Annotated in this window: 52 protein-coding genes and 1 pseudogene (1 of these 53 running past the window's edge); 35 read left to right on the top strand and 18 right to left on the bottom strand. The window is 65.2% G+C overall.

Annotated elements, in window-relative coordinates:
• Both RSO01_RS19025 and RSO01_RS19020 read right to left on the bottom strand, forming a co-directional pair.
• Window positions 1-275 carry the 5' portion of a VOC family protein gene (locus RSO01_RS19025; RefSeq protein WP_147150784.1) on the bottom strand. Its footprint begins 265 nt before the window's first position, so 275 of the gene's 540 nt are visible here — the first part of the coding sequence; it begins with the start codon at window positions 273-275; its stop codon lies off the left edge, out of view.
• Between the two features lie 89 nt (window positions 276-364).
• Window positions 365-808 (bottom strand): Hsp20 family protein, encoded by a 444-nt coding sequence (locus RSO01_RS19020; RefSeq protein WP_147150782.1) that lies wholly within the window; start codon window positions 806-808, stop codon window positions 365-367.
• 336 nt (window positions 809-1,144) lie between these two features.
• Here RSO01_RS19020 and cysG point away from each other — a divergent pair, with 336 nt between their 5' ends.
• The 10 genes from cysG (at window position 1,145) to RSO01_RS18970 (ending at window position 13,820) form a co-directional block, all read left to right on the top strand.
• Entirely contained in the window at window positions 1,145-2,482 is a 1,338-nt protein-coding gene (cysG, locus tag RSO01_RS19015) for a siroheme synthase CysG (RefSeq protein ID WP_147150780.1), read from the top strand.
• Window positions 2,482-2,796 (top strand): DUF2849 domain-containing protein, encoded by a 315-nt coding sequence (locus tag RSO01_RS19010; protein ID WP_147150779.1) that lies wholly within the window; start codon window positions 2,482-2,484, stop codon window positions 2,794-2,796. Before cysG ends, RSO01_RS19010 begins: the two co-directional genes overlap by 1 nt.
• A complete protein-coding gene (locus tag RSO01_RS19005; RefSeq protein ID WP_147150777.1) occupies window positions 2,789-4,480 on the top strand; it encodes a nitrite/sulfite reductase in 1,692 nt (563 codons plus the stop codon). The genes RSO01_RS19010 and RSO01_RS19005 overlap by 8 nt, the downstream gene beginning before the upstream one ends.
• The gene (locus tag RSO01_RS19000; protein ID WP_147150775.1) at window positions 4,467-4,913 is read left to right on the top strand and encodes a DUF934 domain-containing protein; all 447 of its coding nucleotides are present in this window, start codon (window positions 4,467-4,469) and stop codon (window positions 4,911-4,913) included. The genes RSO01_RS19005 and RSO01_RS19000 overlap by 14 nt, the downstream gene beginning before the upstream one ends.
• A gap of 55 nt (window positions 4,914-4,968) precedes the next feature.
• Complete coding sequence (locus RSO01_RS18995; RefSeq protein ID WP_170303182.1) at window positions 4,969-5,940, top strand: ferritin-like domain-containing protein; 972 nt, start codon at window positions 4,969-4,971, stop codon at window positions 5,938-5,940.
• 105 nt (window positions 5,941-6,045) lie between these two features.
• Window positions 6,046-6,465, top strand: coding sequence for a hypothetical protein (locus tag RSO01_RS18990; protein WP_147150772.1), 420 nt, complete (start codon window positions 6,046-6,048; stop codon window positions 6,463-6,465).
• A 3-nt stretch (window positions 6,466-6,468) separates the two neighbouring features.
• Window positions 6,469-7,968, top strand: coding sequence for a GMC family oxidoreductase N-terminal domain-containing protein (locus tag RSO01_RS18985; protein ID WP_147150770.1), 1,500 nt, complete (start codon window positions 6,469-6,471; stop codon window positions 7,966-7,968).
• 125 nt (window positions 7,969-8,093) lie between these two features.
• Entirely contained in the window at window positions 8,094-10,733 is a 2,640-nt protein-coding gene (locus RSO01_RS18980) for a peroxidase family protein (RefSeq protein ID WP_218037384.1), read from the top strand.
• 4 nt (window positions 10,734-10,737) lie between these two features.
• Window positions 10,738-12,456, top strand: a complete 1,719-nt coding sequence (locus RSO01_RS18975) for a thiamine pyrophosphate-binding protein (protein WP_147150767.1) — start codon at window positions 10,738-10,740, stop codon at window positions 12,454-12,456.
• Window positions 12,453-13,820: a hypothetical protein gene (locus RSO01_RS18970; RefSeq protein WP_147150765.1), complete on the top strand. Its 1,368-nt coding sequence runs from the start codon at window positions 12,453-12,455 to the stop codon at window positions 13,818-13,820. The genes RSO01_RS18975 and RSO01_RS18970 overlap by 4 nt, the downstream gene beginning before the upstream one ends.
• 151 nt (window positions 13,821-13,971) lie before the next feature.
• Here RSO01_RS18970 and RSO01_RS18965 read toward each other — a convergent pair whose 3' ends face one another.
• A complete protein-coding gene (locus RSO01_RS18965) occupies window positions 13,972-14,355 on the bottom strand; it encodes a DUF4168 domain-containing protein (protein WP_147150763.1) in 384 nt (127 codons plus the stop codon).
• Between the two features lie 23 nt (window positions 14,356-14,378).
• Window positions 14,379-14,690 carry a hypothetical protein gene (locus RSO01_RS18960; protein ID WP_147150761.1) on the bottom strand — a complete coding sequence of 104 codons (312 nt, stop codon included), beginning with the start codon at window positions 14,688-14,690 and terminating at the stop codon, window positions 14,379-14,381.
• A 506-nt stretch (window positions 14,691-15,196) separates the two neighbouring features.
• Here RSO01_RS18960 and RSO01_RS18955 point away from each other — a divergent pair.
• Entirely contained in the window at window positions 15,197-15,643 is a 447-nt protein-coding gene (locus tag RSO01_RS18955) for a hypothetical protein (protein WP_147150760.1), read from the top strand.
• Window positions 15,644-15,863: 220 nt separating this feature from the next.
• On the opposite strand, the gene RSO01_RS18950 is transcribed toward RSO01_RS18955, so the two are convergent.
• The 4 genes from RSO01_RS18950 to RSO01_RS49755 form a co-directional block, all read right to left on the bottom strand.
• Window positions 15,864-16,805: an LLM class F420-dependent oxidoreductase gene (locus RSO01_RS18950; protein WP_147150758.1), complete on the bottom strand. Its 942-nt coding sequence runs from the start codon at window positions 16,803-16,805 to the stop codon at window positions 15,864-15,866.
• Between the two features lie 21 nt (window positions 16,806-16,826).
• Window positions 16,827-17,597 (bottom strand): bestrophin-like domain, encoded by a 771-nt coding sequence (locus tag RSO01_RS18945; protein ID WP_147150756.1) that lies wholly within the window; start codon window positions 17,595-17,597, stop codon window positions 16,827-16,829.
• Between the two features lie 110 nt (window positions 17,598-17,707).
• On the bottom strand, window positions 17,708-18,244 hold the full coding sequence (ogt, locus tag RSO01_RS18940) for a methylated-DNA--[protein]-cysteine S-methyltransferase (protein WP_147150754.1): 537 nt from the start codon (window positions 18,242-18,244) through the stop codon (window positions 17,708-17,710).
• On the bottom strand, window positions 18,237-19,286 hold the full coding sequence (locus RSO01_RS49755) for a bifunctional transcriptional activator/DNA repair enzyme AdaA (protein ID WP_147150752.1): 1,050 nt from the start codon (window positions 19,284-19,286) through the stop codon (window positions 18,237-18,239). Before RSO01_RS49755 ends, ogt begins: the two co-directional genes overlap by 8 nt.
• 152 nt (window positions 19,287-19,438) lie before the next feature.
• Here RSO01_RS49755 and RSO01_RS18930 point away from each other — a divergent pair, with 152 nt between their 5' ends.
• Window positions 19,439-20,833, top strand: a complete 1,395-nt coding sequence (locus RSO01_RS18930) for an MFS transporter (protein ID WP_170303181.1) — start codon at window positions 19,439-19,441, stop codon at window positions 20,831-20,833.
• On the opposite strand, the gene RSO01_RS18925 is transcribed toward RSO01_RS18930, so the two are convergent.
• Both RSO01_RS18925 and RSO01_RS18920 read right to left on the bottom strand, forming a co-directional pair.
• Window positions 20,830-21,597, bottom strand: coding sequence for a gamma-glutamyl-gamma-aminobutyrate hydrolase family protein (locus RSO01_RS18925; protein ID WP_147150748.1), 768 nt, complete (start codon window positions 21,595-21,597; stop codon window positions 20,830-20,832). The genes RSO01_RS18930 and RSO01_RS18925 overlap by 4 nt on opposite strands.
• Before the next feature lie 92 nt (window positions 21,598-21,689).
• Window positions 21,690-22,682 carry a nucleoside hydrolase gene (locus RSO01_RS18920; RefSeq protein ID WP_218037383.1) on the bottom strand — a complete coding sequence of 331 codons (993 nt, stop codon included), beginning with the start codon at window positions 22,680-22,682 and terminating at the stop codon, window positions 21,690-21,692.
• Window positions 22,683-22,720: 38 nt separating this feature from the next.
• Here RSO01_RS18920 and RSO01_RS18915 point away from each other — a divergent pair, with 38 nt between their 5' ends.
• From RSO01_RS18915 to RSO01_RS18905, 3 genes are all read left to right on the top strand, one after another.
• Window positions 22,721-23,125, top strand: a complete 405-nt coding sequence (locus tag RSO01_RS18915; RefSeq protein WP_147150746.1) for a nuclear transport factor 2 family protein — start codon at window positions 22,721-22,723, stop codon at window positions 23,123-23,125.
• A 116-nt stretch (window positions 23,126-23,241) separates the two neighbouring features.
• Entirely contained in the window at window positions 23,242-24,531 is a 1,290-nt protein-coding gene (locus RSO01_RS18910) for an alginate O-acetyltransferase AlgX-related protein (protein ID WP_147150744.1), read from the top strand.
• 87 nt (window positions 24,532-24,618) lie between these two features.
• Window positions 24,619-24,930 carry a putative quinol monooxygenase gene (locus RSO01_RS18905; RefSeq protein ID WP_246158560.1) on the top strand — a complete coding sequence of 104 codons (312 nt, stop codon included), beginning with the start codon at window positions 24,619-24,621 and terminating at the stop codon, window positions 24,928-24,930.
• Between the two features lie 220 nt (window positions 24,931-25,150).
• Here the strand turns inward: RSO01_RS18905 and RSO01_RS18900 are convergent, their stop codons facing one another.
• Together RSO01_RS18900 and rpmE are read right to left on the bottom strand one after the other, a co-directional pair.
• Window positions 25,151-27,184: a molybdopterin-containing oxidoreductase family protein gene (locus tag RSO01_RS18900; RefSeq protein ID WP_147150742.1), complete on the bottom strand. Its 2,034-nt coding sequence runs from the start codon at window positions 27,182-27,184 to the stop codon at window positions 25,151-25,153.
• A gap of 150 nt (window positions 27,185-27,334) precedes the next feature.
• Window positions 27,335-27,547: pseudogene (rpmE, locus tag RSO01_RS18895) on the bottom strand (50S ribosomal protein L31); the annotation flags it as partial.
• Between the two features lie 143 nt (window positions 27,548-27,690).
• Between rpmE and cyaY the strand changes: the two are divergent.
• From cyaY to RSO01_RS47365, 3 genes are all read left to right on the top strand, one after another.
• Window positions 27,691-27,996, top strand: a complete 306-nt coding sequence (gene cyaY / locus RSO01_RS18890) for an iron donor protein CyaY (RefSeq protein ID WP_147150738.1) — start codon at window positions 27,691-27,693, stop codon at window positions 27,994-27,996.
• Window positions 27,993-29,747 (top strand): ABC transporter transmembrane domain-containing protein, encoded by a 1,755-nt coding sequence (locus RSO01_RS18885; protein ID WP_246158559.1) that lies wholly within the window; start codon window positions 27,993-27,995, stop codon window positions 29,745-29,747. The genes cyaY and RSO01_RS18885 overlap by 4 nt, the downstream gene beginning before the upstream one ends.
• Before the next feature lie 169 nt (window positions 29,748-29,916).
• Complete coding sequence (locus RSO01_RS47365; protein WP_170303179.1) at window positions 29,917-30,063, top strand: hypothetical protein; 147 nt, start codon at window positions 29,917-29,919, stop codon at window positions 30,061-30,063.
• A gap of 3 nt (window positions 30,064-30,066) precedes the next feature.
• Here RSO01_RS47365 and RSO01_RS18880 read toward each other — a convergent pair whose 3' ends face one another.
• The 5 genes from RSO01_RS18880 to RSO01_RS18860 all read right to left on the bottom strand — a co-directional run bounded on the left by RSO01_RS18880 (window position 30,067) and on the right by RSO01_RS18860 (window position 37,590).
• Window positions 30,067-31,947, bottom strand: a complete 1,881-nt coding sequence (locus RSO01_RS18880) for a glycoside hydrolase family 15 protein (RefSeq protein ID WP_147150735.1) — start codon at window positions 31,945-31,947, stop codon at window positions 30,067-30,069.
• Between the two features lie 417 nt (window positions 31,948-32,364).
• Entirely contained in the window at window positions 32,365-33,075 is a 711-nt protein-coding gene (locus tag RSO01_RS18875) for an alpha/beta fold hydrolase (RefSeq protein ID WP_147150733.1), read from the bottom strand.
• The gene (locus RSO01_RS18870; RefSeq protein ID WP_246158557.1) at window positions 33,062-33,640 is read right to left on the bottom strand and encodes a DoxX family protein; all 579 of its coding nucleotides are present in this window, start codon (window positions 33,638-33,640) and stop codon (window positions 33,062-33,064) included. Before RSO01_RS18870 ends, RSO01_RS18875 begins: the two co-directional genes overlap by 14 nt.
• Entirely contained in the window at window positions 33,600-34,454 is an 855-nt protein-coding gene (locus RSO01_RS18865; protein ID WP_147150732.1) for an alpha/beta fold hydrolase, read from the bottom strand. Before RSO01_RS18865 ends, RSO01_RS18870 begins: the two co-directional genes overlap by 41 nt.
• Before the next feature lie 265 nt (window positions 34,455-34,719).
• A complete protein-coding gene (locus RSO01_RS18860; RefSeq protein WP_147150731.1) occupies window positions 34,720-37,590 on the bottom strand; it encodes an ATP-binding protein in 2,871 nt (956 codons plus the stop codon).
• 290 nt (window positions 37,591-37,880) lie between these two features.
• Between RSO01_RS18860 and RSO01_RS18855 the strand changes: the two genes are divergently transcribed.
• From RSO01_RS18855 to RSO01_RS18835, 5 genes are all read left to right on the top strand, one after another.
• Window positions 37,881-39,551 (top strand): ATP-binding protein, encoded by a 1,671-nt coding sequence (locus RSO01_RS18855; RefSeq protein ID WP_147150729.1) that lies wholly within the window; start codon window positions 37,881-37,883, stop codon window positions 39,549-39,551.
• Between the two features lie 2 nt (window positions 39,552-39,553).
• A complete protein-coding gene (locus RSO01_RS18850; RefSeq protein WP_147150727.1) occupies window positions 39,554-40,174 on the top strand; it encodes a response regulator transcription factor in 621 nt (206 codons plus the stop codon).
• A gap of 207 nt (window positions 40,175-40,381) precedes the next feature.
• Window positions 40,382-40,759, top strand: a complete 378-nt coding sequence (locus tag RSO01_RS18845) for a response regulator transcription factor (RefSeq protein WP_147150725.1) — start codon at window positions 40,382-40,384, stop codon at window positions 40,757-40,759.
• A 103-nt stretch (window positions 40,760-40,862) separates the two neighbouring features.
• On the top strand, window positions 40,863-41,399 hold the full coding sequence (locus tag RSO01_RS18840; protein ID WP_147150723.1) for a sigma factor: 537 nt from the start codon (window positions 40,863-40,865) through the stop codon (window positions 41,397-41,399).
• Window position 41,400: 1 nt separating this feature from the next.
• A complete protein-coding gene (locus RSO01_RS18835) occupies window positions 41,401-42,300 on the top strand; it encodes a LysR family transcriptional regulator (RefSeq protein ID WP_147150721.1) in 900 nt (299 codons plus the stop codon).
• On the opposite strand, the gene RSO01_RS18830 is transcribed toward RSO01_RS18835, so the two are convergent.
• Complete coding sequence (locus RSO01_RS18830) at window positions 42,290-42,691, bottom strand: hypothetical protein (protein ID WP_147150719.1); 402 nt, start codon at window positions 42,689-42,691, stop codon at window positions 42,290-42,292. The two genes, RSO01_RS18835 and RSO01_RS18830, sit on opposite strands and share 11 nt — an antisense overlap.
• 203 nt (window positions 42,692-42,894) lie before the next feature.
• On the opposite strand from RSO01_RS18830, the gene RSO01_RS18825 reads away from it, so the two are divergent.
• From RSO01_RS18825 to pgl, 12 genes are all read left to right on the top strand, one after another.
• Entirely contained in the window at window positions 42,895-43,479 is a 585-nt protein-coding gene (locus RSO01_RS18825) for a YkgB family protein (protein ID WP_147150718.1), read from the top strand.
• A 14-nt stretch (window positions 43,480-43,493) separates the two neighbouring features.
• Window positions 43,494-44,903 (top strand): FAD-dependent oxidoreductase, encoded by a 1,410-nt coding sequence (locus RSO01_RS18820; RefSeq protein ID WP_147150717.1) that lies wholly within the window; start codon window positions 43,494-43,496, stop codon window positions 44,901-44,903.
• Between the two features lie 79 nt (window positions 44,904-44,982).
• Entirely contained in the window at window positions 44,983-45,870 is an 888-nt protein-coding gene (locus RSO01_RS18815; RefSeq protein ID WP_147150715.1) for a haloalkane dehalogenase, read from the top strand.
• Between the two features lie 51 nt (window positions 45,871-45,921).
• Window positions 45,922-46,173 (top strand): DUF2798 domain-containing protein, encoded by a 252-nt coding sequence (locus RSO01_RS18810; RefSeq protein WP_147150713.1) that lies wholly within the window; start codon window positions 45,922-45,924, stop codon window positions 46,171-46,173.
• Window positions 46,174-46,700: 527 nt separating this feature from the next.
• Complete coding sequence (locus RSO01_RS18805; protein WP_147150712.1) at window positions 46,701-47,390, top strand: HAD family hydrolase; 690 nt, start codon at window positions 46,701-46,703, stop codon at window positions 47,388-47,390.
• A gap of 10 nt (window positions 47,391-47,400) precedes the next feature.
• Window positions 47,401-48,486, top strand: a complete 1,086-nt coding sequence (tal, locus tag RSO01_RS18800) for a transaldolase (RefSeq protein ID WP_147150710.1) — start codon at window positions 47,401-47,403, stop codon at window positions 48,484-48,486.
• A 10-nt stretch (window positions 48,487-48,496) separates the two neighbouring features.
• Window positions 48,497-50,134: a glucose-6-phosphate isomerase gene (gene pgi / locus RSO01_RS18795; protein ID WP_147150708.1), complete on the top strand. Its 1,638-nt coding sequence runs from the start codon at window positions 48,497-48,499 to the stop codon at window positions 50,132-50,134.
• Window positions 50,135-50,146: 12 nt separating this feature from the next.
• Window positions 50,147-51,166, top strand: a complete 1,020-nt coding sequence (gnd, locus tag RSO01_RS18790; protein ID WP_147150706.1) for a phosphogluconate dehydrogenase (NAD(+)-dependent, decarboxylating) — start codon at window positions 50,147-50,149, stop codon at window positions 51,164-51,166.
• Between the two features lie 13 nt (window positions 51,167-51,179).
• Window positions 51,180-53,237: a transketolase gene (gene tkt / locus RSO01_RS18785; protein ID WP_147150704.1), complete on the top strand. Its 2,058-nt coding sequence runs from the start codon at window positions 51,180-51,182 to the stop codon at window positions 53,235-53,237.
• A 25-nt stretch (window positions 53,238-53,262) separates the two neighbouring features.
• Complete coding sequence (gene zwf / locus RSO01_RS18780) at window positions 53,263-54,816, top strand: glucose-6-phosphate dehydrogenase (protein WP_147150702.1); 1,554 nt, start codon at window positions 53,263-53,265, stop codon at window positions 54,814-54,816.
• A gap of 21 nt (window positions 54,817-54,837) precedes the next feature.
• A complete protein-coding gene (locus RSO01_RS18775; RefSeq protein WP_147150700.1) occupies window positions 54,838-55,653 on the top strand; it encodes a Cof-type HAD-IIB family hydrolase in 816 nt (271 codons plus the stop codon).
• On the top strand, window positions 55,650-56,366 hold the full coding sequence (pgl, locus tag RSO01_RS18770) for a 6-phosphogluconolactonase (RefSeq protein ID WP_147150698.1): 717 nt from the start codon (window positions 55,650-55,652) through the stop codon (window positions 56,364-56,366). Before RSO01_RS18775 ends, pgl begins: the two co-directional genes overlap by 4 nt.
• Window positions 56,367-56,429 lie beyond the last annotated feature (63 nt).

Genomic DNA, 56,429 nt, shown 5'->3' with positions numbered 1-56,429 from the left:
AGCGCCCGGCGGTAATCCTTGAGCGTGTCGAGCGAATCGAGCCGGTAGGATATCTGGTTCACCGGATTGTAGGGCAGGTCGGTCGGCTTGCCGTCGAACAGCACGAACTGGTGATGGCATTCGGGGTTCTGGGTCATGAACACCACGCGCGCGCCCGAGCGGCCGACGCCCCGGTCGCTGATCACGAACCCCATGACGCGCGTGTAGAAGTCGACCATGCGGTCGAGATCCGTCGTGTGGATGCCGAAGTGGGTGAGCTGGGCGGATAGGGTCATGGCGGCATTGTCCGGCCCGCCCGGAACGGCCGCAACGAAAAAGGCGCTGCGGTTGCCCGCAGCGCCTTCTCCACACAGGAGCTTGACGGTTAGTGCGTCAGAGCCGGCTTGGCAGCCTCGACGGGGATCGCACGGGGCTTCTTCTCCTCCGGGATCTCGCGCTGCAGCTCGATCGTCAACAGGCCGTTGGCAAGCTTCGCACCCACGACCTTCACATGGTCGGCGAGCTGGAAGCGGCGCTCGAAGTTACGGCCGGCGATGCCGCGATAGAGATACTGCTTCTCGTCCTGGCCGTTCTGCGCGGTCTGGCCGGTGACCAGGAGCTCGTTCTCCTTCTGGGTCACGTTCAGCTCGGCCTCGGCGAAGCCCGCCACCGCCATCACGATCTTGTAGGCGTTGTCGCCCGACTTTTCGATGTTGTACGGCGGATAACCGTTGGAGCCGGACTGGCTGGCCACCGAATCGAGCAGGTCGAAGACCCGGTCGAAGCCGACGGTGGCGCGATAGAACGGGGAATAATCGAAGGTTCGCATGTTCATCATCCTCCAATGAGCGATGTGTTTGATGTCCCCGCCCCGGGATGGGCACGGGGAACGACGTTGATTTAGGGAGGGTCCGCGGACCGTCAAGGGGGAGGAAAAATTTCTTCCGTGGGCCACCCGGTGGCAAGAAATGCTCCGTCCCGCGGGACCTTCGGTAATTCAAGTCATGGCGAATATGCGAAGACACGCCAGATCGGAAGGATCAGCCGGAGTCCCGCGTATGTCCCAGTTTTTCGAGCGTTTTCCGGGAGCAAGACCCTGGGTGTTCGCCGCCAGCCAGGCGGCGGCCCTGCTGGGGTTCCACGTGCTGCTGCGGGTCGCCGTGTTGTGAAGCACCTGCCGTTGTTCTTCAATCTTTCAGGCCGCAAGGTCGTGGTGGTGGGCGAGGGGCCTGCCGCCGACCGTCGTGCGGCCCTGGCGCGCTCGGCCGGCGCCGCGGTGCGCCAGCTTGCCGACATCCGCGTTGATGATCTGCGTGGCGCGGCCGCCGTCTTCATTGCCACCGGCGATCTTGAGCACGACACGGTGGCCCAGCGCGTCGCCAAGTCGCTCGGCGTACCGGTGAACGTGGCCGACCGTCCGGCGCTCTGCGATTTCATCCTGCCGGCGATCGTCGATCGTGACGACGTCGTGGTGGCGATCTCGACCGGCGGGGCCTCGCCGACCTTGGCGGCGACGCTGCGCGGCCGCATCGAGGCGGTGCTGCCCGAGCGCATCGGCAGCCTCGCCAAGCTCGCGTCGACCTTCCGCGCCCAGGCGAACGCCCTGATCGTCGACCCCGCCCGCCGCCGCACCTTCTGGCGCCGGCTGGTCGAGGGCCCGGCGGCCCTCCTGGCCCTGGCCGGCGACGATGCCGCCGCCCGCCGCGCCGCGCTGAGCGAGCTCGACGACGCCCGCCGCCGGCTGGCGCCGGTGGGCATCGCCCATATCATCGGCGCCGGCCCCGGCGATCCCGATCTCCTGACCTTGAAGGCGGCGCAGCTCCTGCGCGAAGCCGATGCCATCTTGCACGATGACCTCGTGCCGCCGGCTGTTCTGGCGCGCGCCCGTCGCGACGCCGAGCTTCTGGCCGTCGGCAAGCGCAAGGGCTTTGCGCGCTGGACGCAGGACGAGATCAACGCCGAGTTGGTCCGCCGCGTGCGCGCCGGCCAGACGGTGGTGCGCCTGAAGGCGGGCGATCCGTTCGTGTTCGGCCGCGGCGGCGAGGAGCTGGAGGCCCTGCGCGAGGCGGGCCTGCCGGTCGCGGTCGTGCCGGGCATCACCGCCGCCCTGGGCTGCGCCGCGTCGGTCGGCATTCCGCTCACCCATCGCAGGCTCGCTTCGGCCGTCACCTTCGTCTCGGGCCACAGCGCTGACGGCAGCCGCGAAGCAACGTGGCCGGCACTGGCCGCGCAGGGCCACACGCTTGCCATCTACATGGGCGCCTCGGAGGCGGCTTCGGTGCGCGATCGCCTGCTGAACGCGGGTGCTGATCCGGCAACGCCGGTCGCCATTGTCGAGAACGGCACGCGGCCTGACGAACGTGTTTCCACCGGTCGTCTCTCCGACCTGACGCGGCTCGCGGCCTCTCATACCCGCGACGACGCCGGTCCCAGCCTCATCATCGTCGGCGAGGTGGCCGCATTGGCCGCTGCCGAACAACCGTCTTTGGCAAAGGTGTCCTGATGGCGAAGAATCTCAGCGGTGACCTGTCGGTCGCGTCCGCCAACCGCCTGGTCGACGGCGTCGTGGTGTTCCTCGACGATGCGGGCCAGTGGACGACGCGGTTCGAGCTCGCCGCGGTGGCGCGCGACAAGCGGGCCGGCGAGATCCTGCTGGAGCGCGCCCGCGCCGAGGCCTTCGACGTGATCGATCCCTTCCTGGTGGCGGTGATCGAGGACGACGACGGCCGCTTCGAACCGATCAGTCTGCGCGAGAAGATCCGCGTCTCGGGCCTCACCTTCGACGCCATTGCCGCCGATGCGGTGCGTTATGCCTGATACCCATTTCTACCAGCCGAAGCACTTCTACCAGTACGACGACTACGACCGTGCGCTGGTCGGCGAGCGCGTGGAGCAGTTCCGTGACCAGGTGCGCCGGCGCATCGCGGGCGAGCTCACCGAAGAGCAGTTCAAGCCGCTGCGTCTTACCAACGGGCTCTACCTGCAGCTCCACGCCTACATGCTGCGCATCGCCATCCCCTACGGCACGCTGTCGTCGCGCCAGCTGCGCAAGCTCGCGGACATCTCGCGCAAGTATGACCGCGGCTACGGCCACTTCACGACGCGCCAGAACCTGCAGCTCAACTGGATCAAGCTCCAGGACGCCCCTGACGCCCTGGCCGCCCTGGCCGACGTCGACATGCACGCCATCCAGACCTCGGGCAACTGCATCCGCAACGTCACTGCCGACCATTATGCCGGCGCTGCCGTCGACGAGATCGAGGATCCGCGCATCTGGTGCGAGATCGTGCGCCAGTGGTCGACGCTGCATCCCGAATTCAGCTTCCTCCCCAGGAAGTTCAAGATCGCCATCACCGGCTCGCCCAACGACCGCGCCGCCGTGCGCGTGCACGATATCGGCCTGCGCCTGTGGGCGAACGAGGCGGGCGAGGTCGGCTTCGAGGTGATCGTGGGCGGCGGCCTCGGCCGCACGCCGATGATCGGCAAGACGCTGCGTGAGTTCCTGCCGCGCGACGAGCTTTTGGCCTATCTCGAGGCGACGCTGCGCGTCTACAACCGCTATGGCCGCCGCGACAACCTCTACAAGGCGCGCATCAAGATCCTCGTGCATGAGATCGGCGCCGAGAAGATGCGCGAGGAGGTCGAGGCCGAGTATGCCGCGATCAAGGACGGTGCGCTGAAGCTGCCGGCCGAGACCATCGAAGCGATCGCGCGCCAGTTCGCGCCGCCGCCCCTGCCGCATCGCCCGGCCGTCGTGGCCGAGGTCGAGGGACTGAAGCTTGAAGATCGCGACTTCGCGTTGTGGCTGAAATCCAACGTGGCGCCGCACCGCATGGCGGGCTACCGCATCGTCACCGCGTCGCTGAAGCCCGCCGGCGCGCCGCCGGGCGACGCCAGCGCCGTGCAGATGGAGGGCGTGGCCGATATCGCCGACGCCTACAGCCAGGGCGAGATCCGCGTCAGCCACGAGCAGAACCTGGTCCTGCCGCATGTCGCGGTCGAGGACCTGCCGGCGGTGTGGCGCGCGCTGGGACGGTTGGGCTTCGCCGAAGCCAATGTCGGCAAGATCACCGACATCATCGCCTGCCCGGGGTTGGACTATTGCGCGCTGGCCAATGCGCGCTCGATCCCGGTGGCGCAGCGCATCTCCAACCACTTCGCCGAGCTCGCGCGGCAGCACGACATCGGCGATCTCAAGATCAAGATCTCGGGCTGCATCAACGCGTGCGGCCATCATCACGTCGGCCACATCGGCATCCTCGGCGTCGACAAGAACGGGGTCGAGCTCTACCAGCTGAGCCTGGGTGGCGACGTCGATTTTGGCAAGACGGCGATAGGCGCGATCCTGGGTCCGGCCGTGACCGCCGACAAGGTTGTCGAGGCTGTCGATGCCCTGGTCCACACCTATCTCGATGCGCGCAGCGACGGCGAGCGCTTCGTCGATACCTATCGGCGCATCGGCGCCCAGCCGTTCAAGGAGCGAGTCTATGCCGCTGTTTAGCGAGACGGGGAGCACCACCATCCTCGAGCCGCTGCCGTTCGCCGACTGGCAGCAGCGGCCGGCCTGGCCCGCGGTGTCGCTCGCCAACACCGACCCGGTCGAGGATCTGGCGCCGCATGTCGGTCGGCTCCGCCTGATCGTGCTCAGTTTCCCCAAGTTCAGCGACGGCCGGGCTTATAGCCAGGCGCGCCTGCTGCGCGGCCGGCTGGGCTACACCGGCGAATTGCGCGCCACCGGCGGCGTGCTGCAGGACCAGCTGCCGTTCATGCTGCGCTGCGGCTTCGACTCCTTCGAGAGCGACCAGAAGGGGTTCGGCGAGGCTTTGGCCAAGACCCGGACGCTTTTCAGCGTGGTTTACCAACCGGCCGAGGACGACCGGGCGACCGCTTCGCTGTTGCGACTGAGCAGGCGCAATGTGCATCCGGCGGTCTAGTTTCTAACAAGTTTTAGGTTTACCCTTCCTCCCAAATAGAGACATGGAGGAACGGGTGGCCAACGGACATCAGGTCGATACGCGCAGCACGGCGCACTTTCTCCACGACTACGCCAGCGAGCAGGCCGATCTGCGCCGGCTCTACGAGCAGGCCAAGATCGATCAGTGGAACGCCGCCACCGATATCGAGTGGGCGGCGCCGCTGGAAGGCGATGGCGGGCTGATCTCCGACGACCTTGTCGACATCCACGGCACGCGTTTCTGGGACGCCATGTCGGAAGCCGACCGCGTCGAGCTCAACCACCGCATCACGCGCTGGCGGCTCTCGACCCTGGTGCAGGGCGAGCATGGCGCCATGCTGCTGTGCAGCCAGCTTGTCGACTGCGTGCAGGGCCAGGACGCCAAGCTGTTCCAGGCGACTCAGGTCGCCGACGAGGCGCGTCACAACGAGGTGCTGCAGCGCTATCTCGAGCTCAGGCTGGATGGCGAGACCTACGGGCTGGGCGGTAACGTCAAGGAGATCTTCGACACGCTGCTCAGCACCTCGTCCTGGTACCTCAAGACGATCGGCCTGCAGCTCGTCGCCGAGACCTTCGCGGTGTCGCTGTTCCGCATGCTGGCCGAATCGTCGAAGGATCCCGTGCTCCGCCAGGTCTGCCGCCGCATCCTGCAGGACGAGGCGCGTCACATGGGCTTCGCCATGCTGTCACTGCCCGAGATCGTCGGCCAGGCGACCGAAGCCGAGCATCGCGAGATGGAGGACTTCGCCGTGTGGGCGCTGAGCCGCACGCTGGGCGGCATCTTCCCGCTGGGCGCCTACCAGGACATGGGCTTCGGCAAGGCCGAGCTCGACGAGATCAAGCAGTTCCGGCGCGAGCGCGCGGCCGGCGGCGACGAGACCGCCTTCCGCAAGTACTTCCGCCGCGACCTGCATGACGGCCTGGTGCGCAACCTGCGCAAGGTCGGGCTGCTCACCGAGCGCATCACGCCCAGCCTGCAGTCTTTCGGCATCAAGCTCGCCGCCTGAGGGCACGTTTCCGGTCGTCTGTGTGGCATTCGCCACCGACCCTTGCAGGGAGTATCCTGTAAGGGGCGTAGCATTGCGTGAGGTGTCCAGACTGCGGAGGCCCGAATGGACGCTCGCCAACGGCGACCCGTGCTGAAGGCATGGCAGCGGCGAATCCTGGTTCGCCTTGCCACCTGTATCGTTCCGGAGACGGCTACCGCTTCTGCCCAATCGATCGACGCCATGGTCGACGCCGTCGACGGGCAGCTACAGCCGCGCCCGCGCCTGCAGCAGATCGCGTTCAAGCTGCTTTTGCTGGGCCTCGGCTGGATGACGCTGCTGCCCGCCGGTTGGCAGGCGAGCCTGCTGCATCTTCTGGAGGCGTTCCCGATCCGGCTGGTGCGCGTCGGCATCTGGGGCCTCAAGACCCTGATCTACCTCGGCTACTACGGCCAGGAGAGCGTCCAGCAACGGATCAACTACCTGCCGTCGAAGCTCGAGGGCAACGTCCTGCTGCATGCGCGTCGGCTACCGGGGCGCGCTTGAGCCATGGATACCGAGTTCGACATCCTGATCATTGGCTCCGGCGCCGGCGGCGGCACCGTGGCCAGCGCCCTCTCGCCGCTCTGCGCCGACGGCGCCCGCATCGCGGTGCTCGAATGGGGGCCGCACTTCAAGGACGAGGAGTTCACCGGCGGCGAGCTCGAGATGGCGCAGAAGCTGTTCTTCGAGTCCGGCGCCATCACCAACCGCGACCAGACCCTGACGGTGGCCTGCGCGCGCGGCTATGGCGGCTCTACGCTTGCCTATACCGGCACCTCGATCGAGGTGCCGCAGCGCTCGGTCGATCACTGGAACGTCCCCGGCCTGACGATCGCCGACCTCGTCCCGCGCATGCGGCACTACAAGGCCCAGAACAACGTCCATGAGCTGTCCGACGAGGACATCAACGAGAACAATCAGCTGTTCGCCGCCGGCTGCCGTGCGCTCGGATACTCGGTCAAGAAGTTCCCGGTGAACATCAAGGGCTGCAAGGGCTCGGGCATGTGCAACATGGGTTGCCCGAACGGCGCCAAGCAGGGCACCAACCGCGTGCAGCTGCCGGCGGCCGAGGCGGCGGGCGTCCAGGTCATCACCAACTGCCGCGTCCATCGCATCCTGCCGCACGAGGTCGAAGCCGAGGTGGCGCCGTCGCCCTACGGCCATCCGTCGGCCTGGCCGGCCGGCCGCTATCGTCTGCATGCCAAGGTCATCGTGGTGGCCGCCGGCACCATGCACAGCTCGGCGCTGATGGCGCATTCGCGCCTGCCGGTGTCGCTGCCGGCGCTCGGTCGCTACTTCACCTGCCATCCCGCGCTGACCCTGATCGCGCAGCACGACCACCCGTTCCTCAACTACTACGGCTTCCCCAAGACCTACTACTGCGACGACTTCGAGGAGCAGGACGACTACATCCTCGAGACCTGCATGTACTTCCCCTTCACCACGGCCAAGAGCCTGGCTGGGTTCGGGGCCGAGCACAGCGCGCTGATGGCCGACTTCCGCCGTCTCCAGATGATCCTGGTGCTGGTTTCCGATCAAGCCGAGGAGGGCAATCGCATCACGCCCGACGCCGACGGCAACCCGGTCCTGCACTACACGCTGTCGGAGCGCACGCTCGACGCCCTGGTCGACTCGCAACGCATCGCGGCCAAGATCTTCTTCGCGGGAGGTGCGGCGCGCGTCCATGCGCCGGCAGCGGACCGTTTCCTCATCGACAAGGCTGACAGCGACCAGGTGGATCAGCTGATCGACCGCCGTCATCTCAAGCTCGGCAAGATCTCGATCGCCAGCGCTCATCCGATGGGCGGCTGCCGTATCGGCACCGATCCGAAGAACTCGGTCACCAACGATCGCGGCAAGGTGCACGGACTCGATTGGCTCTATGTCGCCGACGGCAGCCTGTTCCCCGGATCGTCCGGCGTGAATCCCTATGTGACGATCATGGCGCTCGCCGATCGCGTTGCCGAAGGCATTCGCGATCGCTGGCGCGCCGGTGAACTTCGTTGAGCGGCCCGAGCTGTCGGTGACTTTTGTCACCTCCTGAAACGCGTTCGAGTATGCGCAAAGAAGACTTTTGCTATTCGCTGAAGAGCTTCACGCTGCCGTCGGTTTGACGCTGAGGGGAGAGCCTCATGCCTAGTCGACACCTTTTCAAGTTCGTCGTTGTTCTCGTCTTGCTGCTGATGGCCGGGGCCTGGTGGGCTGCCGACTTCCAGGCGATGCAGATGCAGCGCTGGCTGGCGAGTGGGCATCTGCCGCCGCTCTCCAATCCCTGGAAGGGCACCAGCACACCCGACGTCTGGTACTACCTGACGATCAACACGATCTTCGTGTCGATCCTGCTGCTCATTCCCGCGATCAGCGCCTTCATCCTGCGGCGCCGGGCCGGTGGCCCGTGCTGGCTGATGTTCTGGACGGCGGCTTGGCTGTTCTTCGCCCTGCATCTGTGGTTCGGCGTCCACGACGTGCTGGGCAGCATCGAGCGCGTCTTCCACGATACGCAAACACCGCCGCGCGTTACCAATCCGGGCGGCGACACTGTGATGTCGCTATGGTGGACGGTCGACGTCGTGATCGCCTGGGTGATCGCGCTGGCCGCCCGCCCGACGCCGCGTTGGGTGCGCATCGAGCGCTGGATACTCACCAACTTGATCTTCGGTGCGGCGCTGATTGCCTCGATCGTGTTCTCCAGCAACGGCTATGTGCGCACCGGCGGGATCCTGCTCCTCCTGGCGGCGATCGCCTCCGCGATCTATCGCGTCGTGGTCTATCCCTTCGATCACGCCTCGGTCGGCGGGCACATCTACAAGTGGTTCTTCCAGGCCATCAACCTCGTGTGGCCTTGGCATCGCCTGTCGACCTGGTGGGCGGTCTTCAATATTGGCGCGTTGCGCGTCGTGCTGCGGGAGAAGAACCTGCACGACACGTCGATCATCCCGGTCTCCAACCCGGCGGGCCTCGCCACGCTGCCGCCGTTCCAGTCCTGCGACCTCATGCAGCGCAACCTCGACGGCCTGTACAATGACTTGTCGAAGCCAGAGATGGGCAGCTCAAGCGACCCGGGACGTGGCGAGAACGCCAACAGCATGTATTTCACCAAGAGCAACCCGGGCGCCCGGTTCGGCCGCAACATCCCCCTGAAGGAAGCTTTTCCGGAGGAGGGGCCGGCCTTGATGACGCCGAGTCCGCGTCTGATCAGCAGCGATCTGCTGGCGCGCAAGACCTTCATCCCGGCGACCACGCTCAACTACTTGGCCGCAGCCTGGATCCAGTTCGAGACCCACGACTGGTTCAATCATGGTGAGCCGGTCGCGGAAGATCCGCTCCATGTGGACCTCGCCGACAACGATCCGTGGCGTGAGCGCGCCTGCCCGATGAAGATCCGGCGCACGCGTCCCGACCCGACGCGCGACTATGCGCGAGAGAGGGCTGAGAATGGCGGGAAGCTGAAATATCCGCCGAGCTACGCCAATGCCGAATCGCACTGGTGGGACGCCTCGCAGATCTACGGCAGCGACCGCCAGACCACCGACCGGCTGCGCGCCCAGCGCCGGCTGGAGAACGGCAAGCTTGTGCAGACCGGCCAGCCGATGCCCGACGGCAAGCTCTATCTCGACGGGGACAACCTGGTGATCGACCCCAGCGCGCTCGACGACAAGCTGGAGACGGCGCTGACCGGCTTCTCGGGCAACTGGTGGGCGGGGCTCAGCCTGCTGCACACCCTGTTCGCGCGCGAGCACAATGCGATCTGCGACGAGCTCAAGCGCCACAATCCCGACTGGGACGGTGACCGGCTGTTCCATGGCGCGCGCATGGTCAACGCGGCGCTGATGGCCAAGATCCACACTGTCGAATGGACGCCCGCCATCCTGTCGCATCCGGCACTGCAGATCGGCATGAAGGCCAACTGGTGGGGGCTGCAGACCGAGCGGCTGTATCGCGCCATCGGCCGCATCAGTGAGAACGAGGCGTTCTCCGGCATGCCGCTGTCGGGCGTCGACCACAACGGCGCCGACTATTGCCTCACCGAGGAGTTCGTCTCGGTCTACCGGCTGCATCCCCTGATGCGCGACGACCTGCCGGTGCGCTCGGCGACCGACGGCCGGCTGCTGGCCACGCTGGACAACAGCGAGGGCGTCATCGGCAACATCGACGAGCTCGGCGTCTTCAAGCGCGATGGCTGGGACTTCACCGACGTCTTCTACTCCTTCGGTGTCGCCCATCCGGGCGCCATCACCGTGCACAACTATCCCAACTTGCTGCGCGAGCTCATCCGTCCCAACGGCGAGGTGGTCGACCTCGCAACGATCGACATCGTGCGCGACCGCGAGCGCGGCGTGCCACGCTATAACCGCTTCCTGAAGTTCCTGCACAAGAAGCCGATCACGAGCTTCGACGATCTGGCGAACCCGCTTCATCCGGGCCTGCCGGAGGAGCTGCGCCGCCTGTACGGCCAGACCAACGGACAGGACAATGTCGACCGCGTCGATCTGATGGTCGGTCTGTTCTGCGAGACTCCGCCGCCCGGCTTCGGCTTCAGCGACACCGCCTTCCGCATATTCATCCTGATGGCGTCGCGGCGGCTGAAGAGCGATCGCTTCATCGCCAAGGACTTCACGGCGGACGTCTACACCGCGGCCGGCATCGACTGGGTGATCAACAACAGCCTGGTGACCATGCTGCTGCGTCATTTCCCGCGATTGGGCCCGGCGCTCTACGGGATCACCAACGGCTTCAAGCCGTGGAACGACCTCGAGATCAAACGGAGCTAGGACGATGCGTGTCTATGATGCGATCTTCCGCGGGCTGGAGAGCATCGGCGTCGATGCTGCCTTCGGCGGCGCCGGCGAGAATGCTGCGGGCGCCATGATCGCGCTGAAGCACTCGACCAAGATCCGGCCGATCATCACCCGCAACGAGCAGGCGGCGGCCTTCGCTGCCTGCGGCTACGCCATGTTCACCAACAAGCTGGGAGTCTGCTGGGCGACGGCGGGGCCCGGGGCCTTCAATCTGTTCTCTGGCCTGGCCGTGGCCATGTCGGATTCCTATCCGATGCTCGCCATCACCGGCTATGCCTCGCTCGACTGGAGCGGCAAGGGCTCGCTCAATGAGACGTCCGGCCTGAACCGGACGCCCGATTCGCGCAAGATGTTCAAGGCCACCACCAAGGGCAGCTGGCTGCTCACCGACGTCAACAAGACGATGGACGTCGTCGAAAAGGCGGTGAACCTGGCGTTCGCGGGCCGGCCGGGCCCGGTGCACATCCACGTGCCGGAAAACCTGATGCACCACGGCGTCGAGGTCACCAACTACCGTGACCTGCGGCTCAAGGTGAAGCCGGTCCGGCCCGACGGCAAGCGCGTCGCCGAGATCGCGGACTACCTGGCCAAGGCTTTTGCCGGCAACAAGAAGGTCGTGGCCCTGGTGGGCTTCGGCGCCATTCGCAGCGGGGCAGAGGCGGAGGTGCGGCGGCTGATCGAGCGTTTTCAGCTGCCGCTCCTCACCACGCTCGACGGCAAGGGCGTCGTCGAGGAGAACCATCCGCTGGCGGTCGGCGTGTTCTGCGACAGCGGCCATGCCAGCGCCTGGAAGGCATTCCTCGACGCCGACGTGGTGATCGCCATCGGCAACTCGCTGAACCAACACGCCACTTTCAACTATCGCGCCGACCTGTTCGACAAGCGCACCCTGATCCACATCAACATCTCCGAGACCGAGATCAGCAAGGCCTACGAGGCCGACTTCGCCCTGGTCTCCGACGCCAAGCTTGGCTTGCAGGCCTTGATCGAAGCGCTGGAAGCCAGGGTCGGGCCGCGGCCGGCGGCGCAGGCCGATGGCCGCGACTATGAGAAGGAGCTGCTGAAGCCGCGTCCCGGCGGCATTCATCCCGGCCAGCTCGCCCAGACGATCGGACGCCTGCTGCCGCCGCGCGGCATCGTGCTCGCCGATGCCGGTGCCCATCTTGCCTGGCTGGGCTACTTCATCGAGCTCGAGGAAGGGCAGAACTTCCGCAAGCCCGGAACGTTCGGACCGATGGCGGGGCACGTCAACGGCGCCATCGGGCTCAAGCTCGCGCACCCTGAGCGGGCCGTGGTCGTGGGCTGCGGCGACGGCTGCTATTCGCTCTCCGGGTTCGAGCTGATGACGGCGGTCGAGCACAATCTGCCGATCGTCTGGGTCATCTTCAACGACGGCGAATTCAAGCTGATCAAGCTCTTCCAGCTGCAGGCCTTCCAGGAGACGGCGCTGGTCGAGTTCCAGAATCCCGACTTCGCCGCCTATGCGCGCGCCTGCCGGGCCGACGGCTACACGGTGGAGACCATCGAGGATTTCGAGAAGGCCTACAGCGCGGCGCTGGCATCCGGGCGGCCGAGCGTGATCGACGCCCGCATCACGCGGCTGGCGCTGCCGCATTACAGCCCGTCACCGAAGGGCACGATCGCGGGCGTCCTGGAGATGCTGGAAGCCCGCCTGAGACAAGTGGGGAAGCCATGAGCGGAACGCACGGTCTGGACAGCCTGAAGACGCGCTCGCTGATCGACACGATCTGGCGCCGGCGCACCCATCGAGTCAGCCGCGGCAGCGACGTCGCCGCCGGTGCCATGAGCTACAAGAGCAAGAACGACCGCGCGCCGCTGGTGGCGCTGGAGGAGGCAGTGCTGATCGCGGCCACCGGCTGCACCGGGCTTAGCATGCCCGACCGTCCGTTCTTCGATCCGCGCAACGGCCAGCCGATCATGGCCAAGCCCAACGTCAACATGGCGGGCCGCACGGCGGGCAGTCCCGACAATGCCCAGGGCACGCACTTCTTCATGATCAACGACAGCGGGACCTATTTCCTGCGCAAGCTGCCGCCGGCCGACGGTGATGCCTTCGACCCCGACCAGTTGCTCAAGCGGGCCGAGATGGCCAAGGTGAAGCTGCTCGATCAGCGCATCGACGTGCCGAACGGCAATCGCGACTTTCCGGCCTATCTCGATTCCAACCGTTTCCTCTCCAACCTGCCGGGCACCACCGTGTTCTTTCCGGTCGTCGACCTGTCGCACCAGTACATCAACGGCATGATGTACCTGCTGACCCAGCCGGCCGGCGCGCGCCCGACCATCGTCGACGACCGCAATTTCTACCAGCCCGCCGGCGTCAAGAAGTGGGTCGACAAGGGATTCCTCAACAAGGACATCAAGATCCCGCTCGGCGCCGTCTGGTCGATGCGCACCCAGATCGAGGCCGACCTCCTGGTCCAGAACCTCTTCCTGGTGGCCGAAGCGATGGGCCTGGGGGCGTGGATCCACGGATCGATGTCGCCGCCGGTGCTGATGGGCGATCCCAAGTTCATCCAGCAGTACGGGCCGATGCTGGGCTTCGATTTCGTCACGCCCAAGTGGAAGCTGATGGACCTGCTGCGCTGGCACGTGCCGCTGCCCAAGTACGCCACGCTGCGCTCCAATGCGGTCGGCCTGCGCCATAAGGGCGAGCATCTGATCAAGGGCTGCTGTCCGCCATACTACGAGTCGATGTCGGCGGCGGTCGATGCCGTCGTGGCGGAGAAGTTCGGCCCGTCCGGCATCTACAGCGACGCCGCGACCTTCGACAAGATCTATCGCGGAAGCTACGGCGCGACGTACCTCAAGGAGGCAAGTGCCTACGCGCAGGATGTGATCGACTGCACCCGCGACATCTGCACCTACATCTACGAGACGCATGGCCGCTTCCCGGCCCATGTCGAGGCGATCCACGCCCCGGGAATCTGGCTGCAGATCCATCATCTCGAGCACGAGTACTACGATACGTACTTCCAGCACGGCATGACTCAGGTCCACCGTGACCACGACGCGGCGTGGCACGGCGGCAAGTTGTAGCGCTGGGGGCGCGCCACTCCAGGTGGCGCGTCTTCTCATACTCTTTCGAACCCCCGGCATCTTGCCGGCTCATGCTCATGAGCCGGCTGGAAGCCGGCGGTCCGGAAGACCATGACGCGCCACTGGAGTGGCGCGCCCCCAGCCGTGAGTCCTACTTCAACCGCTGCAGCAGCTTGTTGCGCACGGTCGGATCGTTCTGTGCGACCTCGATGATGCTCGTGTATTCCTCCACCGACAGGCCCTGTTCCTTGACTGCCTTCTCCATGGCGTCGCTCGCCTCGTCGGCCAGCTTGGCCTTCTGGTCGGCCGGCGCCTTGATCAGCTTCTGCTCGTAGCTGTCCCTGATGGTGGACACGTTCTTGACCGCCTTGGCCGCGGCGTCGAGCTTCTGTTCGGAAATGTCCGCCGGCACCGTCTTGTTGGGCTTGGCTGTCGGCGGCGCCGCAGGCGCCTGCGTCTGGGCATTTACGGGCGCCGCGAGCACGAGGCCGGTCGCGGCAAGGGTGGCGGCGCAAAAGCCGATCATCGATCTCATGTTGGCTCTCCTTGGTTGCGGGATCAGTGGCGGCCGTCGGCCACGAGATCGACCACCGTCTCGGTCGGTTCGGGCTGGTGCGGCTGAAGGCTCTCGGCTTTCGCATCGGTCCAGCTCGCGAGATTGACCACGACGCCCACCCGGCCGTCGACGTGTCCGGCCTCGACAGGCTCGACGATGTTGAGGCCGCGGCTGTCGAGGAAATAGGTGTGGTCGCCGAACAGGCGTTCGAGCTGGGACATCATCGGATGCTCCGCCGGAATGGCTTCGGCGTTCAACTGCGCAGCATTCAAGGTGTGCAGGGTCTGCTGGATCTGTGCGGAATTCATCTTCATCGCACACTCCTCTGGTTGGAGGTTACGTTGGGTACTGCCGTTGGTCGTGATGCGCCTCCCACGCGGAGAGTGGTCGATGGCCGACGATGATCTCGATCGTTCGGCGCGGCGCTTATGCCTATCTAAGGGCGTGGTTCGATCCGTCAACCCGATGACGGGGATGAACAGCACATCAGGTGTGGCGATCGTGTGATCAGACGGTGGCCCAAGTCAGAAACATGAAATTTCAGCGGTCCGTTGCGCGATCATACTGAGCGCGTCATGGTTAAATCATAGCCAGCTGCTTGCGTCAGCGTTGGTGATTGGATACCGCGGATCACGCTGCCACTGACGTCAGGACGCCTGTTCGACTCCTGGGACCCGACATCGTCCGGCCGGGCGAGAGTCTATTGGCTCGGCGCGCCATCAGCGGCGCTCGCCGCCTCGCTGGCCGGCTCGCTTGCAGCCCATGAGACCCTGCTGCACGTGGTGGCAGCAGCGCCGCCGAGCGCCTCGAACGACTATCCGTGCAGCCTGCTCGACCGCTGGGGGAGCTGGGCCGCGCCTTCGCATCGAGTGAACCGCTTGCCATCATCGTTGACGCGGCCGGCCGCGTCGCCGAAGTGCTGCTGCAGCCGACGGCGGAAGCCCTCGCAGCATGGGTGATGAAACTCTATGCCTCGAGCCGGCCGGCTGTCGTGCAGGCCAAGGCGCCGGTGCTGATGCTCGGGCGCGTGGCCGAGCCCGTCCTGTGCCGCAGGCTGATCGACTACTGGCAGCGCAACGACAAGGTCTCCGACACGGTAGGCGGCCTGCAAGGCAACGTCGTCAATGGCGAGGTCAAGCGCCGACATGACGCGCAGCTCGACGATCCCAGGCTGTTCGTTGAGCTGCGCGACTGCCTGGTGCGTCGCGTCGTGCCGGCGCCGCGCTGGTCTTCTCGGCGTCGCTCCTGCACGAGGTCGTGCCGGTGACGCGCGGCCGGCGGTTCGGCGTCTTCACCTTCCTGTCCGCCAGTGGTCCGTCGCTCAGACCTCCTCCCCCGTCATACACCCGTCATACGGGGGAGGATAGAGGAGGGGGCAGGTGTCAATCGAGGTATCGGCCGATTTCAGATCATTGAATCGGAGAGACCACGTTTGTGGCTTTCCCCCTCCTGTATCCTCCCCCGTATGACGGGGGAGGAAGTCTGATTCAGTCGACCAGCGGGATCACGTCCGCCGCGAAACGCTGCAGGCCCGCGATGCTGGCGTCGATCGAGTTGCCGCGGAAATCGAAGATCAGCTCGTGCACGCCGATGGCGGCAAAGGTGCGGATGTCGCCCGCGATCTCGTCCGGCGTGCCGGAGAAGCTGCGGCGGGTGCCGTCGCGGTCCGGCACGTTCGTGTCGTAGAGCGGCGCCTTGTAGGAGATGGTGAGCTTGGAGAAGTCACGCCCCTCGGCCTCGGTCAGCTGCTTGAGCGTCTGCAGATGCGCGCGCATCTCCTGCGGCGGCAGCGGCGAGGCGGCGATGGCGCCGACCGGATGCCAGCCGTCGCCGTGCCGCGCGGTGCGGCGCAACGCGGCCTTGGAATGGCCGCCGACCCAGATCGGCGGATGCGGCTTCTGCAAGGGGAACGGCTCGCAGCGTATGTCGCTGTACTTGTAGAACTTGCCGTCGAAGGTGGCTGGCGATTGGCTCCACAGCTGCTTGAAGATCGCGATCCATTCGTCGGTCACCGCGCCGCGCCGCCCGAAATCGGGACTGTCGAGCGCCTCGAACTCCTCCTTCAGCCAGCCGACGCCGACGCCCAGCGTGACCCGCCCGCCCGACAGCACGTCGAGCGATGCGACCATCTTGGCCGTCAGCACCGGGTTGCGATAGGGCAGCACCAGGACGGAGGTGACGAGCCGCAGCTTCTCGGTGGCGCCCGCCACCACGCCCAGGATCGAGAAGGTCTCCAGCGCATCGCCGGTGCCGGGATGCTTGCCGTCGAGCGTGTAGGGGTAGGGCGAGTCGCTCTCCGCCGGGAAGACGATGTGGTCGGCGATCATGGCGGAGTGCAGTCCGAGCCGTTCGCCTTCGCGCGCGAGCCTCAGGATATCCGTGCGTGTGGCGGTGGGGCCGCGGGTCGGGAGGTAGAAGCCGTAGCGCATGAGAGGTACCTGTCGCCTGAACTAGAAGGACCGGGCGAACGTCTGCATCAGACCATGCGCCCCTTGGCTGGATATTTTTAGCAGGCCGCTGAACGGGTTGTTCAGTTCGACAACGAGGAAAGTCGCTCCGGCTATCGCCAGTGCCGGCAGCACCAGTATGGCCAAGAGCGTGGCGTTGGGCGGCGCATAGAGGCTGAAGCCAGCGAAGATCGCGATGGCAGAGAAGAAGATCAGGATGAAGATGGGCACCAGGGGCGCGGTTGCGGTCTGCTGGCTGACCACCAGCCAGTGCAGGTTCGCGAGCTCGACGCTGATCTGCAGGGCCTGGTGCTGGAACCAGCGCTGCGCCTCGTTGGCGGGCTGCAACTGCGCGAGCTGGCGCTGGCCGTCGATGAAACGGTTGGGCCCGTCCTCGGACGGCGGCCCGGTCGGACCGAAATCCTCGTCAAGCCAGCGCCGCTTGAACGTGTGGGCGGCGACGTGGCGTTCGTGGGTACGCAGCGGCTGTGTCTCGGGTCCATAGGCCAGCAGGTACTGATCGAGATCGACGATGGAGGCCATGATCTTCTTGTACTCGCCCTCGATCATGGCGTGGTGGCTGGGGGCTGACGAGATCAGCAAGCCGAGCGTGAGCGCGACCACCGTCGCCATCAACCCCATGGCGAGCTTGATGACGTCGATGACATCCCGATCGAGGTGATGCTGCGGCAATCGACGGCGCACTGCGCTGCCGATGGCGGCGCCGAGCAACGGGCAAAGAAAAGCGAGCACAAACAAACCGACGGAGAGCACGGCCACCGCCTATCGTCATTCGGCGGGAGCACGATTACGCGCTCAGAATACGATGCTGAGCTCTCCCCCTGGGCGACCATAGATCAAAGGTTTTTGCCGCGGAAGTGGTGTCAGAAAAGCTTCGCAGCCAATGCACCTTCGTGCTCGAGCAGCCACTTCTTACGAGGCAGGCCGCCGCCGTAGCCCGTCAGCGTGCCGTTCGATCCGATCACGCGATGGCAGGGCACGACGATGCTGATCGGGTTCTGGCCATTGGCCAGGCCCGCCGCGCGCACCGCCTTGGGCTTGCCGATGCGTTTTGCCAGCTCGGCATAGCTGATGGTCTTGCCTTTGGGGATCCGGCGCAGCGCGCGCCAGACGCTCCTCTGGAACGCCGTGCCGGCGCTCTCGTCGATGGGCAGGCGATCGATTGCGCCGATGTCGCCCTTGAAGTAGGCGCGCATGGCGCTCGTCAGGCCGCCCGGATCGCGCGCCGACTGCAGCGTGTAGGCGCCTTTGCCGTAGTAGCGGTCAAGGAGCTGGCGCATGCGCGCCTCGTGGTCGGTCCAGTCGATGGTGCGCAGCTTGCCGTCGCGGTCGGCCACGATCAGCAGTTCGCCGATCGGCGTCTGCAGCCGGTCGACCAGAAGGGCGAGGACCTCAACCATGGTTGGCCATCCTGAGATGTTGGTGGGCGTAGGCGTGCCACGGCCGCCAGGCGGGCGGGGCGTTGTCCTGCACGACGGCCATGGTCTCGCGCTCCCAGTCGCCGGGTGGACGCAGGCCGGGGCGCTTCCGGATCAGCGGTGCGAGCTTGGGATCGCGCGCCAGATGGCTGTCGATGGTGGCGATGTCGGCGCCGAGATCGAACACGCGGCGCACGCGCGCCACGATCGCGGGCAGGGCCTTTACGCAGGGGAAGTGGATGGTGACCATCACCGAATTGCGCGCCGGCAGATGGGCGACCGCGACGCGGCCCTGCTTGCCGTCGAGATCGATGCGGCGATGCCAGGTATTGGCGTCGATCCATTCCACGCCCGGCGCGGCGCGCGACGACAATGCCGCCAGCATGCCTGGCCAGTCGTAGGGTGGGCGGTAGGCAAGTCGCAGCGTCACGCCTTCGCGCGCCGAATTGTCGGCACCGGTCTTGCGGCGCAGCGCACTGGGCGGCCGGCCGAACAGGTCGCGGAACGTCTCGTTGAAGCGGCGCACGCTGCCGAAGCCCGAGGCCAGCGCCACTTCTGCCATCGGCAGGTGCGTGTCATGCAAGAGCTGCTTGGCGAACAGCACGCGGCGGGTCTGGGCGACGGCGATAGGCGAGGCGCCGAGATGGCGCTGGAACAGGCGGCGCAGCTGGCGACCGCCGACGCCAAGGCGCTCGGCGAGCTTCTCCACGTCGCTGTCCTCGCCGTCGAGCGCGCCGTCGGCGATCAATGCCAGCGCGCGGCTCACCGTGTTGGCGGTGCCGCGCCAGAAGGCGAGGTCGGGCGCAATCTCGGGCCGGCAGCGCAGGCAGGGGCGGAAGCTCGCCTCCTGTGCGGCGGCGGCCGAGGCGAAGAAGCGGCAGTTCTCGAACCTCGGGCAGCGCGCCGGGCAGATCGGCCGGCAGTAGATGCCGGTCGAGGTCACGCCCACGAACACGCGGCCATCGAAGCGGGCATCATGGCTTTGGAAGGCGCGGTAGTAGGTACGGCGATCGTGCAGTTCCATGCCGGGGAATCTAGTACGCGGAACCGGCCGTCGCTCGCGATTTTCGGACCTCTATGTCCCTTGTGTCGGTCCTGCCCATACCTCACGCCCAGATGAGGTATGAGCCTTGGTCGTTTGACCCCATGCCATGGACATGGTCAGTCGACCCCGAAATGTCGGAGGAAACGGTCGAGACCGGCTGGAACGCGTTGCTGCGTCCGGCCTGGCTGCCGGCGGTGGCGGTTCTGGTGGGCGGCGTGCTGCTGCATTCCATGAACGTGCTGATGCTGGCCACGGTGCTGCCGAGCGTCGTCGACAATCTCGGCGGCGCCATGCTGATGAGCTGGACGTCCAGCGCCTTCCTCGCTTCGTCGATCGTGGCGGCGACCTGCACCGGCTACCTGACCTCGATCCTGGGCGCGCGCACGGTGTTCTGCACCGGGGCCGCGATCTTCGGCGTGGGCGCGCTCACCTGCGCGCTGGCGCCGACCATGGGCCAGGTCGTGGCCGGCCGCTTCGTCCAGGGTTTCGGCGGCGGCCTTTTGACCGCCATGGCCTACGTCCTGGTGCGCAGCACCTTTCCTGAGCATCTGTGGGCAAGGGGCTTCGCCCTGCTGTCGGGCGCCTGGAGCATGTCAATCCTGGTCGGACCGTTGGTCGGCGGCCTGTTCGCCCGCTACGGCGACTGGCGCGGTGCGTTCTTCGCCGTGACGGCGATGGCCGTCGTCCTGGTGGTGGTGGCGCGCCGCGCCCTGCCGCTCAGCGCCACCAGCGGCGCCAGCGCGCGCGTGCCCGGCCTGCGCGTGCTGCTGATCTGCGGCGCGATCGCTTCCATGTCGCTGATGGCGATCGCGCCCGGCGTGCCAACCAAGCTGCTGCTGCTCGCCGGCGCCATCGCCGCCCTGGTGGTGACGTTGAGGATCGATCGTCGCGCTGCGCAACCGCTGCTGCCGACCGATGCCTTCTCGTTTGGCAGCCTGACGGGCATGGGCCTGTGGCTTTCCCTGCTCGTTGCCGTCTCCTACAGCCCGTTGCAGATTTTCGTCGCGATCTTCCTGCAATCCCTGCACGGGCTCGACCCGCTTCAAGCCGGCTACATGGTGGCCGGCGCCTCGTTCGGCTGGACGGGCATGTCGCTCGTCGTCGCCGGCACGCCGGAACAACGCAGCGATAGGCTGCTGGTCGCGGGTCCGCTGATGATGGCGCTGGGCCTGGCCGGCGTCGCCCTGTTGATGCCGCTGAAGCCGGCGCCGATCGTCTTTCCGGCGATCGCCCTTGTCGGCGCCGGCATCGGCGCGTGCTGGGCATTCATCGCCCAGAGGGTCATGAGCGGTGCACGGGCGGGCGAGGAGAATCTCGCCGCCTCCTCGATTGCCACCGTGCAGCAGACCGGCTTCGCCCTGGGCGCGGCCCTTTCGGGGCTCGCCGCCAACGCCGCCGGCCTGTCGGCCGGATTGACCCGTACCGACGTCGCCGCGGCAGCGTTCTGGGTGCCGATGAGCTTCGTGCTGGCAGCACTCGCCGCCGTCGTCGCGGGTTTGAGGCTGGTGTCGCTCAGGCAGCGCTAGCGCTGATGAAGGGCGGCGCCGAAGGCCTGGAAGAGCGCGCGGTTGATGGGGTTGCTTTGCGGGTCGTATTCGGCGTGCCATTGGACGCCGAGTGCGAAGCAGGGCGCGTCGGCGATGCGGATCGCCTCGATCGTGCCGTCCTCGGCGATGCCCTCGACGACGACGCGCTCGCCTGGCTCGAGGATGCCCTGGCCATGCAGCGAGTTCACGCGGATCGAATCGCGACCTAAAAGCTTCGCGAAGGCGCCGTCCTTGGCCAGCCGCACCTCGTGGCGATCAGCGAACACCACTTCCGGATCGGGATGGATCTCACCGTTCTCCAGCCGCGGCATGCGATGGTTCATGCGGCCGGGGATGTCGCGGATCTCCGGGTGCAGCGTGCCGCCGAAGGCCACGTTCATCTCCTGCAGGCCGCGGCAGATGCCGAACAACGGGATGCCGCGCTCGACGCAGGCCTTGATCAGCGACAGCGCCATGGCGTCGCGATGGTGGTCGTAGGGCTCGTGCCGCGGATCGGGCTCGACGCCGAAGCAGGTCGGATGGACGTTGGCGCGCGCCCCGGTCAGCAGGACGCCGTCGACCGCACCCAGCAGGGCGTCGACGTCAGTGATGTCCGGCGTGCCGGCGAACATCAGGGGCAGAGCGCCCGCGACCTCCGCGATCGCGCGCATGTTGCGCTGCCCCACGAGCTGTACGTTGTGCCGGTCGTTCACGACCGAGGCGTTGCCGATAACGCCGACCACCGGTTTCGCCTTGCCTGCCATTCCCTCTCGCCGAAAGTTCCTGTCTGCCGGCAGCTAAGCTCATTTCGTGCCAAGGGAAAAGAAAATCGCCTGCACGGCAGCCATAGGAAAAATCATCCTCTGGGTGGCGACCAGGTAAGGGATGCCTCAACCAGCGCCGCAAGGCGGTCCAGCCGCGCCTCTTCGACCACGGTCACCGTCGGGGTACCGACCCGGCCGGACGGGTCGATCACCGTCATGCCCCGGGTGAGGCCGGGCGCCAGCGCCACCCCGATCGAAGCCCGCAGCGCCCTGGTGACGATCGAGGGTTCCACCACGACCGCCGCAGCCAGGGGATCGATCAGGAACAGGCGGTCGCCCTTGCCCTCGCGCACGTGCCGGGTTCGGTCGTGCGCCATCAGGCCCCGGACGAAGGCCTTGTAGTCGCTCTCGGGTGCCGCCTCGAGCATGCGATCGAGGTCGCTGCCGGCCAGGAAATGGCTGAGGCACGGCTCCCAGGGAACGACTGTGGTGTCGAGGCCGGCGCTCAGCACGATGGCCGCCGCTTCGGGATCGCAGAAGATGTTGAACTCGGCGGCCGGCGTGACGTTGCCACGGCCGTACAGTGTGCCGCCCATGACCGTGAGGCGCCCGATGCCCTTCGCGATCCCCGGCGTGCGCCGGAGCGCCAGCGCGAGGTTGGTGAGCGGCCCGACCATCAGGAGATCGACGGGATCAGCCGCGGCGGCCGCCGCCGACAGCGTGGCGGTGAGGAACTGCACGGCGTCCCAGCCGGCAAGGTCGCGGGTCTCGGCCGGCCGGGGCGCGCCGCCCAGGCCGTCCTCGCCGTGGACGTGACGGGCATCGATGCGCGTCTCCACCAGCGGCTGGGCGGCGCCGGCATGCACCTCGATGTGGACGCCGGCGGTGGCGAGGATGGCGAGCACGTTCTCCGTCGCCGCCTCGAGGCTCACGTTGCCGTACACCGTCGTGATGGCACACGGCGCGCGGCCGGCGGCGATCAGCATCAGCAGCGCCTGGGCGTCGTCGACGCCGCCGTCGGTATCGAGGATCAGTCGGTTTGCCATGGCCATGTAGGGTCCGAACTCCGCCAGACGATGCATCATCGCCCAACTAGGTCTCGCTCATCCAGAAGGAGAAGACGATGAGCGATGTGGACATTCAGGATTTCGTCAGCCGCTTTGCCGCCGCCTGGGCGGCGCGCGATCCCGAGGCTTTCCTGGCGCTGTGGCATCCCGACGGGATCCTGCGGTCGCCGTTCTACGATCGCCCGGTCACGGGCAAAGAGCTAGGGCGCCTTACCGAACTGGTGCGCGAGACGGCGCCCGATCACGTCTGGCAGCTGCTGGACTGGGCCGCGCGTGGCGACGTCGTGATCGTCGAATGGCAGGCCACCCGCACGGCCGGCGGCAAGCGGATCGACTGGCGCGGCGTCGACAAGTTCCGCCTGCGCGATGGGCGGATCGCCGAGGAGACGGTCTACATGGACACCGCGGCCCTCAGGGCAATGCGCGGCGTGGCTTGGCCCGAGCCGCTTATACGGCTGTAGCCGCGATGCGGAGCGCCTTCACGAAGTTGAGAGCGCCTCGCGCGTGGCCTATCATCATGTGATCATCTCTTTGCCGCGGGAGACGGCGGTGCACGGCCGGGGAGAGCGAAAAAGACATGAGCCGTCGTAAGCGCTGGGTGTTCGGCACCCTGTTCGGCGTCATCCTCATTGCCGCCAGCCTGGTGGGCATCGAGATCCTGTCCTCATTCTATGTACCGGCCTGGCCCGCGCGGGCCATGAACCCGCGCGAGCCCGCGTCGGTCCGTCATCTGGCGACTCCCTTCAAGAACCAGCCTTGGCTCGCCGATCCCGACAATTCCTGGGGCATGCGCGACAGCGAGCGGACGATCGAAAAACCGCCAGGAGCCTGGCGCGCGATCTTCGTCGGCGACAGCTTCGTCGATTCGCGCTTCACGCCATTGTCGTTGCCGGCGGCGGTGCAGCAGCGCACAGAGCCCAGCCACAAAATCGAGGCGGTTAACTTCGGCGTCGCAGCCACCGACCCGCGCAGCTATTACTATCGTATCCGCGACGTGGCGGTGGAGCTGCAGCCCGATGCGGTGCTGCTCTTTATCTATGCCGGCAACGACTTCATGGCCCCCAACAGCGGCTACTCGATCTTGCCGAACTGGGTCGACGAATCGCCGGGCGGAGCGCTGCTCGGCCTTATCATGCCGCGGACCAACTGGCTGGTGGTGAACCGCCTCGACCTCGCGGCTTTCTTCCAGTCGCGCATCAAGGCGCCGCCCCGCGACGACGAGATGCTGTACGCCGCGATCATCTCGCCGCCCGAGGAGCGGCAGAAGCGCATCATTTCGTACGTGAAAACCTACGTCTATCCCGACCTGCCCGAAGAAAAGATCGCCGAGATCCTGTCGCGCGGCGACAACCGCTTCTTCAACATCGCCCTGCCGCAGAAGGAAGGCGAGCAGGAATATCTGCTGGACTGGATGTTCGGCACGCTCATGAGTTGGGAGGCGCGCGACTTCGATGTGGCGAGAAGCCGGGAGGATGCCAAGCGAAAGGCGGACAACAAGAGCGTCGAAGCGACGTTCTCCTGGATCGAAGCCACCGACCGTGTGCTGCGCAAGCGCGGCGTGCCATTGTCGGTATTCTTGGTGCCGATGGGCAGTGTCGATCCGGAATATGTCGAGTTCTGGAAGCCGTGGCCACGCGCGTACAGCTGGAATTACGTCTGCGACGAGTGGCATGCCCAGCTCGCCGCCGCGCTCGACAAGGCCGGCATCCGCCATGTCGACCTGCGTCCCACGCTCGATGGCATCCCAGGCACCTATCGCAAGATGGATGGTCACTGGACCCAGAAGGGCGAAGCCCTCGTCGCCGACCGGATCAAGGCGGAACTGGAAGCGCTGCGCGGCGGTCGTCCGATCGCCAAGGCGCCGTAGGCGTTCGACGTGAGTTCGACCGGCGCCGAAGCGACGGCGTCGATGCGAGGCCTATGGTTCCGTCGTCAACAACCGACGGAGAAAGCCATGACCGATCTTCACAGCCTCAAGGATGGTCTCGTCGTCACCGCGTTCTGGGAGGCCAAGCCCGACGAGGTCGACGCCGTGCAGGGGATCGTGCGCCAGTTCCTGCCGCAGGCCCAGCGCGAGCCCGGCGTGAAGGCGTTCCAGATCCACCAGTCGACCAGCGAGCCGCACAAGTTCTTCTTCTACGAGGTCTTCAAGGACGAGGCGGCCTTCGCTAACCATCAACAGACCGATCACTTCAAGACGCTGATCGTGGGCCAGGCGGTGCCAAAGCTCGCCAAGCGCGAGCGCACACAGCATCGGTTTGTGTAATCGGCTGGGGGCGCGCCACTCCAGTGGCGCGTCATGGAGACGCCAGAACCAACACAACCTCACCCTGAGGAGCATCGCGAAGCGATGCGTCTCGAAGGGTGGGAACCAGTTGTGCTGTAGCCCACCCTTCGAGACGCGGCCCGCTGGGCCGCTCCTCAGGGTGAGGTTAGCGAGTTGCTCGGTTGGTCATGACGTGCCACCGGAGTGGCGCGCCCCCGCACTATGCCGTCCACTTGCCGACATCGAGCCAGGTGCTCTGGTACGTCGCACCTTCGCCCATGTCGGTGTAGCGGTCGGAGCAGAGCATGTTGATGGTGCCGGACACGGCCTCGCCGGTGGGCCGCTGTCCGGGCACCAGCACGACGCCGGGCTGGATGTCGTCGCCCACCTGCAGCATCAGCCCGATCGCGCCGCGATCGTTGAACAGGCGCACTTCGTCGCCGTTCTTGAGGCCGCGCTTGCCGGCATCCTCAGGATGCAGCACGCAGAACGGCTTGCCTTCGCGCTGGCGCAGGAAGCCCACGCCCGAGAACGCCGTGTGCGCCTGGAAATAGCCCGGCGCCGTCAGCAGGCGCAGCGGCCACTTGGCGGCCTCGGCCACTTCGGCAGGATCCTCGTTCCAGTCGGGCAGGGGCGAGACGCCCTGCTTGGCGAGCTGCTCGGAATAGAATTCGAGCTTGCCCGACGGCGTCTTGAACTGCTGGCCCTTGAATTCGTGCGCGATATGGATCGGCTCGCCGGCGAACAGCTTCTCCGGATCGGCGGCGGCCGCAGGACCGGTCGCGCCCTTGAACAGCTCCTTGGCCGCGTCCTGCGGTGCGAGCGTGAAGATGCGGTCGCTGAGTCCCATGCGCCCGGCGAGCGCCTGCGCCACATCGAAGTTCGACCGTGCCTCGCCCTGCGGCTTGGCGGCCTGGCGGCCCCACTGCATCCAGTAGGCGCCGTAGGCGCGATAGAGATCGTCGGTCTCGAGGTAGCTTGCCGCCGGCAGCACGATGTCAGCGTACTTCGCGGTGTCGGTCATGAAGGGATCGTGCACCACAGTGAACAGGTCCTCGCGTAAAAGGCCCTTCTGCACCTTGTGGACCTCGGGGCAGGTCACGGCGGGATTGTTGGCCGCCACGTAGAGCGCGCGGATCGGCGGGTCCTGCATGTTCAGAAGCTCTTCGCCCAGCCGCAGGTGATTGACGTTGCGCGTCGCGGCCAGCCCCGACGGCTTGCGCACGGCGGCGTAGTTGAGATCGCACGACGCTGCCGTCAGCAGCAGCGCACCGCCGCCCTTCACGGCGTAGTGGCCCGAGACGCCAGGCAGCAGCGCCACGGTGCGGAGTGCCTGGCCGCCGTGGGTGAGGCGGGTCATGCCTTCGCCCAGCCGGATCAGCGCGGCCTTGGCCTTGCCGTACATCGCCGCAAGCTTCTCGATGTCGGTGACGGCCAGGCCCGTGATCTCGGCGACGCGCTGCGGCGGGAACTTCGGCAGGATCTCCCGCTCGACCTTGTCGAAGCCCAGCGTGTGTTGGGCGATGTAGTCGCGATTTGCGAGCTTGTCGCGCACCAGGATGTGCATGATGCCCAGCGCCAGCGCGGCATCGGTGCCGATGCGGATCGGCAGATAGAGGTCGGCGGCCTTGGCGCTGCGGGTGCGGCGCGGATCGATCACCACGATCGGCACGCCGCGCTTCTTCCTCTGCTCCTCGGCGAGCGCCCAGAAATGCACGTTGGTGGCGGCGAGATCGGCGCCCCACGAGATCACCAGGTCGGAATGGACGACATCCTCGGGGTCGGCGCCGCCGACCGAGCCGACGGTCACGTCCCACGCCGTCTCGCAGCAGGTATCGCACACCGTGCCGGCCTGCAGGCGCGAGGCGCCCAGCGCATGGAACAGGCCGTTCACCAGCCCTCGATTCATCAGGCCCTGGTGGGCGGAGTAGGCGTAGCCCAGCAGCGCCAGCGGGCCGCTCTCGGCGATGATCGCCTTCCACTTGGCGGAGATCTCGTCGAGCGCCTCGTCCCAGGTGATCGGCTTGAACTGGCCCGAGCCTTTCGGGCCGGTGCGCTTCAGCGGCGTCTTGATGCGCTCGGGCGAATTGACGAGGTCGGCGTCGCGATTGACCTTCCCGCAGGCGAATCCCGCCGTGTACGGATGGTCCGGATCGCCCTGCACGCGCACGACCTTGCCGTCCTCGACATGGGCGATGAGCGAGCACATGTCGGGACAATCGTGCGCACAGACGACTCGAACTTCGCTCTTCACCACACCGTCTCCCCAAAAATGGAAGACGGAGTGTAACAGAGGCGGCGAAGAAGCCCGGACTTACTTCTTCTTGGCTGCGCCCTTAGCTGGGGTCGCTTCCGGCTTGGCGCCGCTCGACTTGGTGCCCGCGCCGACGCCGCCTTCCGCGGAGCCGGTCATGCCGAAGCGGTCCTTGAAGCGCTGCACGCGGCCGCCGCGATCGACGGACTGGCGCACGCCGGTCCAGGCCGGGTGGGTCTTGGGATCGATGTCGAGGCGCAGCGTGGCGCCTTCCTTGCCCCAGGTCGACTTGGTCTCGAAGGACGAACCGTCGGTCATCACCACGGTGATCTTGTGGTAGTCGGGGTGGGTCTTCTCTTTCATGAACAATCTCCAGCGCATAAGGGCCGATTGCCGACCGGCCGGCGCGATTAAGGCGGCGGGTATACAGGCGGGGGCGGCGGAGGACAAGCCCGAGCAGAAGCCGGTTGTCCGCGGCCAAACGGGCCTGTAGACCGACCGGGCCAATGAGCGACTCTGCCTTCGAAAGCCTGGCCGACAGCCTTCTAGCCGCCCTCGAGGAGGGTATCGGCGCCCATGCCGATGCCGAACTGCAGGGCGGGATCCTGACGGTCGACGGACATGACGGCACCTGGGTCGTGAATAAACATGCACCAACCCGGCAGATTTGGCTGAGTTCGCCCCAGAGCGGGGCGCGGCATTACGCCTTCGACGCGGCCTCGAGCCAGTGGAAGGACACCCGTGGCGGTCCCGACCTTTTAGCCCACCTGTCGGCCGAGCTGGGCGTTTCGCTGGAATGGCGGCCGTCATGAACCGGTTTGGCGGCCTGAGGCTTCTCGGACCGTACCTGCGGCCCTATCGCGGCCGGACCGTCCTGGCCGTCTTTTCCTTGCTGATCGCCGCTGGCACCGTGCTGGCGTTCGGCGCCTGCCTGCGCGCCCTGATCGACCGCGGCTTTGCCCAGGGCCGGCCGGACATCCTGAACTACGCGCTCGCCTCGCTGATCGCCGTTGCCGTGGTGCTGGCGATCGCCTCGGGCGCGCGCTTCTACCTGGTGTCCTGGCTGGGCGAGCGCGTGGTCGGCGACCTGCGCCGCGACCTGTTCGCCCATGTCGTGCGGCTGGGACCGGCCTGGTTCGAGATCAAGCGCTCGGGCGACGTCATGAGCCGCATCTCGGCCGATGCCCAGCTCATCGAGCAGGTGATCGGCTCGTCGGCGTCGGTGGCGCTCCGGAATTCGCTGATGTGCGTGGGCGGCGTGGCGATGCTGGTGATCACCAATCCCAAGCTCGCCCTGCTGGTGCTGGCGGTCGTGCCGCTGGTGGTGGCGCCCATCATCCTGTTCGGCCGCAAGGTCCGCCGCCTGTCGCGCGAGGCGCAGGCGCGCATGGCCGACATGGTCTCGGAGGGCGGCGAGACGCTCGACGCCGTACGCACCGTGCAGGCGTTCGCCCAGGAAGAGCGCGCCACGCAGCGCTTCGGCGAGGCCACCGAGCGGGCCTTCGACGCGGCCCGCCGCCGGGTCGCCCAGCGCGCCATAATGACGACGCTGGTGATCTTCATCGTCTTCGCCGCCGTCGGCTTCCTGCTGTGGATGGGCGGCCACGACGTGCTGAGCGGGCGCATCAGCGCCGGCGACCTCACGGCCTTCGTCTTCTATGCCGTGCTGGTCGCGAGCTCGGGCGGCGCCATCAGCGAGACCATCGGTGACCTGCAGCGCGCCGCCGGCGCCGCCGAGCGCCTGGCCGAGCTCAGGGCCGAGCCGCCCGCTATCATCGAGGCTGCGAACCCCAAGTCTCTGCCTGTGCCGCTGCGTGGCGGCGTGCACTTCGAGAAGGTGTCGTTCCGCTATCCGACGCGGCAGGAGCAGCTGGCGCTCGACCGCTTCGATCTCAATGTCGTGCCAGGCGAGACCGTGGCCATCGTCGGCCCGTCGGGGGCGGGTAAGACCACTGTCTTCAACATGCTGCTGCGCTTCTACGATCCCGAGGCGGGGACGATCCGCATCGACGGCGTCGACATCCGCGACCTGCGCTTCGCCGACCTGCGCAGCGCGATGGCGATCGTGCCGCAGGAGCCGGTGCTGTTCACCGCCTCGGTGGCCGAGAACATCCGCTATGGCCGGCCCGACGCCAGCGACGCCGACGTGCGCGCCGCCGCAGAGACGGCCTCGGCGCTCAGGTTCATCGAGACCCTGCCGCAGGGCTTCGCCACCGACCTCGGCGCGCGCGGCGTGCGGCTCTCGGGCGGCCAGCGCCAGCGCATAGCCATCGCCCGCGCCGTGCTGCGCAATCCCGCCATCCTGCTGCTCGATGAGGCGACCAGCGCTCTCGATGCGGAAAGCGAGCTGGCCGTCCAGCAGGCCCTTGACCGGCTGATGAAAGGCCGCACCACCCTGGTGATCGCCCATCGCCTGGCGACCGTGCAGAAGGCGGACCGGATCGTCGTGGTCGACCACGGCCGGGTCGTCGATGTCGGCCGCCATGCCGACCTGGTCCGCCGCGACGGCCTTTATGCCCGGCTGGCCGAGCTGCAGTTCAACCTGTCTGCCGCGGCTGAATAACCTCCTTTAGTCGATTGAAAAACTTGAGGAAATGGCGTGCCACGCACTGAAACTTGCTCGGGTAAAGTTTTACTTTAAGAAACGAAGGAATTCCCTTGAATATCAGATAGATATTCCATAATCTTCAGCCATATTATTGACGCGTTTCGATCACCAAAGGGTTCCTCCCATGTATCTCCAGATTGAGTCGCAGAGGACCTTCCACCGTCCCGCCTACATCCGTTTGGCTGACTGGTGGCCGGCTGCCCTGATCGGCCTCGTTGCCCTGCTGAGCGGCCTTCCCGACGCCAACGCTGGAACGCTGCTGGGCCTCTGACGTCTACGTGAACTCTTCCAGCCGCTCCGAATAGACGATCCGCGACGCGGCCTCGATCAGCGCTAGGTGCGTGAAGGCTTGGGGGAAGTTCCCAAGGTGGCGGCCGGTGTCGACGTCGAACTCCTCGGCGTACAGCCCCAGCGGGGAGGCGATGCGCAGCAGCCGCTCCATCAGGTCGCGTGCTCGCTGAACCTCGCCGATGATCGTGAGCGCTGAGACGAGCCAGAACGAGCAGATCAGGAACGTGCCCTCCTTGCCTGACAGACCGTCGTCAGTTTCCTCAGTCCGATAGCGCAGCACGAATCCCTGCTCGCTGAGATTGTCGGCAATGGCCAGTACCGAGTTGCGCAACCGTTCGTCGTTGGCGGGAAGGAAGCCGACGATCCCCGCCAGCAGGGTCGAGGCGTCCAGCGCATCGGTGTCATAGTGCTGGCGCAGGACGCCTTTCTCGGTCAATCCGCGATCCAGGATATCGGCGCGGATCTCGTTGGCGATTGCCTGCCACTTCTTCGTCAGGTCGGGAGCACCCCGGATCTCCGCCAACCGGGCGGCGCGATCCAGGGCCACCCAGCTCATCAGCTTCGAGGAAACATAGTGCTGGGGCGCGCCGCGCGCCTCCCAGATACCCTGGTCCGGCTCATGCCACACCCGCGCGGCGCATTCCGCCTGCGACTGGACGATCGGCCACAGGCGGCGGGGCAGTCGCTGGCTGCGCCGCGTATGCAGCAGGATCGATCCCAGCACTGCGCCGAAGACGTCGTTCTGGCGCTGGTCGAACGCACCGTTGCCGATGCGTACCGGGCGCGCGCCGGCGTACCCGGACAGGTCGTCGCGTGTTGACTCGGTGAGATCGCGGCGGCCATCGATGCCGTACATGATCTGCAGCGCGCCGTCGTCGTTGGGCTTTAGGTCGGCGACGAATTCCATGAATTCATTGGCTTCCCAGTCGAGGTTCAGCCAGTGAAGCGCCTGCAGCGTGAACGTCGAATCGCGCATCCAGCTGTAGCGGTAGTCCCAGTTGCGCTCGCCGCCGGGCGTTTCGGGAAGGGAAGTCGTCAGCGCGGCGACCGTGGCCCCTGTCGGCAGGTAGGTGAGCCCCTTGATGACGAGCGCCGACCGCATGATGAGGGATCGCCAGCGGTGATCGGGAATCCGAGCGCGGCCGATCCAGGTGCGCCAGAAGCGTGTCGTTGCCGTCATGCGGGCGTTGGCGTCGTCGATGGTGACGGGGGAGACAAGCCCATCGGCCCAGGACAGCGAGCAATACATCTCCTCGCCGGTGCTGAGCGTGTGGCGGCCACGAACGCTATCGCCCTCGATGCCGAGACGAATGCTGCTCTGTAGGCGAATCTTCTGGTCGCCGGCGACGGCATCGGCCGATCGACCGTCGTCGCCAGAGAGCGTCCACGCTGCCGATGTCCTGCCGTATTCGAAGACCGGCTCGCAGTAGAGCTCGATCTCGACCTGGCCCTCGATGCACTGCACAGTGCGGACGAGCATGTGATCGGCACCGTCGTCGGCCGGCGGTCGGGTGTACGGTGTCACGCGGTCCTCGCCAGTGCGCGGCCCCATGGTGAGCGCGTCGCGCACCACCACCCATCCGCCGCGCGTGTTCCACGTCGTGACGAGCGTATTGGTTCCCGGCTCATAGGTGCGAGAGTTGGGAACGATCGCGCCGAAGGGAGCCAGCCGAAAGCTGCCGGCCTGGCGGTCGAGCAAGGCTGCGAACACGCTGGGCGAATCGAACCGCGGCACGCAGAGCCAGTCAACCGATCCGTCCGGGGCGACGAGCGCGCCGGTATGGCAGTTCGACAGGAACGCGTAATCGGCGATCGCGGGGAACGGGGAGGGAGCGGCCGCGCTTTGTGCTGCAGGCTCGCTCATGACATCCGCAGCCTGTTCCGTCGATCGATCCCGAGCATGGTGTTCTCCCCAGCCTTATCGTTTCGGTCTTTGTTCGTGAAAGCAAGTCGGCGCTCTTGCTCGGAGTCAAGCCTGCCTTTAGCGGGATTTTGTCCCTGCGACCACCGGCCATGGCCGGCGTAGTCACTTGTCGATGGAGCTATCGGCACCGACGCTCGTGTCGTTGCTTGATCTCACGCGGTCGAATCCGCTCGTCTGCGGTGCCTTGCTGACCCTGCGCTTCTGGAATGAAGCGAAGGCAGCGGTCCGGCGGCTTGCGGCAAGCGCGCGTAGCAGAAGTATCTCCTCATCAACCGTACGCGGGAGAGCAGCACCCATGACGCCTCGCAGCTAACTCGTTCATCGACGCTGCCGATTCAGCGACAACGGACTCTGCTTCTAAGTACCCGGACGGGGTGCCGAACTGGTTACAGCCTGGAGAATCATTTCGACGACCAATTCTGGCGCGGTAACCAATGGCGTATGGTCGATCCTTTCCGACCGAATCTGCGCCCCCATCCGTTGCGCCAGGAACAGCTGTGTAGCCGGGTTGATCATGCGATCTTCCTGAGCAATCAGATACCACGAGGGCATTGTCTTCCACGCCGGCCGCGGTGCCTTTTCCTGAATGCAGGCGAGGGCTATCGGACGCTGCGTTGCGGCGAAGAGCGCAGCTTGCTCGGGTGAAGCGTGCTGGCAGAAGGCGGTGCCGAATGCGTCATTGGGCAGCCAGAGGTAACCATGCCTATCAGGAGCCAGTTGCGGCGCGTCCGGGGGCGGCTTCTCGCGATAGAATACCTCGCCAACCGTTTCGCCTTCGTCTGGGCTCAGAGCCGCAATGAAGACAAGCGACCGAACTCTTTCATTGACGCTCGCCCCAACCACGGCCCCGGCATAGGCATGCGCAACAAGGACCACCGGCCCGTCGGTCCGCTCCAGTGCGCGCTCAAGCGCAGCGACGTCATCCGATAACGACGTCAGCGGGATTGGCGCCGCCAGGACGCCCACTCCCCTGGCCTGCAGCAGCCTGATGACGTGGGCCCAGCTGGAACCGTCAGCCCACGCGCCGTGAACGAGCACGACGCTGAGGCTTGCCTTAGATCCGCTCATGCTCATTCGCCCCTTTCGCTGGTCGACGTTTCAAATAGCCATCCACGGAGAGGGGCCCTGCACCTCCGAGGCAGAGTGCGAGGAGCCCCGCGATGTACAGCAAATCCGTCTCATAGCCGGGCTGGCCGAAGTGCGCGCCCGACGTGTCATAGGACATGAGCTTGATCGAGCTGAACCCGTTGGGAAGATGGACGGTGAAGATTGCAACAAGAAGCACCGCGATCATTGGCACCGCAGCAATAGGCACAAGGGCGCCAGCGAGGATCAATAGTCCACCGACGATCTCGACGATGATCGCGGCCCAACCCAACAAGTCGGCAAACGGCACGCCAATGGCGTGCAGTATCGCGATGAATCCGTCCGGTCCACGGGAAAGCTTTGCGTAGCCATGCTGCACAAAGCCGAACCCGACGACCAGTCGGAGCGGCAGTGCAAACCAGCCCGTGTCGACCGGAAGCGGAGCCATGCCGAATCTGACGAGAAGGGAAGTGAAGCCGATACCGGCCATTTCATCCTCGATAGAGTCAGCGGACAAGGAAGTCGCGGATGGCAGCAGCGATTTCATCGGCATGCGTCTCCAGCGCGAAGTGCCCAGTGTCGAAGAAGCGAACGATTGCTTCGGGAATGTCGCGCTTGAAGGCCTCCGCACCCGGCGGCAGGAAAAACGGATCGTTCTTGCCCCACACGGCGAGGAGTGGCGGCCTGTGGGTGCGGAAGTAGTTCTGGAAGGTCGGATAGAGGGCGACGTTGCTCTTGTAGTCGCCGAACAGATCCAGCTGGATCTCGTCGGCGCCGGGGCGCGCGAGATAGAAGTTATCGAGGGCCTGACCGTCCGGAGATACCTTGGTCTCGTCGGTCACGCCATGTGTGTATTGCCAGCGCGTTGTTTGCGGAGAGAGGAAGGCTCGGAGCGCCTTCCGATTGGTGTTCGACGGCTCTTGCCAATAGGCCCGGATCGGAGTCCAGCCCTCGCTCAGCCCCTCTTCGTAGGCATTGCCGTTCTGCGAGATGATCGCGGTGATCCGATCCGGATGCTTTGCAGCGATCCGAAAGCCTGTCGGCGCGCCGTAGTCGAAAACGTACATCGCGAAACGCTTCAAGCCGATGATCTCAGTGAAGCGGTCGATGACGCCGGCGATATGGTCGAAAGTGTAGCTGAAACTGCTCCGCGCCGGCATGTCCGACTGGCCGAAGCCCGGCAGGTCGGGCGCGAAGATGTGGAAGCTATCGGCGAGCAGCGGGATGAGATCCCGGAACATGTGGCTTGCGCTCGGAAAGCCATGGAGCAGCAGCAGCGCCGGCGCGTCGACCCGGCCAGCCTCCCGGTAGAATACCTTCAGGCCGTCGACGTCAGCGTTGCTGTACTTGATGGTGGTCATGAACGGTTCCCTTCGTTCCTGCGAGCGGAATAACCCTTTCCAGAGCGGCGCGATGCCCGGAGGTATCCGGCGTGATGTGACGAACTATCTTTCGGGGCGCGTCTCGGTTTGGTTACACGGGCACGCCGCAGCCCACGAATTTTTTCGCCCGCAGCCGGCAGGTCGGCCTGCCATCGCACGCCCCCACGTGTTCAACCGCGGGAATAGCGTTCATTCCGACCTGGAATTCGCCTTGCCGGTTCGACCGGCTTGCGACGCTTTTCCGCTATCGATGAGCTGCCAACCACTCTCTCGCAGTCAGCAGGTCCGCCGTCGCGAAACCTTCAGTGAACTGGTCAACCACTGATTGGAGAATCGTGCGGGACTCGTGCCGTCGATCGCCCCGCGATTTCAAGTACCGGGCAAGGCTTGTCGCGGTTCGCAATTCCCACGATCTTGCGCCCTGCTTGCGTGCTAGCCGCAGTGCGTGCCGCAGCTGCCGCTCCGCCGTATCGCTCCCATCCTGAGCCTGGGTGATCAGGATCTCGCTCCGAATGCGCAGCAACTCCGGGACATACCAATATTCTCCGTCGTTTTCTGCGTGCGTGAGAGCTGATGCGAGAACGTCCAGCGCGCGCACAACCTCACCTGTGCCGGCCAATGCCCTGGCCAGCGCAATCTGGAACTCCGGCTGACGACTCCCGACTCTGCCCAGGACAGGTAACGCGCTGGACAGCACTGCAATACCCGCGCTGAAGTCTTCTTGCTCTACGAGCAATGTCCCCCGCAGGCACTGGGACCAACTTTGATAGAAGGGCAGGTGATTCTCATTTGCGACGCTGGTGCATGCGTCCAGTGCCCGTTCGGCGGCGGCGACGTTGCCAGTCAGGCATGCCAATGGAAATGCGGCGAGGGCATGAGCGTAACACTGAGACAGCCCGTAGCCCAATTTTGCCGCGTCTGTGCAGCAGGCTTCCGCGGTGGTTGCGGCCTTGTCGGGGTAACCCAGCAGCCAAAGGACGCGCGTTAGTATGGCGCCCGCCAGCACTCCTTGGTCATATTGAAACCAAACCGTCCGAGGATGACCAGGCTCGGCCTCCAGTTTCAAAACCTGCTCAAGATAAAGACGAGCTGTCGCCTGCTCGCCGTGATAATGCGAGCTATGGCCGGCCAGCCGGTTCGCCGCCACGATGGCCGACCTGTCTCCAAGCCGCATGGCCAGCTGATGGAACTTCCTCGCCGTGTGCAGTGCTTTCGCATATTCGCGGCTATTGGAGTGATAGTCCCAAATGGCCCACAATGCCCTCAGTCGAGCCGCGTCATCTTCAGACGAGTCGGCAATTGCCAGTGCCTTCTCCAACGATGCCTGAGTGTCCTCGACGAGCCCGGTCGTATGAACAACCGCAATGGAATGCGCGATGTAGAGCTGCATGAGCTGCTCGGAAGTCAAAGCCGACGCCTGGTCCAGGCGACTTAAGGCGGTTTCCACCCGCGCACGGCATTCGGTCATCAGAGACATGTAGAGCCAGGTTCGTGTGTAGGCTGCCGTTATTTCGAGTCCGGTCCGCAAATCTCCACCCGGAGAGAAGCACCAGTCCAGGGCGGAGCGTACGTTGTGGATTTCTTCGGTCCTCGGCGCTCCGTCGTCATTTGGACTCTCTGCCGCCACCTGACTTACGGCCGATTGCGGCCGCACGATGGCGTTCCGAACATACAGGGCATGTCGCTGTGCTGCAGTGTGGGCCTCTCCGCTCTCGCTGAGTCTCTTATAGGCATAGTCCCTGGTGGTCTCGAGCAGTCTGTAGGCGACGACAGCAGCGGTCTCATCCACGTTCAGGAGTGACTTTTCAACGAGGCCGCTTACGCCGTCGATGACGGACGAGCTGGTTTGCCGACCAGCCAAAATCTCTATCGCTGCCGCGATGGAAAACCCGCCGGGAAGGACCGACAACCATCTCAATAGCAGCTGCTCATCAGCGGGCAGCAGTTGATAGCTCCAATCGAACGTCGCGCGGAGCGTCCGATGTCGTGGGAGTGCCGTGCGGCGCCCGCTTGTCAGCAGCGCAAAGCGATCGCGCAAGGCTGCGGCGACCTGGTCGATCCCAAGTGTTGCGGCCCGGGCCGCCGCGAACTCGATGGCGAGCGGTATGCCGTCGAGGTGGCGACAGATTGCTGCAATCGCCGGCAGGCTCTCGGCGTGAGCCGAGAAGTCCGAACCGAGCTCTTTGGCTCTTGCGATGAAGAGCTCCGGTGCGCTGTGGCTCAGAATCTGGCCCGCATCGAGTTGCTCGTCCGGCGGCACTTCGAGTGGCGGCACGCGATAGGCATACTCGCCCTCGATCCGCAAGACTTCGCGGCTCGTTGCCAGGACTGTGGCGAGAGGGCACAACCGCATGAGTGCCTCGGCCAGCGTTGCCGTCGCGTCGATGACGTGCTCGCAATTGTCGAGAACCAGCAGAAGCCTTTTCCCGGCGATCGCCCGGGCGACAGCTTCAGCGGTGATCGTCTTGGACCCAAGCTTCAGCCCGAGCGCCCCCGCCACAGCAGACGGCACCAGGTGCGGGTCGGACAGCGACGCCAGCTCGACAAGCCATCCGCCGTCGGCAAACTCGCCGAGGACACGGCGGGCTGTCTCAAGGGCGAGCGTGGTCTTTCCAATGCCGCCGGGGCCCGTCAGGGTCACGACGCGGTAGGCCGAAACGAGATCCTGCAACCTCTGCATGGCTGCCGATCGGCCAATGGGGCGCGCGATGGTTGCCGGGAAGTTGGTCGCCGGAGCCGCCCCGGTAAGCCGTGTCTGCTGGAGCAAGCCCGGCGGTTTGGCCTCGTCATGATGCCTGATGGTCCACGCGCCGAGGAGACGATAGCCGCGGCGCGACTCGGTCTTCAGCAAGCTTCGATACGGGCCAAGCGCCCTGCGCACGGCGGCTGTGTGAACCTGCAGCGTGTTTTCCGTGACAATGGCGCCCGGCCAAACGCGGTTCATCAACTCGTCCTTGGTGACGAGTTCGCCGGCCGACCGGACCAGAACCTCGATGATCTCGAAGGCGCGCCCACCGACAGGTACCGGCGATCCGAGAACCCGAAGCTCGCGGCGAGCGAGGTCAATCTCGCACCCGCCCGAGGCGTAAACCGGTCGAATGCCTTCAGCAAGCATGCAACGGCCCCTGATTGCAGGACTATGCCTTTGGGATGACCCAGCGCGGCGGCTCGCTTCAGAACTTTTCAGAAAATACCCCAAGATTCTCGATCGCTCGCACGTCAATCTATCATGTCCAATCTGACCCGCCTGACCGGAGAAGCGGTCCTGGTCGACGTCCAATGCCTTCAGAAAGCCGTTGGAAACCAATGCCTTGATGTGTCGAGAGGAGCCTCTCGGAATGAACGCGGCGGCAAATGCGGCTCGAGGCCGCCGACCTGCAACGGACGGCTGCAGACAATAGATAGATGGCCGCGATTGAGAGCTCTGCGATGAAGCTTGAGAACGAAACGGCTGAGTTGGAGCTGATCGCAAAGGCGTTTCAGGCCATTGCGAAAGAGATCAGCTATGGAGGTCTGGCTGACGCTCTTCTCAAGACTGCGCTCAGGCACTCCGGAGCCGTTCGAGGTGCGGTGCTGTTGAGCGAGGGAGGCGAACTGCTCGCCAAGGCCGATGCCACCTTTCCTCGTGAAAAGGCCAAGGTCTTTGCCTCACAACCCTCCGTGCGCGAATTCCAGTTGCCGGACGACCTCAGCGAAAGAGTGTTTATGCGCCAGGAAACCGTCGTCAGAGATGACAGCCGGAAAGGGGCCGCCCTGATTGATCGCGCAGAATGCCCAACGGGGCCGAACGTAACCGTCTTGTGCCAGCCTCTGATTCATCAAGGGCAGACAGTCGGCGCTCTCTATCTGGAATCGGAGGCCGCGCCGGCGCTTTTCACGCCGAGATGCCTCTCGGTGATGTCGATGCTGGCTTCGCAGGCTGCTGTATCCTTTGAATCCGCGCAGCTTTTTGAAGCACTCCGCGAGACCAACATGTGGATGGTCAGGGGCCAGCAGATCGGCCGCATGGGCAGCTACCGATGGAACACACGGACCCTGCTGTCGCGGGCATCGCGCGAATGCTACCGCATTTTTGACATCGGCCTGGACATCAACCCCGTGCCGTTCGAGACATTTAGAGCCTGCGTACATCCCGACGACCTTCCTGATTTGGAGAAGGCCCTCGCAGGGGCGGTCAGCGCGAAGTCGCCCTTCAGCCACGAATACAGGGTCGTCCATCGAGACGGGACGATCTTGCACGTCGTTGCAGTAGGACAATTCGATCTTAGTCCGGCCGGCGACGTTGAATTGGAAGGCATAATCACCGACGTCACCGAGCAGAAGGTATCGGAGCAGGCAGTTGCAGACGCACGTGCCGCACTTGCGCGAGCCGCGCGTCTGGCATCACTCGGGGAACTCGCCGGGTCGATCATTCACGAAGTCAATCAGCCGTTGACCGCGATCAGAGCGAGCGCCGACGCCTGTCTGCGATGGCTCGCCCGGGAGCCTGCCGACACGGACGAAGCGCGCAGGTCCGCCCTGCGTGTCGTCGAACAGAGCCGGAGGGCAACCAACGTCGTTGGCGGCCTCAGGTCGTTGGTGCGCGACTCGCATCTGCGGTTCGCCGACGTCCATGTCAACGAGACTATCGAGGAGGTCCTTGTCCTCTTGAAGAGGGAGCTTGAACTCGCCGGTGTCGCCCTGAAGACCGCCTTCGACGAAACGCTGCCGCCTATAGAGGCGGATCGAGTGCAGCTTCAACAGGTCGTCCTCAACCTCGTGCGCAACGCCGTCGAAGCGATGGCCAGCGTCGACGGCGTCCGCGCCCTCAGTATCTCATCGAGGGTTGCCGACGGTCACGTCTCTGTGTCGATCGCTGACACCGGCGTGGGCGTCGATCCCGCCAGCGCGGAGCATCTGTTCGCTGCACTCTACACGACAAAGGGCGAAGGACTTGGCCTGGGCTTATCGATCTGCCGCAAGATTGTCGTTGCCCATGGAGGGCGCCTATGGGCGGAGAAAAACACCACGCACGGCGCAACATTCACTTTCACTCTGCCTGCTCGCCAGTTCCGCCGATTGTCAGGGAGCAACTGAGGATGTCGTCGGCGTTCGTTCATATCGTCGACGATGACAAGGCGGTCCGGGAGTCACTGGGAGACTTGCTGCGGTCAATGAACTATCGGACGACGCTTCACGGCTCCGCTTCGGAATTTCTCGATGTCGCGTTGCCCGACGCGCCCGCCTGCCTCGTGCTCGACATTCGGCTGCCGGGCACGAGCGGTTTGGAGCTTCAGGAGTATCTGACACGCGTAAATATCCGGCTGCCCGTCATCCTGATAACCGGCTTCGGCGACATTCCCATGTCGGTGAAAGGCATGAGGGCGGGCGCGGTCGATTTTCTCACAAAGCCGATACGAGATCAGGACCTCCTTGATGCCGTGGCGGCTGCGATTCGAATGGATCAGCACCGGCGTCAGGAGGTCGTGCAGATTGCCGAGTTGCAGAAGCAGTATGCGCTGCTGACGCTCCGCGAGCAGCAAGTGGTGGAACACGTTGCGTCCGGCCTCATGAACAAGCAAATCGCGATCGAACTGTCGATCAGCGAAGTTACCGTGAAGATGCATCGCCGCAGCGCCAAGCGAAAGCTGGGGGCGAAATCCGTAGCAACGCTCGTTCGCATGGTCGGGGTGCTCCACGCTCAGAAGCGAGGCGGCTGAGACCCATACGAAGGTATGTGCCCAAACGTCACTTTCGAGAGATTGTGACGGTGCGTCGGCCAGCGCATTGTTCGGACGTATCGCGACGCCATGGCCACCAAGTGGCTCCTACCTTCCCCAGGAACAGGACACGATGATCGTTGCCGCGCGTCTGCACGTCACCCAGCCTCGCCGCGAATGCAAGTTTGTCCCGCGCGGCCACATCCGATGAGGCGCCCTCTCGTCGCGATCGTCGACGATGACGAGGCCCTGTGCGCTTCCCTGGTGGATCTGATGCGATCTGTCGGCTATCGCGCCGAGTCGTTCTTCGCGGCCGAAACGCTCCTGACCTCGCCCAACCGGCCCTTTTTCGACTGCATCATCGCTGACGTCCGCATGCCCGGGATGAGTGGACTCGACCTGGTGCGGAAGCTCAAGGAAGAGGGCGCCAGCGTGCCTGTCATCATGGTCACCGCCTTGCCAGACAGGCAATTGGACGATCAGGCGATCTCCGTCGGAGCCCAATATCTCCTCGGAAAACCGATCGAGACTCAGACCTTGCTTGATTGCATTGAAAGGAGCCTCTCCAGTGAACGCGCCCGATGATGCCCCCTCAGCCGGCGACGTTGCAGGTCGTCCACGGCGGAGCGCCCGAATAGCATCGCGATTCGGCAATTGGCAAAGCCGTTCGGAGCAATGGGGCTGTCTCATGGCGGCGGCGCAAGGTGGCGAAAGCCATGCCTATGACCAGTTGCTGCGGGAGTTGGACGGCTGGCTGCGCCGCTACTATGGGCGCCGGCTTCCCGGCCCGGCAGCCGAAGATGCACGGCAAGACACGCTTCTCGCCATTCATGCCAAACGACATGCGTACGAGCCCTCGAGGCCGTTTGGACCGTGGGTCGCGGCGATAGCCCGATACAAGTGGATCGACCATGTTCGGGATGCTTCCAGGTTCGCGGCCCTGTCGCTGCACGACGACATGCCGATGAAGGATCATGGTGAAACGGCAATAAGCGCGATTACAGTGGACGACCTGCTGAAACGACTGACGCCCGCGCAAGCCAGCGTGATCCGCCTTGTGAAGCTCCAGGGGGCCAGCATCGAAACGGCCTCCGGCGCGACCGGCCAATCCGCAGCTCTCGTCAAGGTCAACATCCATCGCGGTCTCAGGAAGCTGGTGGCATTGGCCGCTTGCGATAGCTCCTACTCGATCTCGGGCGGCAATTTTGCGGATCGCGGTGACTGACATGGATCGTTTGGGTGCAATGGAGACGTTTGTTCGCGTCGTGGAGACGAGGTCGTTCTCTGCGGCGGCGCGGGATCTCAGGGTCGGCCAGCCGGCAGTATCCAAATCCATCGCGCAGCTCGAAGAGCGGTTCGGTGTTCGGCTGGTGATGCGGTCCACACGAGGGCTGGCCATGACCGAGGCCGGACAGCATTTCTACGAACGCGCGCGCAAGATCGTCGATGACGCGCACGATGCCGCCGTCGCCCTGTCAGGCGCAGGAGACGGCGTCTGCGGGCGCCTGCGCGTCAGTGCCGGCGTGACGATCTCCCGGCTCCATATCGTGCCTCGGCTGCCTGACTTCCTCGACCAGCATCCCCATCTTTCACTCGACTTGGTGCTGAGCGACCGTCCAGGCGATCTCATCCAGGATGGCGTCGATGTGTGCCTCCGCACGGGCATGCTGGACGATTCATCCGTCATCGCGCGCAAGATCGCGACATGTCGCCGCCTGGTCATCGGAACACCCGCCTTCTTCGAGCGTAATGGCGCTCTCCAAACGCCCGCTGACCTTTCTCGGCTCGCTGCCGTGGTCTACACGGAGGAGAGTGCGGGCGGGGGCGACGTGCATGGCTTTCGCCGGGGCGAGTCGGAGGTCGAGGTCAGGTTGTCTGGCCCGCTGCGCGTCAGTGCCGCCGAAGCCGTGCGGGCCGCCGTCCTGAGCGGACTGGGTTATGCGGTCGCGTCGGAATGGATGTTCGCGCCCGAGCTCGCCACAGGGGCGGTGCGCGCCGTTTTCGCTGACTGGCTGCTGCCGCCGCTCGACTGCTGGGCCTTGTTCCCGGCAGGGCGGCTGATGACGGCAAAGGCGCGAGCGTTCGCGAATTTCGTCCAGGCCGAGCTCGGCAAAACTAAAGGTTAGGCTTGGCGATGTTCTCTGCACCGTGACCGACCGTGAACGGGAGTTCTCCCTCGTATCTGTCGTCGCTGCCTTCGGGGCACATCGTCCAGCGCACGATGTAGTTGCCCGGAGCCGGAGTCCGGATCCTGGCGAACAGCACATTGGGCGCAGTCTCCAGGCGAAAATGTATGGTCTCGATGATTTGGCCGTCGTGGATGAGGGAAAGCCACGACCTCGCGTGGCTGATGGGTCGATCGAAGCGCAGCATCAGCTCGGTGCCGCGTTCGTCGATCGTGACGCTTTGCAAGCCGATGGATGTTGCTTCATCCGGCTTGGCCCACTCGGCATGCGACTGAAGGGGCAGCAGGCAGAGGGCACCAACGGCAATGGCTCGAAGATAGCGAGCGGTCATGAGCGCCTCCGAAAGCAAGGTGAGAGGCGGCAAGTTAGACGCGACTGAGCGTGAGCATAGGCGGCCCGACGGCATAGAACATATTCCACGTCGGAAGGCGCCACCTTCATTCCCAAAGGGAATAATTTCTATCCGTTCGAATGGCCTGCCGCCCTCGAGGGATCGGCCGCATCGTGCGCATGGATCCTTTGACGGAGAGTCGCATGCAAGAGGTCAAGGTCGAAGCCTCCTTCGGCAGTCCACGAGAGTCGACGACAGCGGGCGATGCCCTGCTGAATATTCCCATCAGCCTGCTGGCAAGGGGATTGACCAGTCTCGGCCTGATGAGACGGGACCTCGATTATCACCTGCTGCGCGCCTCGATGGTGCTCATCTTCCTCCTGTTCGGCTACCAGAAGTGGTTCGAATACGAGGCCCAGGTGCTGATCCCGTTCATCAACAACGGACCGCTCATATCGTGGATGTATCCCGTCTTCGGCGTGCGCGGCGCGAGCTGGTTCCTGGGCGTGTCGGAATGGCTGTTCGGTGGGCTGCTGTTCCTCGGGTTCTGGAACAAGCGGCTGGGCATTCTAGGCGCTGCCGGGTCGTGCATCACCTTCCTGGCGACCGTCAGCATCATTCCTTTCATGCCGGACGGCTGGGCGCGTTCGGCCGGCGGTTTTCCAGCCATGGCGGGCAACGTGGCGTTCCTGATGAAGGACGTCGTCCTCCTTGCAGTGTCCTTCTATCTGCTGAAGCAAGACGTCCAGAGGGTGATGAAGCCGCAGCAAGCCGGCGCCCCTGTCTGATCGAGGAGGATGCGATGTCGCAAGCGGAACATTTCAAGACGTTGATTCTCGGCAGCGGACAAGGCGGCAAGCTCCTTGCCTGGCATCTGGCGCAGATGGGACAGCGGACGGCGGTGGTGGAGCGGCAGTGGGTAGGGGGCTCGTGCCCGAACGTGGCCTGCCTTCCCAGCAAGAACGAGATCTGGAGCGCCCGGATCGCCCACCTGGCAAGCCATGCCGCCGAATTCGGAACCATGAACGGGTCCGTCAAGACGGACATGGCGAAGGTGCGAAAGCGCAAGCGGACCATGGTCGACCGCGAGGTTTCTTTTCATCTGGATGCCTACAAGAGGAGCGGCGCGGAACTGATCATGGGAACCGGCCGGTTCGTGGCGCCGCGGACGATCGAGGTCCAATTGAACGGCGGCGGAACGCGCCTTCTTGCAAGCGACCAGGTCGTGCTGAATGTCGGAACGCATGCGGCCATCCCCGACATTCCCGACCTTGCTGCCGCCAGACCGCTGAGCCACGTCGAGGCACTGGAACTCGACTATGCGCCCTCGCACCTGGTCGTGCTCGGCGGCGGATATGTCGGCATCGAACTGGCCCAGGCGTATCGCCGATTCGGCAGCCGCGTCACCGTCGTTGAACCAGGCCCCCAGATCCTCAGCCGCGAAGACGCGGACGCAGCGGATGCTGTGCGGCGCCTCCTCTGCGATGAGGGCGTCGGCTTCCTGACATCCACCCAGGTGCTGAGGGTCGACGGACAGAGCGGAAAGAAGGTGACCGTCACTGCGCGCTCAGCTGCCGGCGAACGACAGATCGAGGCCAGCGACATACTGGTTGCCTCGGGTCGCATCCCGAACACCACCGGCATCGGTCTCGAGAAAGCCGGCATCGAGCTAGACGACCGCGGATACATTCGAGTGAACGAGCGGCTGGAAACGACCGCACCCGATGTCTGGGCCATCGGTGAATGCGCGGGCAGCCCTCAGTTCACTCACGTCTCGGTGGATGATTTTCGCATCGTCAGGGACAACCTGGCCGGCGGCACGCGCGGCACGCGGCATCGGCTTGTGCCCCATTGTTTGTTCACCGATCCGCCGCTTGCCCATGTCGGACTGAACGAACGTGAGGCCGAACGTCAAGGCATCACGGCGCGAGTCGCGAAGCTGCCAATGAGCGCCGTTTTGCGCACCGAAGCGACCGGGGAAACGCAGGGCTTCATGAAGGTCCTGATCGCTGAGGACGATGACCGCATCCTGGGCTTCACCATGCTCGGCTCGGAGGCAGGGGAGGTTATGACGGCCGTGCAGATGGCAATGTTGGCGAGGACGCCTTACCCGATCGTGCGCGATGCCGTCATTACGCATCTGACCTTCGCCGAGGGCCTTGGGGCACTGCTGTCGAACGTGGCGCCTCGGACAAAACTGGACGCTTTGTAAAAAGAAAGACCGAATGCCTGTAACCGAACCCGAACGACCCGCGAATTTGGTTTCGTCGGTTAACGCAGGAGAAGCGAATATGATCTCTGCGGCATTTCCATACCAAAAGCAGCGGCGGAGTATCCTTGGCCGCGAGATGGCATACGTGGAGGTGGGGCAGGGTGACCCCATCGTGCTGCTGCACGGCAATCCCACCTCGTCGTACCTCTGGCGCAACGTCTTGCCGTACCTGCAGCCACTCGGCCGCTGCATTGCCCCCGACCTGGTCGGCATGGGCGATTCCGACAAGCTGCCTGACAGTGGCCCCGGCTCGTATCGCTTCGTCGAGCATCGCCGCTATCTCGATGCCCTGCTCGAGGCGCTGGATGTACGCGAGCGGGTCACGTTCGTCATCCATGACTGGGGCTCAGCCCTCGGCTTCGACTGGGCCAACCGCCATCGCAAGGCGGTGAAGGGCATCGCCTACATGGAGGCGATCGTGGGGCCGCAGTATTGGGATCATTGGGACAAGTTCGGGATGCGTCCAGCGTTGCAGGCGTTGCGTTCCGAGGCCGGCGAGGCGATGGTCCTGCGCGACAACTTCTTCATCGAGAAGATCCTGCCAAAGGCCATCCTGCGTCACCTCTCCGCCGAGGAGATGGCGGCGTACCGACGGCCGTTTGCCGAGCCCGGCGAGGGGCGGCGGCCGACGCTGACATGGCCGCGGCAGATTCCCATCGAGGGCGAGCCCGCCGACGTGGTTGCGATCGCGACCGCCTATGCGGACTGGCTGGCAACGAGCAAGGTGCCCAAGCTCTTCGTGAAGGCCGAGCCCGGCGGGATCCTCGCCGGCGGCGCGGTTCTCGACCTTGCCCGCAAGTGGCCGGCGCAGACCGAGGTGAAGGTCGCGGGGGTTCATTACCTCCAGGAAGATTCGCCGGACGACATCGGGCGGGCCATCGCAGGTTGGATGGGAACGTTAGGCTGACGGGGCCATGCGATCAGGACGCCGCAACTTCGGCAGAGATTTGGCAGAGCAATGCCGCGAATTCCCAGAAAGTACGGATACCTAGTGTTTGGTGTGATCCAGTCAGGTCTCACGTCGGCGATTGCGGCCGGGGTCGCGAGCGTTCCTTTCCTCGGCACCTTTGCCTTCATAGCGAACTGGCTCGACTCCTGGCTGATCGCATGGATGACAACCATTCCCATTGTGGTACTGGCCGCTCCTGCTATTCGGCGTCTCGTCCTCGCCTTGACGATCGATTCCAGCGATCGCCGCAATGGAATATGACTTGCCGGCGCCAGCGAGATCGAATGGATCCCATGTGCCATGAGAAGGCCAGTACTTTTGTGACAGGAACCGAGGCGCAGCTCACGGGCCAGCTCATGACGTGTGAGCTTCGCCAGCCTCTCAAAGCGGCGCCCAACGTATTGTGGCGAAGGGCATCGACGCCCGTCCCCAGCAACTACGCCTTGGACTGGACCATCCAGTCGCGCGCGGACGCCGGAATCGGCCCGTGGCACGGGTATCGACAGGTGAGAGATCTGGTCTCGACCGCAGGCGTTGGTGGTTGTACCGTCGGTAGGTCGTCATTCTTGACGAGAGAGTCGACGACAACCACATGCCGACAACGGTCTGATCTTGGCGACATTACTCAGGCCGCTTCTCATAGGCGCGCTCTGCCTGAAGCATTGGTGAGGCCAGGTCCGCTGCGATTCCGGGACGTTTGTATGATCGCCCGTGACGCGACGGTCAGAATCGGGGAAGGGAATGGAAGTCGTGACCCAAATGATATCCGGAAGCGGACGTGCTGCTGCATGACACAGCCTCACCCACTCGTCTTCCTGGTCGACGTTGACAACACGCTGGTCGACAACGACGGGATCCAGCAGGACCTGAAGGACCATCTGGAGCGGACCTACGGCGTCGCTACGCGCGATCGCTATTGGCGGATCCTGGAGGACCTGATGGTGGAGCTGGGCTACCGTGACTATATCGGCGCCCTTCAGAAGTTCCGCGTCGAGCACCCGCGCGAGATGGAGCTGCTGGCGATGTCCTCCTACCTCATGGACTACCCTTTCGCCGAGCGGCTCTACCCGAACGCCCTTGAGGTGCTGGCGCGCCTGCGCAGCGCGGCCCCGACCGCGATCCTGACGGACGGCGATGTCGTCTTCCAGCCGCGCAAGGTCGAGCACGCGGGCCTGGCCAAGGTCGCGGACGGCAACGTGCTGATCTACATCCACAAGGAAGAGGCCCTGGAAGACGTCGAGCGGCGCTTCCCGGCTGACCATTACGTTCTCGTCGACGACAAGCCGCGTATCCTGGACGCCGTCAAGAAGATCTGGGGAGAGCGTGTCACGACAGTGTTGCCGCGCCAGGGCCAATATGCGCACGACGCCAAGGTAATCAGTGCATTGCCGCCGGCGGACGTGACGATCGAACGCATCGGGGATCTGCTCGACTACAACTTAACGCGGCTGCGTACGGCCGCCGTACATCCAGCCTGAAGGTGACACCATGAAGCCAACCCAGAAGCTGCACGACGTCGGCCAGAGCCTGTGGCTCGACAACATCACCCGCGAGCTGCTGAACAGCGGCACGCTGAAACGCTACATCGACGATCTTTCGGTGACGGGGCTCACCTCGAACCCGACGATCTTCGACAATGCGATCAAGAACAGCGCCATGTATGACGAGGACGTGTCGCGGTCGGCGTCCGCTGCCAAATCGGCCGAGGACCTCTTCTTCCCGCTGGCGCTCGCCGACCTGACCCGCGCCGCCGACCTGTTCCAGCCGGTCTTTGCCCGGACCGATGGCGTGGACGGCTGGGTGTCGCTCGAAGTTTCGCCGCTCCTGGCGCACGACACGAAGAGCACTCTCGCGGCCGCCGTCGATCTTCATAAGCGCGCCGGCAAGCCCAACCTCTTCATCAAGATTCCCGGCACCCCGGAAGGACTGCCGGCCATTGAGGAGGCGATCTTTGCCGGCGTGCCGGTCAACGTCACACTGCTCTTCTCGCGTGAGCAATACGTCGCGGCAGCCGAAGCCTACTTGCGCGGTGTCGAGCGTCGGATCGCGGCCGGCCTGAACCCGGCCGTCGCTTCAGTGGCCTCGCTCTTCATCAGCCGATGGGACGTCGCGGTTGCCGGCAAGGTTCCGGCCGAGCTCACCAACCGGCTCGGCATCGCCATCGGCCAGCGCACCTACAAGGCCTATCTCGAATTGATCGCGTCGCCGCGCTTCCAGCGCGCGGCCAACAGCGGTGCCCGCGCCCAGCGCCTGCTGTGGGCCAGCACCGGCACCAAGGACCCGAAAGCCTCCGACGCTCTCTATGTGAAGGCGCTCGCCGCACCCTTCACGGTCAACACCATGCCCGAAGGCACCCTGAAAGCCTTCGCCGATCACGGCGAGGTCGGCCAGGCGCTCGCCCCGGATGGCGGCGACTGCGAGACGGTTCTCGCGAGCTTCGCCAAGGCGGGTATCGACATCGACGCGCTCGCCAAGCAGCTGCAGGACGAGGGCGCTGCGTCGTTCGTGAAGTCGTGGAACGACCTGATGGAGCGCATCGATTCCAAGCGCGTCCAGATCCGCAAGGCAAGCTGAGGAAAAATCAATGAGCGTACCGGCTCTGCACCTGCGCCCGGCCTGGGCGTTGCTGAAGAAGCACCACCAGAAGATCAGGCGTACCCACCTTCGCCAGCTCTTCGCCAAGGATAGCGAACGCGGCCAGAAACTCGTGGCCGAAGCCGCCGGGGTCTATTTCGACTATTCCAAGAACCGGATCACCGACGAGACCCTGAGCCTGCTGCTCCAGCTCGCCCAGGAGTCGGGGCTGCGCGATCGCATCGACGCCATGTTCCGCGGCGACCAGATCAACACCTCGGAGAAGCGGGCGGTGCTTCACGTCGCTCTGCGCGCGCCGCGCGGCGCCTCCATCATGCATGAGGGGCAGAATGTGGTGCCCGAAGTCCATGCCGTTCTCGACAAGATGGCCGCGTTTGCCGATCGGCTGCGCAGCGGCGAGTGGAAGGGACACACCGGCAAGCGTATCCGCAACGTGATCAATATCGGCATCGGCGGCTCGGACCTCGGGCCGGTGATGGCCTACGAGGCGCTCAGGCACTACAGCGAACGGTCGATGACCTTCCGCTTCGTGTCCAACGTCGACGGCACGGATTTCGCCGAGGCGGTGCACGGGCTCGATCCGGCGGAAACGCTGTTCATCGTCTCCTCCAAGACCTTCACCACATTGGAGACGATGACCAATGCGCACACCGCGCGCGACTGGCTGCTGGCCGGCCTCGGCGGCGAGCAGGCCGCCACGGCCAAGCACTTCGTCGCCGTCTCCACCAACGCCCAGGAGGTGGCGAAGTTCGGCATCGACACGGCCAACATGTTCGGCTTCTGGGACTGGGTCGGCGGGCGCTATTCGATGGATTCCGCCATCGGGCTCTCGACCATGCTCGCCATCGGGCCGGACAATTTCCGCGCCATGCTGGGCGGCTTCCACGAGATCGACGAGCATTTCCGCACCGCGCCCTTCGAGCGCAACCTGCCGGTGCTGATGGGCCTGCTGGCCCTTTGGTACAACGACTTCTTCGGCGCCCAGACCGTCGCCGTGCTGCCCTACGAGCAGTACCTCAAGCGCTTTCCCGCCTATCTCCAGCAGCTCACCATGGAGAGCAACGGCAAGCACGTCACGCTCGACGGCCAGCCGGTGGATGCCGATACCGGGCCGATCTACTGGGGCGAGCCCGGCACCAACGGGCAGCACTCGTTCTACCAGCTGATCCATCAGGGGACGCGCCTCATCCCCTGCGATTTCATCGCCTTCGCGCACACCCTAAATCCGCTCGGCCAGCATCATGACATGCTGCTGGCCAACGTCTTCGCCCAGACCGAGGCGCTGGCCTTCGGCAAGACCGTCAAGCAGGTCAAGGCCGAGGGCACGCCCGACTGGCTGGTGCCGCACCGATTGTTCGAGGGAAACCGCCCGTCGAACACCATCCTGCTCGACAAATTGACGCCGGCGGCGCTCGGCAAGCTGGTGGCCCTCTACGAGCACAGCGTCTTCACCCAGGGAACGATCTGGCAGATCGATTCCTTCGATCAGTGGGGCGTGGAGCTGGGCAAGGCGCTTGCCCAGCGCATCATTCCCGAGCTCGAGGAGGCAGCGGAACCCAAGCTCGAGCACGACAGCTCGACAAACGCGCTGATCCGCCGCTATCGCAAGATGAAGCAAAGCACCTGAGGGGAGCTGACCATGCAGTTGGGAATGATCGGCCTTGGCCGAATGGGAGCAAACATGGTGCGCCGCCTTCTCAAGGGCGGCCATGAATGCGTGGTGTTCGACATGTCGCCCAAGGCGGTGGCCGAGCTGGTGACGGAGAAGGCGGTCGGCGCCGGCTCGCTGGCGGAATTCACCAAGGCGCTCAGCAAGCCGCGCGCGGTCTGGCTGATGGTGCCGGCCGGCGTGGTCGACAAGACCATCGCCGATCTGCTGCCCCATCTCGAGGCAGGCGACATCCTGATCGACGGCGGCAACTCCTACTATGTCGACGACATCCGCCGCGCGACGGAGCTGAAGCCCAAGTCGATCCACTATGTCGATGTCGGCACCAGTGGCGGCGTCTGGGGTCTCGAGCGTGGCTACTGCATGATGGTCGGTGGTGAGCCCGACACGGTGAAGCGTCTGGAACCGATCTTCGCCACCCTTGCACCAGGTCTCGGCGACATTGCGCGCACGCCGGGCCGTGAGAAGCTGGGCGGCACGGCCGAGCAGGGCTGGCTGCATTGCGGGCCGAACGGCGCCGGCCATTTCGTCAAGATGGTGCACAACGGCATCGAGTACGGCGTCATGGCGGCCTATGCCGAGGGCATGGCGGTTCTCAAGGCGGCCAATATCGGTAAAAAGGGCCACACGGTCGATGCCGAGACCACGCCGCTGCGCGATCCCGAGCACTATCAGTACGATCTCAACCTGCCGGACATTGCCGAGCTTTGGCGCCGCGGCAGCGTGATCGCGTCCTGGCTGCTCGATCTTCAGGCTTCAGCCCTCATCAAGGACCCCGACCTGTCGAAGTTCGGCGGACGAGTGTCGGACTCGGGCGAGGGCCGTTGGACGATCAAGGCCGCCATCGACGAGGGCGTGCCGGCGCATGTCCTGTCGTCGGCGCTCTATGAGCGGTTCAGCTCGCGCGGCGAGGCGGATTTCGCCGACAAGCTGCTCTCGGCCATGCGCTACGAGTTCGGCGGGCATATTGAGAAGAAAGCCGGATCGTGAGGAGGCGCGTAGCATGACCCAGGACGAGCTCGACCAACTCGCCATCAACACCATACGCACGCTGTCGATCGATGCGGTCCAGCAGGCGAAGTCGGGGCATCCCGGCACGCCGATGGCGCTGGCGCCGCTGGTCTACACGCTGTGGAACCGGATCCTGAACTTCGACCCGAAGGACCCGATCTGGCCCGGTCGCGACCGCTTCGTGCTGTCGAACGGCCACGCCTCGATGCTGCTGTGGTCGATGCTCTTCCTGACGCGCACCCAGGCCGTGAACGCCGACTACGAGAACCTGGGCAAGCCCTCGGTCACGCTCGACGACATCCGCCGTTTCCGGCAGATCGACAGCAAGGCGCCGGGCCATCCGGAATATCACTGGGTGTCGGGCGTCGAGACCACGACCGGGCCGCTGGGGCAGGGCATCGCCACCAGCGTCGGCATGGCGATCGCGCGCAAGTGGCTGGCCAGCCGCTACAACAAGCCGGGCTTCGATCTGTTCGACTACAATGTCTACGCCATCTGCGGCGACGGCTGCCTGATGGAGGGCGTGGGCTCGGAGGCGGCGTCGCTCGCCGGGCACCTCCAGCTCGACGACCTGTGCTGGATCTACGACAACAACCACATCACCATCGAAGGCAAGACCAGCATCACCTTCACCGAGGATGTCGCGGCGCGCTTCCTCGCCTATCGCTGGAACGTGCTGCGCGTCGGTGACGCCAACGACCTGACCCGCATCGAGGATGCGTTGGATGTCTTCCGCAAGACCACCGACCGACCAACGCTGATCATCCTCGACAGCCACATTGGCTACGGCGCGCCGCACAAGGTCGACACGGCGGCGGCCCACGGTGAGCCGCTGGGCGACGATGAGGTCAAGCTCGCCAAGCGCGCCTATGGTTGGCCGGAGGATGCCAAGTTCCTGGTGCCCGACGGCGTGATGGACACGTTCGACAAGGGCATCGGCGCGCGCGGCGCCGAGGCGCGGCGGCGCTGGGAGACGCTGTTCGCCGACTACCGCAAGCAGTTCCCGGATCTCGCCACCGAGATCGACCAGATGCAGAAACGCGAGCTGCCCAAGGGATGGGATCGCAACCTGCCGAGCTTCAAGGCCGATCCCAAGGGCATCGCCGGCCGCGACGCCTCGGGCGAGGTGCTGAACGTGCTCGCCCAGAACATCCCCTGGTTCCTCGGCGGTTCGGCGGACCTCGGCTCCTCGAACAAGACGACGCTGAAATTCGCCGGCGCCGGCGACTTCGAGCCCGGCAGTCCTGGCGGCCGCAATTTCCATTTCGGCATCCGCGAGCACGCCATGGCCGCGATCGTGAACGGCATGTCGCTTTCCAAGCTCCGGGCCTTCGGCGCGACCTTCTTCATCTTCAGCGACTACGCCCGGCCGGCGATCCGCCTCTCCGCCCTCATGGAGCTACCGACTATTCTCGTCTTCACCCATGACGCCATGGGCGACGGCGAGGATGGGCCGACTCATCAGCCGGTCGAGCAGCTCGTCTCGTTGCGCGCCATCCCGGGCCTGGTGGTGCTGCGGCCGGCCGACGCCAACGAGGTCGTCGAGGCCTATCGCTACATCCTGCAGCTCCGTCACCAGCCGGCGGTGATGGCGCTGTCACGCCAGCCTCTGCCGACGTTCGACAGGGCCAGGTATGCGTCGGCGGCGGGCGTCGCGCGCGGCGCCTACGTCATGGCGGATGCGCCGGGTGGCCCGCCGGAGATCATCCTCATCGCTTCCGGCAGCGAGGTCACCCTGATCGTCGAGGCGCACGAGGCGCTGCTGGCCAAGGGCGTCCGTTCGCGCGTCGTCTCCATGCCGTCCTGGGACATCTTCGAGCACCAGCCCCAGTCCTACCGCGAGGAGGTGCTGCCGCCATCCGTCAAGACGCGGCTTGCCGTCGAGCAGGCATCAGCGCTGGGCTGGGAGCGCTATGTCGGCGACCAGGGCCGGGTGATGGGCATGAAGGCCTTCGGCGCCTCCGCGCCGCTCAAGGAACTGCAGCGCAAGTTCGGCTTCGAGCCCGACAAGGTCGTGGCGGCGGCCTTGGAAATGCTCGGGCGCAAGTGAGTTCGACGGGAAGGAAGCAGAAGCCATGGTGAACACCACACCCAAGGCTGTGGCGAAGGCCGAGACGGTTGCCGTCGCGCCGCCCTGCGCCATGGTGATCTTCGGCGCCGGCGGCGACCTGACCAAGCGCCTGGTCGCGCCGGCGCTCTACAATCTCGTCACCGCCAAGCGGCTGCCCGATGGCTTCCGGCTGGTCGGCGTCGACCACGGGAACAGGACCGTGGACGACTGGCGCAAGACCCTCACGGACATGATGAACGAATTCGTCACCAAGGGTGGTGGCGAGTTCGAGGCCGACAGCATCGACCAGACGGCCTGGCGATGGCTGACCGACCGCATGAGCTACCTGCAAGGCGACTTCGAGGACCCGCAAACCTACAGCCGTCTCAAGGAGCATCTTGCGGGACTCGACAAGACGGCCGGCACGGCGGGCAATCATCTCTTCTATCTTGCCGTCGCGCCCCGCTTCTTCAGCATCGTCGTGGACGCCCTCGGCACGGCCGGCATGGTCACGGAAGAGGGCGGACAGTGGCGGCGCGTCGTCATCGAGAAGCCGTTCGGCCATGACCTGCCTTCGGCCAAGGCACTCAACGCCGCGATCCTGAAGACGTTGCAGGAGCATCAGGTCTATCGAATGGACCATTTCCTCGGCAAGGAAACGGTCCAGAACATCATGGCGCTGCGCTTTGCCAACGGCCTGTTCGAGCCGCTGTGGAATCGCCAGCACATCGACCACGTCCAGATCACCGCGGCCGAGACGGTCGGCGTCGAACGGCGTGGCAAGTTCTACGAGCAGACCGGCGCGATGCGCGACATGGTGCCCAACCACATGTTCCAGCTGCTGTCGCTGATAGGCATGGAGCCGCCGATCTCCTTCGACGCCGAGGCCGTCCGGGACAAGAAGGCCGAAGTCATCCAGGCCATCCGTCCGGTGAGGTGGCCGATGAGGGATGCCGTGCGCGGCCAGTACGACGGCGGCACCGTGCTGGGCAAGCCGGTCAATCCCTATCGCCGCGAACCCGACGTGGCGCCCGATTCGAACACCGAGACCTACATCGCCTGGAAGCTGCAGATCGACAACTGGCGGTGGGCCGGCGTGCCCTTCTATCTGCGCACGGGAAAGTATCTGAAGCGGCGCTGGACCGAAGTCGCCATCCGCTTCCACCAGGCGCCGTACACGCTTTTCCGCGGCACGCACGTCGAGAAGATGAATCCCAACTGGATGATCCTGCGCATCCAGCCCGACGAAGGCATCGCGCTTCAGTTCGCCGCCAAGCGTCCCGGCCCGACGGTGACGCTGGGTAACGTCAGCATGGACTTCGCCTACAAGACCTATTTCGCCTCGGCGCCCAGCACGGGCTACGAAACGCTGATCTACGACTGCATGATCGGTGACGCAACGCTGTTCCAGCGCGCCGACAACATCGAGGCCGGCTGGCGGGCAGTGCAGCCGATCCTCGACTTCTGGGCGAGCAACCCTGGCAAGGGGCTTGCGACCTATGCCGCGGGCAGCGACGGCCCGGCGGCTGCCGACGAGTTGCTGGAGCGCGCCGGGCGCGACTGGCGTCCACTCGAGTAGGCAAGCACCACAGAGGTTCCGATGGCAGAGAAGCGCAAGATTTCCCTGGTGCTGGCCGACGTGGACGGCACGTTGGTTACCGAAAAGAAGGTGCTGACCGAGCGCGCGCAGACCGCCGTGCTGCATCTGCACGAGGCGGGCATCCGCTTTGCCATCACCAGCGGCCGGCCGGCCAAGGGCATGGCGATGCTGTTCGATCCCTTGAAGCTCGACACGCCGATCTCGGGCTTCAACGGCGGGCTGGTCATCAAGCCCGACCTCACCATCATCGAGCAGAAGACCGTGCCGGCCGATGTCGCCGCCCAGGCGATCGAGCTGATCCGCAGCCACGGCCTCGATGTCTGGGTCTATCGCGGCAACGACTGGCTGGTCGGCAACCCCAAGGGCCCGCACGTCGAGCACGAGGCCTGGACCGTCAAGTTCGAGCCCAAGGTCGTGAAGGACGTGGCGGCAGAACTCGACCTGGTCTCCAAGGTCGTCGGCGTTAGCGACGATCTCGCGGCGGTGCAGCGCTGCGAGGCCGACGCCCGCAAGGCCTTCGGCGGACGGGCGACGGCCAACCGCTCGCAGCCCTATTACCTCGACGTGACGAACAAGGACGCCAACAAAGGCGTGGTGGCGGATTTCCTGTCGCGCCATCTCGGCATTCCGCTCGAGGCGATCGCCACCATCGGCGACCAGCCGACCGACGTGCCCATGTTCAAGCGCTCGGGCTTCAGCATCGCCATGGGCAATGCACCTGCCGAGGTGAAGGCTCTGGCGACCGTCGCCACCGATTCCTACAACGACGAGGGCTTCGCCAAGGCGATGGAACGTTTCATCCTGGGTTCATCATGAACGGACGCATCGACGTACTTCCGGATCCGGCGGCCCTCGCGCGCCATGTGGCCGAGTGGATGACCTCGGCGGCCCTGGCGGCAAAAGGCACCTTTCGCGTGTCGCTTTCCGGCGGATCGACTCCGAAGGCGCTGTTTGCGCTGCTCGCCTCCAATGACTTCATCGGGCGTTTCCCCTGGCCACACGTCTCCTGGTACTGGGGCGACGAGCGCTTCGTTCCCTACGATCATCCGGAGAGCAATTACCGGATGACTCGCGAGGCGATGCTCGCCAAGGCGCCCGTACCGCCGGGAAACGTTCATCCCGTGCCGGCCGATGGTACGCCTGAGGAGGCCGCGTCGCGCTACGAGCAGACGCTGAAGGCAGCCTATGGCGCTGATGTGCTGGATCCGGCGCGGCCGCTGTTCGACATCACCCTGCTGGGACTTGGGCCCGACGGTCATACCGCTTCGCTGCTGCCGGGCGAACCGGTGCTGCAGGAGCGCAAGCGCTGGGTCGCGGCGGTCTCGCACGGCCGGCCCGAGGTTCGCATCACCATGACCTATCCGGTGATCGAGAGCAGCCGGCAGGTGGCCTTCCTGGTGGCGGGCAAGGAGAAGACCGCGATCTTCAAGACGATCCGTGCCGGCGGCAGCGACGTGCCGGCGGCACGTGTCAGACCGGTCGGCGACCTCATCTGGTTCGTCGATCGTGCGGCAGCCGGCGAGGGCTGACGATGTCATGGTCTTCCGGACCGCGCGCTTCCAGCGCGCTCACGATCATGAGCGCGCTGGAAG

This window comes from Reyranella soli, from assembly GCF_007992495.1.
In the GTDB taxonomy this organism is placed as follows: domain Bacteria; phylum Pseudomonadota; class Alphaproteobacteria; order Reyranellales; family Reyranellaceae; genus Reyranella; species Reyranella soli.
The sequence above is the reverse complement of the archived record's forward strand: the minus strand, read 5'-3'. Positions and strand labels throughout refer to the sequence as shown.

Excerpts from the sequence above, each read along its gene's own strand:
- RSO01_RS18850 (WP_147150727.1), top strand. The coding sequence starts at position 39,554 with ATGTCGTCGGCGTTCGTTCATATCGTCGACGATGACAAGGCGGTCCGG.
- gnd (WP_147150706.1), top strand. The coding sequence starts at position 50,147 with ATGCAGTTGGGAATGATCGGCCTTGGCCGAATGGGAGCAAACATGGTG.
- RSO01_RS18855 (WP_147150729.1), top strand. The coding sequence starts at position 37,881 with ATGGCCGCGATTGAGAGCTCTGCGATGAAGCTTGAGAACGAAACGGCT.
- RSO01_RS18810 (WP_147150713.1), top strand. The coding sequence starts at position 45,922 with ATGCCGCGAATTCCCAGAAAGTACGGATACCTAGTGTTTGGTGTGATC.
- RSO01_RS18885 (WP_246158559.1), top strand. The coding sequence starts at position 27,993 with ATGAACCGGTTTGGCGGCCTGAGGCTTCTCGGACCGTACCTGCGGCCC.
- zwf (WP_147150702.1), top strand. The coding sequence starts at position 53,263 with ATGGTGAACACCACACCCAAGGCTGTGGCGAAGGCCGAGACGGTTGCC.
- RSO01_RS18960 (WP_147150761.1), bottom strand. The coding sequence starts at position 14,690 with ATGAAGATGAATTCCGCACAGATCCAGCAGACCCTGCACACCTTGAAT.
- RSO01_RS18860 (WP_147150731.1), bottom strand. The coding sequence starts at position 37,590 with ATGCTTGCTGAAGGCATTCGACCGGTTTACGCCTCGGGCGGGTGCGAG.
- RSO01_RS19000 (WP_147150775.1), top strand. The coding sequence starts at position 4,467 with ATGCCGCTGTTTAGCGAGACGGGGAGCACCACCATCCTCGAGCCGCTG.
- RSO01_RS18985 (WP_147150770.1), top strand. The coding sequence starts at position 6,469 with ATGGATACCGAGTTCGACATCCTGATCATTGGCTCCGGCGCCGGCGGC.
- RSO01_RS47365 (WP_170303179.1), top strand. The coding sequence starts at position 29,917 with ATGTATCTCCAGATTGAGTCGCAGAGGACCTTCCACCGTCCCGCCTAC.
- RSO01_RS18775 (WP_147150700.1), top strand. The coding sequence starts at position 54,838 with ATGGCAGAGAAGCGCAAGATTTCCCTGGTGCTGGCCGACGTGGACGGC.
- RSO01_RS18950 (WP_147150758.1), bottom strand. The coding sequence starts at position 16,805 with ATGCGCTACGGCTTCTACCTCCCGACCCGCGGCCCCACCGCCACACGC.
- RSO01_RS18880 (WP_147150735.1), bottom strand. The coding sequence starts at position 31,947 with ATGAGCGAGCCTGCAGCACAAAGCGCGGCCGCTCCCTCCCCGTTCCCC.
- RSO01_RS18980 (WP_218037384.1), top strand. The coding sequence starts at position 8,094 with ATGCCTAGTCGACACCTTTTCAAGTTCGTCGTTGTTCTCGTCTTGCTG.
- cyaY (WP_147150738.1), top strand. The coding sequence starts at position 27,691 with ATGAGCGACTCTGCCTTCGAAAGCCTGGCCGACAGCCTTCTAGCCGCC.
- ogt (WP_147150754.1), bottom strand. The coding sequence starts at position 18,244 with ATGGTTGAGGTCCTCGCCCTTCTGGTCGACCGGCTGCAGACGCCGATC.
- RSO01_RS18805 (WP_147150712.1), top strand. The coding sequence starts at position 46,701 with ATGACACAGCCTCACCCACTCGTCTTCCTGGTCGACGTTGACAACACG.
- RSO01_RS18970 (WP_147150765.1), top strand. The coding sequence starts at position 12,453 with ATGAGCGGAACGCACGGTCTGGACAGCCTGAAGACGCGCTCGCTGATC.
- RSO01_RS18930 (WP_170303181.1), top strand. The coding sequence starts at position 19,439 with ATGTCGGAGGAAACGGTCGAGACCGGCTGGAACGCGTTGCTGCGTCCG.
- RSO01_RS18920 (WP_218037383.1), bottom strand. The coding sequence starts at position 22,682 with ATGATGCATCGTCTGGCGGAGTTCGGACCCTACATGGCCATGGCAAAC.
- RSO01_RS18865 (WP_147150732.1), bottom strand. The coding sequence starts at position 34,454 with ATGACCACCATCAAGTACAGCAACGCTGACGTCGACGGCCTGAAGGTA.
- RSO01_RS18905 (WP_246158560.1), top strand. The coding sequence starts at position 24,619 with ATGACCGATCTTCACAGCCTCAAGGATGGTCTCGTCGTCACCGCGTTC.
- RSO01_RS18825 (WP_147150718.1), top strand. The coding sequence starts at position 42,895 with ATGCAAGAGGTCAAGGTCGAAGCCTCCTTCGGCAGTCCACGAGAGTCG.
- RSO01_RS19005 (WP_147150777.1), top strand. The coding sequence starts at position 2,789 with ATGCCTGATACCCATTTCTACCAGCCGAAGCACTTCTACCAGTACGAC.
- RSO01_RS19010 (WP_147150779.1), top strand. The coding sequence starts at position 2,482 with ATGGCGAAGAATCTCAGCGGTGACCTGTCGGTCGCGTCCGCCAACCGC.
- tkt (WP_147150704.1), top strand. The coding sequence starts at position 51,180 with ATGACCCAGGACGAGCTCGACCAACTCGCCATCAACACCATACGCACG.
- RSO01_RS18910 (WP_147150744.1), top strand. The coding sequence starts at position 23,242 with ATGAGCCGTCGTAAGCGCTGGGTGTTCGGCACCCTGTTCGGCGTCATC.
- RSO01_RS18975 (WP_147150767.1), top strand. The coding sequence starts at position 10,738 with ATGCGTGTCTATGATGCGATCTTCCGCGGGCTGGAGAGCATCGGCGTC.
- RSO01_RS18820 (WP_147150717.1), top strand. The coding sequence starts at position 43,494 with ATGTCGCAAGCGGAACATTTCAAGACGTTGATTCTCGGCAGCGGACAA.
- tal (WP_147150710.1), top strand. The coding sequence starts at position 47,401 with ATGAAGCCAACCCAGAAGCTGCACGACGTCGGCCAGAGCCTGTGGCTC.
- RSO01_RS18835 (WP_147150721.1), top strand. The coding sequence starts at position 41,401 with ATGGATCGTTTGGGTGCAATGGAGACGTTTGTTCGCGTCGTGGAGACG.
- RSO01_RS19020 (WP_147150782.1), bottom strand. The coding sequence starts at position 808 with ATGCGAACCTTCGATTATTCCCCGTTCTATCGCGCCACCGTCGGCTTC.
- RSO01_RS18870 (WP_246158557.1), bottom strand. The coding sequence starts at position 33,640 with ATGAAATCGCTGCTGCCATCCGCGACTTCCTTGTCCGCTGACTCTATC.
- RSO01_RS18990 (WP_147150772.1), top strand. The coding sequence starts at position 6,046 with ATGGACGCTCGCCAACGGCGACCCGTGCTGAAGGCATGGCAGCGGCGA.
- RSO01_RS18915 (WP_147150746.1), top strand. The coding sequence starts at position 22,721 with ATGAGCGATGTGGACATTCAGGATTTCGTCAGCCGCTTTGCCGCCGCC.
- pgi (WP_147150708.1), top strand. The coding sequence starts at position 48,497 with ATGAGCGTACCGGCTCTGCACCTGCGCCCGGCCTGGGCGTTGCTGAAG.
- RSO01_RS49755 (WP_147150752.1), bottom strand. The coding sequence starts at position 19,286 with ATGGAACTGCACGATCGCCGTACCTACTACCGCGCCTTCCAAAGCCAT.
- RSO01_RS18840 (WP_147150723.1), top strand. The coding sequence starts at position 40,863 with ATGGCGGCGGCGCAAGGTGGCGAAAGCCATGCCTATGACCAGTTGCTG.
- RSO01_RS18815 (WP_147150715.1), top strand. The coding sequence starts at position 44,983 with ATGATCTCTGCGGCATTTCCATACCAAAAGCAGCGGCGGAGTATCCTT.
- RSO01_RS18830 (WP_147150719.1), bottom strand. The coding sequence starts at position 42,691 with ATGACCGCTCGCTATCTTCGAGCCATTGCCGTTGGTGCCCTCTGCCTG.
- pgl (WP_147150698.1), top strand. The coding sequence starts at position 55,650 with ATGAACGGACGCATCGACGTACTTCCGGATCCGGCGGCCCTCGCGCGC.
- RSO01_RS18875 (WP_147150733.1), bottom strand. The coding sequence starts at position 33,075 with ATGAGCGGATCTAAGGCAAGCCTCAGCGTCGTGCTCGTTCACGGCGCG.
- RSO01_RS18845 (WP_147150725.1), top strand. The coding sequence starts at position 40,382 with ATGAGGCGCCCTCTCGTCGCGATCGTCGACGATGACGAGGCCCTGTGC.
- RSO01_RS18965 (WP_147150763.1), bottom strand. The coding sequence starts at position 14,355 with ATGAGATCGATGATCGGCTTTTGCGCCGCCACCCTTGCCGCGACCGGC.
- RSO01_RS18925 (WP_147150748.1), bottom strand. The coding sequence starts at position 21,597 with ATGGCAGGCAAGGCGAAACCGGTGGTCGGCGTTATCGGCAACGCCTCG.